General features: G+C 71.2%; 62 protein-coding genes, 4 tRNA genes and 1 pseudogene (2 of these 67 cut by a window edge). 30 read left to right on the top strand and 37 right to left on the bottom strand.

Translation table 11 applies throughout. From position 1 onward, the window contains the following. The 5 genes from ACZ4YL_RS25125 to ACZ4YL_RS25105 all read left to right on the top strand — a co-directional run. Positions 1-623 carry the 3' portion of an acyl-CoA dehydrogenase family protein gene (locus ACZ4YL_RS25125; protein WP_468119474.1) on the top strand. Its footprint begins 436 nt before the window's first position, so the window shows 623 of its 1,059 coding nt (coding positions 437-1,059); the start codon falls outside the window, past its left edge; it ends in the stop codon at positions 621-623. After that, on the top strand, positions 620-1,018 hold the full coding sequence (locus tag ACZ4YL_RS25120) for a MaoC family dehydratase (RefSeq protein ID WP_468119472.1): 399 nt from the start codon (positions 620-622) through the stop codon (positions 1,016-1,018). Before ACZ4YL_RS25125 ends, ACZ4YL_RS25120 begins: the two co-directional genes overlap by 4 nt. Further along, complete coding sequence (locus ACZ4YL_RS25115) at positions 1,015-2,181, top strand: lipid-transfer protein (RefSeq protein ID WP_468119470.1); 1,167 nt, start codon at positions 1,015-1,017, stop codon at positions 2,179-2,181. The genes ACZ4YL_RS25120 and ACZ4YL_RS25115 overlap by 4 nt, the downstream gene beginning before the upstream one ends. 134 nt (positions 2,182-2,315) lie before the next feature. Continuing rightward, positions 2,316-2,849, top strand: coding sequence for a SigE family RNA polymerase sigma factor (locus tag ACZ4YL_RS25110; RefSeq protein WP_314243332.1), 534 nt, complete (start codon positions 2,316-2,318; stop codon positions 2,847-2,849). A 162-nt stretch (positions 2,850-3,011) separates the two neighbouring features. Next, positions 3,012-4,661: a long-chain fatty acid--CoA ligase gene (locus tag ACZ4YL_RS25105; RefSeq protein WP_468119468.1), complete on the top strand. Its 1,650-nt coding sequence runs from the start codon at positions 3,012-3,014 to the stop codon at positions 4,659-4,661. 55 nt (positions 4,662-4,716) lie between these two features. Here ACZ4YL_RS25105 and ACZ4YL_RS25100 read toward each other — a convergent pair whose 3' ends face one another. The 3 genes from ACZ4YL_RS25100 to ACZ4YL_RS25090 all read right to left on the bottom strand — a co-directional run bounded on the left by ACZ4YL_RS25100 (position 4,717) and on the right by ACZ4YL_RS25090 (position 9,183). Then, on the bottom strand, positions 4,717-5,292 hold the full coding sequence (locus ACZ4YL_RS25100) for an antibiotic biosynthesis monooxygenase (protein ID WP_468119466.1): 576 nt from the start codon (positions 5,290-5,292) through the stop codon (positions 4,717-4,719). Between the two features lie 13 nt (positions 5,293-5,305). After that, the gene (locus ACZ4YL_RS25095) at positions 5,306-8,638 is read right to left on the bottom strand and encodes a response regulator (protein ID WP_468119464.1); all 3,333 of its coding nucleotides are present in this window, start codon (positions 8,636-8,638) and stop codon (positions 5,306-5,308) included. 119 nt (positions 8,639-8,757) lie between these two features. Continuing rightward, positions 8,758-9,183 carry an SSI family serine proteinase inhibitor gene (locus tag ACZ4YL_RS25090; RefSeq protein ID WP_468119462.1) on the bottom strand — a complete coding sequence of 142 codons (426 nt, stop codon included), beginning with the start codon at positions 9,181-9,183 and terminating at the stop codon, positions 8,758-8,760. 186 nt (positions 9,184-9,369) lie between these two features. On the opposite strand from ACZ4YL_RS25090, the gene ACZ4YL_RS25085 reads away from it, so the two are divergent. Both ACZ4YL_RS25085 and ACZ4YL_RS25080 read left to right on the top strand, forming a co-directional pair. Continuing rightward, a tRNA-Ser gene (locus ACZ4YL_RS25085) sits at positions 9,370-9,460 on the top strand. A gap of 218 nt (positions 9,461-9,678) precedes the next feature. Next, a tRNA-Arg gene (locus ACZ4YL_RS25080) sits at positions 9,679-9,751 on the top strand. Positions 9,752-9,830: 79 nt separating this feature from the next. Here ACZ4YL_RS25080 and ACZ4YL_RS25075 read toward each other — a convergent pair. The 13 genes from ACZ4YL_RS25075 to ACZ4YL_RS25015 all read right to left on the bottom strand — a co-directional run bounded on the left by ACZ4YL_RS25075 (position 9,831) and on the right by ACZ4YL_RS25015 (position 17,329). Further along, the gene (locus ACZ4YL_RS25075; RefSeq protein WP_468119460.1) at positions 9,831-11,057 is read right to left on the bottom strand and encodes a site-specific integrase; all 1,227 of its coding nucleotides are present in this window, start codon (positions 11,055-11,057) and stop codon (positions 9,831-9,833) included. Further along, complete coding sequence (locus ACZ4YL_RS25070) at positions 11,054-11,260, bottom strand: excisionase family DNA-binding protein (protein WP_468119458.1); 207 nt, start codon at positions 11,258-11,260, stop codon at positions 11,054-11,056. Before ACZ4YL_RS25070 ends, ACZ4YL_RS25075 begins: the two co-directional genes overlap by 4 nt. Next, the gene (repSA, locus tag ACZ4YL_RS25065; protein ID WP_468119457.1) at positions 11,248-12,660 is read right to left on the bottom strand and encodes a replication initiator protein RepSA; all 1,413 of its coding nucleotides are present in this window, start codon (positions 12,658-12,660) and stop codon (positions 11,248-11,250) included. Before repSA ends, ACZ4YL_RS25070 begins: the two co-directional genes overlap by 13 nt. A 4-nt stretch (positions 12,661-12,664) precedes the next feature. Beyond that, positions 12,665-12,850 carry a hypothetical protein gene (locus ACZ4YL_RS25060; protein WP_468119455.1) on the bottom strand — a complete coding sequence of 62 codons (186 nt, stop codon included), beginning with the start codon at positions 12,848-12,850 and terminating at the stop codon, positions 12,665-12,667. 239 nt (positions 12,851-13,089) lie between these two features. Beyond that, the gene (locus ACZ4YL_RS25055) at positions 13,090-13,269 is read right to left on the bottom strand and encodes a hypothetical protein (protein WP_468119453.1); all 180 of its coding nucleotides are present in this window, start codon (positions 13,267-13,269) and stop codon (positions 13,090-13,092) included. 94 nt (positions 13,270-13,363) lie between these two features. Further along, the gene (locus tag ACZ4YL_RS25050; RefSeq protein WP_468119627.1) at positions 13,364-13,906 is read right to left on the bottom strand and encodes a GGDEF domain-containing protein; all 543 of its coding nucleotides are present in this window, start codon (positions 13,904-13,906) and stop codon (positions 13,364-13,366) included. Positions 13,907-13,911: 5 nt separating this feature from the next. Then, a complete protein-coding gene (locus tag ACZ4YL_RS25045) occupies positions 13,912-14,244 on the bottom strand; it encodes a SpdD-like protein (RefSeq protein WP_468119451.1) in 333 nt (110 codons plus the stop codon). Between the two features lie 13 nt (positions 14,245-14,257). Then, positions 14,258-14,413 carry a hypothetical protein gene (locus ACZ4YL_RS25040; RefSeq protein WP_399911473.1) on the bottom strand — a complete coding sequence of 52 codons (156 nt, stop codon included), beginning with the start codon at positions 14,411-14,413 and terminating at the stop codon, positions 14,258-14,260. 20 nt (positions 14,414-14,433) lie between these two features. After that, a complete protein-coding gene (locus ACZ4YL_RS25035) occupies positions 14,434-14,622 on the bottom strand; it encodes a mobile element transfer protein (RefSeq protein WP_384390267.1) in 189 nt (62 codons plus the stop codon). 19 nt (positions 14,623-14,641) lie between these two features. After that, positions 14,642-15,307 (bottom strand): DUF2637 domain-containing protein, encoded by a 666-nt coding sequence (locus ACZ4YL_RS25030; protein ID WP_468119449.1) that lies wholly within the window; start codon positions 15,305-15,307, stop codon positions 14,642-14,644. A 67-nt stretch (positions 15,308-15,374) separates the two neighbouring features. Further along, positions 15,375-15,566, bottom strand: a complete 192-nt coding sequence (locus tag ACZ4YL_RS25025; protein ID WP_468119447.1) for a hypothetical protein — start codon at positions 15,564-15,566, stop codon at positions 15,375-15,377. 81 nt (positions 15,567-15,647) lie between these two features. Beyond that, entirely contained in the window at positions 15,648-16,997 is a 1,350-nt protein-coding gene (locus tag ACZ4YL_RS25020) for an FtsK/SpoIIIE domain-containing protein (RefSeq protein WP_468119445.1), read from the bottom strand. A 2-nt stretch (positions 16,998-16,999) separates the two neighbouring features. Next, the gene (locus tag ACZ4YL_RS25015; RefSeq protein ID WP_030764160.1) at positions 17,000-17,329 is read right to left on the bottom strand and encodes an SCO3933 family regulatory protein; all 330 of its coding nucleotides are present in this window, start codon (positions 17,327-17,329) and stop codon (positions 17,000-17,002) included. A gap of 152 nt (positions 17,330-17,481) precedes the next feature. On the opposite strand from ACZ4YL_RS25015, the gene ACZ4YL_RS25010 reads away from it, so the two are divergent. Continuing rightward, complete coding sequence (locus tag ACZ4YL_RS25010) at positions 17,482-18,348, top strand: GntR family transcriptional regulator (protein ID WP_468119443.1); 867 nt, start codon at positions 17,482-17,484, stop codon at positions 18,346-18,348. Beyond that, positions 18,335-19,027 carry an HAD family hydrolase gene (locus ACZ4YL_RS25005; RefSeq protein ID WP_468119441.1) on the top strand — a complete coding sequence of 231 codons (693 nt, stop codon included), beginning with the start codon at positions 18,335-18,337 and terminating at the stop codon, positions 19,025-19,027. Before ACZ4YL_RS25010 ends, ACZ4YL_RS25005 begins: the two co-directional genes overlap by 14 nt. A 506-nt stretch (positions 19,028-19,533) precedes the next feature. Here ACZ4YL_RS25005 and ACZ4YL_RS25000 read toward each other — a convergent pair. Next, positions 19,534-20,331, bottom strand: coding sequence for a DUF6414 family protein (locus ACZ4YL_RS25000; protein WP_468119439.1), 798 nt, complete (start codon positions 20,329-20,331; stop codon positions 19,534-19,536). A gap of 374 nt (positions 20,332-20,705) precedes the next feature. On the opposite strand from ACZ4YL_RS25000, the gene ACZ4YL_RS24995 reads away from it, so the two are divergent. The 3 genes from ACZ4YL_RS24995 to ACZ4YL_RS24985 all read left to right on the top strand — a co-directional run bounded on the left by ACZ4YL_RS24995 (position 20,706) and on the right by ACZ4YL_RS24985 (position 22,579). Beyond that, on the top strand, positions 20,706-20,840 hold the full coding sequence (locus ACZ4YL_RS24995; RefSeq protein ID WP_468119437.1) for a hypothetical protein: 135 nt from the start codon (positions 20,706-20,708) through the stop codon (positions 20,838-20,840). An 852-nt stretch (positions 20,841-21,692) separates the two neighbouring features. Then, positions 21,693-21,899, top strand: coding sequence for a hypothetical protein (locus ACZ4YL_RS24990; RefSeq protein ID WP_468119435.1), 207 nt, complete (start codon positions 21,693-21,695; stop codon positions 21,897-21,899). Positions 21,900-22,213: 314 nt separating this feature from the next. Further along, positions 22,214-22,579, top strand: a complete 366-nt coding sequence (locus ACZ4YL_RS24985; protein ID WP_329100307.1) for a PH domain-containing protein — start codon at positions 22,214-22,216, stop codon at positions 22,577-22,579. A gap of 15 nt (positions 22,580-22,594) precedes the next feature. Here ACZ4YL_RS24985 and ACZ4YL_RS24980 read toward each other — a convergent pair whose 3' ends face one another. Further along, complete coding sequence (locus ACZ4YL_RS24980) at positions 22,595-23,506, bottom strand: SMP-30/gluconolactonase/LRE family protein (RefSeq protein ID WP_468119434.1); 912 nt, start codon at positions 23,504-23,506, stop codon at positions 22,595-22,597. Positions 23,507-23,613: 107 nt separating this feature from the next. Here ACZ4YL_RS24980 and ACZ4YL_RS24975 point away from each other — a divergent pair, with 107 nt between their 5' ends. The 9 genes from ACZ4YL_RS24975 to ACZ4YL_RS24935 all read left to right on the top strand — a co-directional run bounded on the left by ACZ4YL_RS24975 (position 23,614) and on the right by ACZ4YL_RS24935 (position 32,995). After that, positions 23,614-24,048 carry an Lrp/AsnC family transcriptional regulator gene (locus tag ACZ4YL_RS24975; protein WP_033223357.1) on the top strand — a complete coding sequence of 145 codons (435 nt, stop codon included), beginning with the start codon at positions 23,614-23,616 and terminating at the stop codon, positions 24,046-24,048. After that, complete coding sequence (locus ACZ4YL_RS24970; RefSeq protein WP_468119432.1) at positions 24,045-24,938, top strand: DUF2797 domain-containing protein; 894 nt, start codon at positions 24,045-24,047, stop codon at positions 24,936-24,938. The genes ACZ4YL_RS24975 and ACZ4YL_RS24970 overlap by 4 nt, the downstream gene beginning before the upstream one ends. Positions 24,939-25,053: 115 nt before the next feature. Next, positions 25,054-25,392, top strand: coding sequence for an antibiotic biosynthesis monooxygenase family protein (locus ACZ4YL_RS24965; RefSeq protein ID WP_468119431.1), 339 nt, complete (start codon positions 25,054-25,056; stop codon positions 25,390-25,392). Next, on the top strand, positions 25,376-26,257 hold the full coding sequence (locus ACZ4YL_RS24960) for an amidohydrolase family protein (protein ID WP_468119429.1): 882 nt from the start codon (positions 25,376-25,378) through the stop codon (positions 26,255-26,257). The genes ACZ4YL_RS24965 and ACZ4YL_RS24960 overlap by 17 nt, the downstream gene beginning before the upstream one ends. A gap of 122 nt (positions 26,258-26,379) precedes the next feature. Next, a complete protein-coding gene (locus tag ACZ4YL_RS24955; RefSeq protein WP_390799675.1) occupies positions 26,380-27,147 on the top strand; it encodes a response regulator transcription factor in 768 nt (255 codons plus the stop codon). Further along, on the top strand, positions 27,147-28,685 hold the full coding sequence (locus ACZ4YL_RS24950; RefSeq protein WP_468119427.1) for a sensor histidine kinase: 1,539 nt from the start codon (positions 27,147-27,149) through the stop codon (positions 28,683-28,685). The genes ACZ4YL_RS24955 and ACZ4YL_RS24950 overlap by 1 nt, the downstream gene beginning before the upstream one ends. 25 nt (positions 28,686-28,710) lie before the next feature. Continuing rightward, positions 28,711-29,979, top strand: coding sequence for a bifunctional glycosyltransferase family 2/GtrA family protein (locus ACZ4YL_RS24945; RefSeq protein WP_384390306.1), 1,269 nt, complete (start codon positions 28,711-28,713; stop codon positions 29,977-29,979). Further along, on the top strand, positions 29,976-32,171 hold the full coding sequence (locus tag ACZ4YL_RS24940) for an ArnT family glycosyltransferase (protein ID WP_468119425.1): 2,196 nt from the start codon (positions 29,976-29,978) through the stop codon (positions 32,169-32,171). The genes ACZ4YL_RS24945 and ACZ4YL_RS24940 overlap by 4 nt, the downstream gene beginning before the upstream one ends. A 122-nt stretch (positions 32,172-32,293) precedes the next feature. After that, the gene (locus tag ACZ4YL_RS24935) at positions 32,294-32,995 is read left to right on the top strand and encodes a TetR/AcrR family transcriptional regulator (protein WP_468119423.1); all 702 of its coding nucleotides are present in this window, start codon (positions 32,294-32,296) and stop codon (positions 32,993-32,995) included. An 11-nt stretch (positions 32,996-33,006) separates the two neighbouring features. Here the strand turns inward: ACZ4YL_RS24935 and ACZ4YL_RS24930 are convergent. Beyond that, a pseudogene (locus ACZ4YL_RS24930) lies at positions 33,007-34,554 on the bottom strand (MDR family MFS transporter); the annotation flags it as partial. A gap of 85 nt (positions 34,555-34,639) precedes the next feature. Continuing rightward, on the bottom strand, positions 34,640-35,095 hold the full coding sequence (locus ACZ4YL_RS24925; RefSeq protein ID WP_468119625.1) for a MarR family winged helix-turn-helix transcriptional regulator: 456 nt from the start codon (positions 35,093-35,095) through the stop codon (positions 34,640-34,642). Positions 35,096-35,295: 200 nt separating this feature from the next. Here ACZ4YL_RS24925 and ACZ4YL_RS24920 point away from each other — a divergent pair, with 200 nt between their 5' ends. Further along, positions 35,296-35,535: a hypothetical protein gene (locus ACZ4YL_RS24920; RefSeq protein WP_351150839.1), complete on the top strand. Its 240-nt coding sequence runs from the start codon at positions 35,296-35,298 to the stop codon at positions 35,533-35,535. Positions 35,536-35,585: 50 nt separating this feature from the next. Here ACZ4YL_RS24920 and ACZ4YL_RS24915 read toward each other — a convergent pair whose 3' ends face one another. The 10 genes from ACZ4YL_RS24915 to ACZ4YL_RS24870 form a co-directional block, all read right to left on the bottom strand. Beyond that, positions 35,586-36,383 carry a hypothetical protein gene (locus tag ACZ4YL_RS24915; protein WP_468119421.1) on the bottom strand — a complete coding sequence of 266 codons (798 nt, stop codon included), beginning with the start codon at positions 36,381-36,383 and terminating at the stop codon, positions 35,586-35,588. Between the two features lie 50 nt (positions 36,384-36,433). Then, a complete protein-coding gene (locus ACZ4YL_RS24910; RefSeq protein ID WP_033223368.1) occupies positions 36,434-37,285 on the bottom strand; it encodes an RNA polymerase sigma factor SigF in 852 nt (283 codons plus the stop codon). Positions 37,286-37,515: 230 nt separating this feature from the next. Beyond that, positions 37,516-38,418 (bottom strand): RNA polymerase sigma factor SigF, encoded by a 903-nt coding sequence (locus tag ACZ4YL_RS24905; RefSeq protein WP_389121373.1) that lies wholly within the window; start codon positions 38,416-38,418, stop codon positions 37,516-37,518. A 205-nt stretch (positions 38,419-38,623) separates the two neighbouring features. After that, positions 38,624-38,785, bottom strand: coding sequence for a hypothetical protein (locus ACZ4YL_RS24900; RefSeq protein ID WP_167745563.1), 162 nt, complete (start codon positions 38,783-38,785; stop codon positions 38,624-38,626). Between the two features lie 466 nt (positions 38,786-39,251). Continuing rightward, positions 39,252-39,575, bottom strand: a complete 324-nt coding sequence (locus ACZ4YL_RS24895) for a hypothetical protein (RefSeq protein WP_390799668.1) — start codon at positions 39,573-39,575, stop codon at positions 39,252-39,254. A gap of 76 nt (positions 39,576-39,651) precedes the next feature. After that, a tRNA-Ser gene (locus tag ACZ4YL_RS24890) sits at positions 39,652-39,736 on the bottom strand. Between the two features lie 122 nt (positions 39,737-39,858). Further along, entirely contained in the window at positions 39,859-40,287 is a 429-nt protein-coding gene (gene tadA / locus ACZ4YL_RS24885; protein WP_301374607.1) for a tRNA adenosine(34) deaminase TadA, read from the bottom strand. A gap of 50 nt (positions 40,288-40,337) precedes the next feature. Next, a complete protein-coding gene (locus ACZ4YL_RS24880) occupies positions 40,338-40,886 on the bottom strand; it encodes a tRNA adenosine deaminase-associated protein (protein ID WP_030010607.1) in 549 nt (182 codons plus the stop codon). Positions 40,887-41,160: 274 nt separating this feature from the next. Continuing rightward, positions 41,161-41,340, bottom strand: coding sequence for a hypothetical protein (locus ACZ4YL_RS24875; protein WP_030010606.1), 180 nt, complete (start codon positions 41,338-41,340; stop codon positions 41,161-41,163). An 81-nt stretch (positions 41,341-41,421) separates the two neighbouring features. Further along, complete coding sequence (locus tag ACZ4YL_RS24870; RefSeq protein WP_468119417.1) at positions 41,422-42,384, bottom strand: universal stress protein; 963 nt, start codon at positions 42,382-42,384, stop codon at positions 41,422-41,424. A 164-nt stretch (positions 42,385-42,548) separates the two neighbouring features. Here ACZ4YL_RS24870 and upp point away from each other — a divergent pair, with 164 nt between their 5' ends. Further along, the gene (gene upp / locus ACZ4YL_RS24865) at positions 42,549-43,184 is read left to right on the top strand and encodes a uracil phosphoribosyltransferase (protein WP_453702385.1); all 636 of its coding nucleotides are present in this window, start codon (positions 42,549-42,551) and stop codon (positions 43,182-43,184) included. A 162-nt stretch (positions 43,185-43,346) separates the two neighbouring features. Here upp and ACZ4YL_RS24860 read toward each other — a convergent pair whose 3' ends face one another. Further along, complete coding sequence (locus ACZ4YL_RS24860; RefSeq protein WP_468119416.1) at positions 43,347-44,018, bottom strand: LytR C-terminal domain-containing protein; 672 nt, start codon at positions 44,016-44,018, stop codon at positions 43,347-43,349. Between the two features lie 93 nt (positions 44,019-44,111). After that, complete coding sequence (locus tag ACZ4YL_RS24855) at positions 44,112-44,408, bottom strand: type II toxin-antitoxin system VapB family antitoxin (RefSeq protein WP_030010424.1); 297 nt, start codon at positions 44,406-44,408, stop codon at positions 44,112-44,114. 88 nt (positions 44,409-44,496) lie between these two features. Here ACZ4YL_RS24855 and ACZ4YL_RS24850 point away from each other — a divergent pair, with 88 nt between their 5' ends. Beyond that, positions 44,497-46,116, top strand: a complete 1,620-nt coding sequence (locus tag ACZ4YL_RS24850) for a helicase HerA-like domain-containing protein (protein WP_468119414.1) — start codon at positions 44,497-44,499, stop codon at positions 46,114-46,116. A gap of 20 nt (positions 46,117-46,136) precedes the next feature. Next, entirely contained in the window at positions 46,137-47,069 is a 933-nt protein-coding gene (opcA, locus tag ACZ4YL_RS24845; protein WP_468119413.1) for a glucose-6-phosphate dehydrogenase assembly protein OpcA, read from the top strand. On the opposite strand, the gene ACZ4YL_RS24840 is transcribed toward opcA, so the two are convergent. Beyond that, positions 47,018-47,491: a cupin domain-containing protein gene (locus ACZ4YL_RS24840; RefSeq protein ID WP_030010421.1), complete on the bottom strand. Its 474-nt coding sequence runs from the start codon at positions 47,489-47,491 to the stop codon at positions 47,018-47,020. The genes opcA and ACZ4YL_RS24840 overlap by 52 nt on opposite strands. 123 nt (positions 47,492-47,614) lie before the next feature. After that, positions 47,615-48,217 carry an HhH-GPD-type base excision DNA repair protein gene (locus ACZ4YL_RS24835; protein WP_468119411.1) on the bottom strand — a complete coding sequence of 201 codons (603 nt, stop codon included), beginning with the start codon at positions 48,215-48,217 and terminating at the stop codon, positions 47,615-47,617. A gap of 112 nt (positions 48,218-48,329) precedes the next feature. On the opposite strand from ACZ4YL_RS24835, the gene ACZ4YL_RS24830 reads away from it, so the two are divergent. After that, positions 48,330-49,142: a VOC family protein gene (locus ACZ4YL_RS24830; protein WP_468119410.1), complete on the top strand. Its 813-nt coding sequence runs from the start codon at positions 48,330-48,332 to the stop codon at positions 49,140-49,142. Positions 49,143-49,224: 82 nt separating this feature from the next. Here the strand turns inward: ACZ4YL_RS24830 and ACZ4YL_RS24825 are convergent, their stop codons facing one another. After that, positions 49,225-49,548, bottom strand: coding sequence for a hypothetical protein (locus ACZ4YL_RS24825; protein WP_468119408.1), 324 nt, complete (start codon positions 49,546-49,548; stop codon positions 49,225-49,227). A gap of 28 nt (positions 49,549-49,576) precedes the next feature. Here ACZ4YL_RS24825 and ACZ4YL_RS24820 point away from each other — a divergent pair, with 28 nt between their 5' ends. Next, the gene (locus ACZ4YL_RS24820) at positions 49,577-50,005 is read left to right on the top strand and encodes a hypothetical protein (protein WP_468119407.1); all 429 of its coding nucleotides are present in this window, start codon (positions 49,577-49,579) and stop codon (positions 50,003-50,005) included. Between the two features lie 124 nt (positions 50,006-50,129). After that, the gene (locus tag ACZ4YL_RS24815) at positions 50,130-50,477 is read left to right on the top strand and encodes a DoxX family protein (protein ID WP_468119405.1); all 348 of its coding nucleotides are present in this window, start codon (positions 50,130-50,132) and stop codon (positions 50,475-50,477) included. Positions 50,478-50,521: 44 nt separating this feature from the next. Here the strand turns inward: ACZ4YL_RS24815 and ACZ4YL_RS24810 are convergent, their stop codons facing one another. Continuing rightward, a complete protein-coding gene (locus ACZ4YL_RS24810) occupies positions 50,522-51,301 on the bottom strand; it encodes an ATP-grasp domain-containing protein (RefSeq protein ID WP_468119403.1) in 780 nt (259 codons plus the stop codon). 460 nt (positions 51,302-51,761) lie between these two features. Between ACZ4YL_RS24810 and ACZ4YL_RS24805 the strand changes: the two genes are divergently transcribed. Beyond that, positions 51,762-52,037, top strand: a complete 276-nt coding sequence (locus ACZ4YL_RS24805; RefSeq protein WP_468119401.1) for a hypothetical protein — start codon at positions 51,762-51,764, stop codon at positions 52,035-52,037. Continuing rightward, the gene (locus ACZ4YL_RS24800) at positions 51,949-52,485 is read left to right on the top strand and encodes a PIN domain-containing protein (protein WP_468119400.1); all 537 of its coding nucleotides are present in this window, start codon (positions 51,949-51,951) and stop codon (positions 52,483-52,485) included. The genes ACZ4YL_RS24805 and ACZ4YL_RS24800 overlap by 89 nt, the downstream gene beginning before the upstream one ends. 130 nt (positions 52,486-52,615) lie before the next feature. Here the strand turns inward: ACZ4YL_RS24800 and ACZ4YL_RS24795 are convergent. Further along, positions 52,616-52,647: transfer RNA gene (locus tag ACZ4YL_RS24795), tRNA-Ser, on the bottom strand; it runs 56 nt beyond the window's last position.

Raw genomic sequence — 52,647 nt, 5'->3', positions numbered from 1 at the left:
TCCCGGACGCGGACCGGGCGCTGTGGCTCGTACGGACCGACGCGCCCGGTGTGCGGACCTCCTCGGTGGAGACCACCGCCCCCTGGTCGGCGGGCCGGCTGACGCTGACCGCGGCCGAGGGAGAACGCCTCGGCTCCGACGGCGCGTACGAGGACACACTCGCCGCCGCCCGCACCGCCTTCGCCGGGCTCCAGGCGGGCGTCTGCGCGGGCTCTCTCGCCCGCGCGGTGGAATACACCTCCACCCGGGAGCAGTTCGGCAGGCCGCTCTCCACCAACCAGGGGGTGATGCTGCGCGCGGCCGACGCGTACATGGACACCGAGGCGATCCGGGTCACCACGTACGAGGCGGCCTGGCGCATCGACCAGGGTCTTCCGGCACACGAGCACGCGCTGACGGCAGCCTGGTGGGCCTCGGAGGCGGGCAAGCGGGTCGTGCACGCGGGCCAGCACCTGCACGGCGGCCTGGGGGCCGACCTGGACCACCCCGTCCACCGGCACTTCCTGTGGGGACGCCAACTGGACGCCTACCTGGGCTGCGGCAGCGAGCTGCTGGCCGAGCTGGGGGCCTCGATCGCGGCGTCCCCCGCATTCGCTCCGACAGCCGAGGGAGAGCAGGCATGAACGTCGGCGACACGCTGCCGCCGCTGGAGATACCGGTCACCCGCACGCTGATCGTCGCGGGCGCCATCGCCTCCCGCGACTACCAGGACGTGCATCATGACGCGGCGCTCGCGCAGGAGAAGGGCTCCCCGGACATCTTCATGAACATCCTGACCACGAACGGCCTGGTGGGCCGGTACATCACCGACCATCTCGGCCCGCAGGCCGTCCTGCGCAAGGTGGCCATCCGTCTCGGCGCCCCCAACTACCCGGGCGACACGATGACCCTCACCGGCACCGTCACCGCGGTCTCCGGTGCCAGCGTCTCCGGGAGGACCATCGAGATCCGGGTCGTCGGCGCCAACGGCATCGGCCACCACGTCACGGGAACGGTCACCGCGGAGGTGCCGGCATGAGCGTCCGCACCCGCGACGAGCTCGGCGGCCGCGCTGCCATCGCCGGCATCGGGGCGACCGAGTTCTCCAAGGACTCCGGCCGCAGCGAGCTCAAGCTCGCCGTCGAGGCCGTACACGCCGCCCTCGACGACGCCGGACTCGCCCCCGCCGATGTCGACGGCATGGTCACCTTCACCATGGACACCAGTCCCGAGATCACCGTCGCGCAGGCGGCCGGCATCGGGGACCTGTCCTTCTTCTCCCGTATCCACTACGGCGGCGGCGCGGCCTGCGCCACCGTCCAGCAGGCCGCCCTCGCCGTCGCCACCGGGGTCGCGGAGGTCGTCGTCTGCTACCGCGCCTTCAACGAGCGCTCCGGGCGCCGCTTCGGGTCCGGGGTCCAGCAGCGGGAGCCCTCGGCGGAGGGGGCGGCGCTCGGCTGGTCGCTGCCCTGGGGGCTGCTGACCCCCGCCTCCTGGGTCGCCATGACCGCCCAGCGCTACCTGCACACCCACCACCTCACCCCCGAGGCATTCGGGCACGTCGCGGTCACCGGCCGCCGGCACGCCGCGAACAACCCCGCCGCCTACTTCCACGGCAAGCCCATCACCCTCGCCGACCACGCCGCCTCGCGCTGGATCGTGGAGCCGCTGCGGCTGCTGGACTGCTGCCAGGAGACGGACGGCGGCCAGGCCGTCGTCGTCACCACGACCGAACGCGCCCGGGACCTGAGACAGGCGCCCGCCGTGATCACCGCGGCCGCGCAGGGCGCAGGGCGCCGCCAGGAGGGCATGACCTCCTTCTACCGTGACGACCTCACCGGGCTCCCGGAGATGGACGTGGTCGCCCGCCAACTGTGGCGGACCAGCGGGCTGCGGCCCTCGGACATCGACGTCGGCATCCTCTACGACCACTTCACCCCCTTCGTCCTGATGCAGCTGGAGGAGTTCGGCTTCTGTGCGCCGGGCGAGGCGGCGGATTTCGTGGCCGCGGACGCGCTGCCGCTCAACACGCACGGTGGCCAGCTCGGAGAGGCGTACCTGCACGGGATGAACGGCATCGCCGAGGCCGTCCGCCAGCTGCGCGGCACCTCCGTCAACCAGGTCGCGGGGGCGGCGCACGCTCTCGTCACGGCCGGTACCGGGGTCCCGACCTCCGGTCTGATCCTCGGCGCCGACGGCTGAGATCCGGGACCCGCGGCCCCCGCCCCCTCCACCTTCAGGGGGTGGGGACCGCCCTGTTCCTACAACCTGAGGTGGATCCACCATCGGCACCTGCGGCCGATCCCAGGGAGGGTGGGCGCTCCTAGCGTGGAGACATGACCACGCCTGTGTGCACGCTCGCCTCGAATCCGACGCCGTACCCGTCGTTCTCGGCGTACGTCCGGACCCGCGGCACGGTCCTGATGCGCACCGCGCGCTCCCTCACCGCCAACCCGTGCGATGCGGAGGACCTGCTCCAGACGGCCCTCGCGAAGACGTACGTGGCCTGGGACCGGATCGAGGACCACCGCGCCCTGGACGGCTACGTCCGTCGGACCCTCGTCAACACCCGGACCTCCCAGTGGCGCAAGCGCAAGGTCGACGAGTTCGTGTGCGACGAGCTTCCGGAGACCGAGGCGGTTTCGGCCTGCGACCCCGCCGAGGCTCAGGCGCTGCGCGACGCGATGTGGCGCGCGGTGACCCGGCTGCCCGACCGGCAGCGGGCCATGGTCGTCCTGCGGTACTACGAGGATCTGAGCGAGGCGCAGACGGCGGAGCTGCTCGGGGTCTCGGTCGGCACCGTCAAGAGCGCGGTCTCCCGCGCGCTGGGCAAGCTCCGCGAGGACCCGGAGCTCCTGCCGGTCCGGTGAGACGGAGGGTGTTTCACGTGAAACGTGAGGACGTCCGGGGATGTTTCACGTGAAACACGCCCTGGTTTCTACCCCCGGGTAGTGACATGCCGACCGGTACGTGCGCAGAATCGGCAGCATCCGTAGCCGCCGCAGCGCCGCAGCGCTCACCGGGAGGACGCTTTGCTCAGCACCATGCAGGACGTACCGCTCCTCGTCACCCGCATACTCCGACACGGGATGACGATCCACGGAAAGTCCCAGGTCACGACCTGGACCGGGGAGGCTGAGCCGCACCGCCGCAGCTTCGCCGAGATCGGCAACCGCGCCACCCGTCTCGCCGGCGCCCTGCGCGACGAGCTCGGAGTGCAGCAGGACGAGCGGGTCGCCACCCTCATGTGGAACAACGCCGAGCACGTCGAGGCGTACTTCGCGATCCCCTCCATGGGCGCGGTCCTGCACACCCTCAACCTGCGGCTTCCCCCTGAGCAGCTGGTCTTCATCGTCAACCACGCCGCCGACCGGGTGGTGCTGGTCAACGGCACGCTGCTGCCCCTGCTCGCGCCGCTGCTGCCGCATCTGCCGACCATCGAACACGTGGTGGTCAGCGGCATCGGCGACCGCTCCGCGCTCGAAGGCCTGAGCGTTCAGGTGCACGAGTACGAGGAGCTCCTCGCGGGCAGCTCCGACAGCTACGAATGGCCCGAGCTGGACGAGCGCCAGGCGGCCGCGATGTGCTACACCTCCGGCACCACCGGGGACCCCAAGGGCGTCGTCTACTCCCACCGCTCGCTCTACCTGCACTCGATGCAGGTCAACATGACCGAGTCGATGGGGCTGACCGACAGGGATACCACCCTCGTCGTGGTCCCGCAGTTCCACGTGAACGCGTGGGGGCTGCCGCACGCCACCTTCATGACCGGTATCAACATGCTGATGCCGGACCGGTTCCTGCAGCCCGCCCCGCTCGCCGAGATGATCGAGAGGGAGAAGCCCACGCACGCCGCGGCGGTCCCCACCATCTGGCAGGGACTGCTGGCCGAGGTCACCGCCAACCCGCGCGACCTGACCTCGATGAAGCAGGTCACCATCGGCGGCGCGGCCTGTCCGCCCTCCCTGATGGAGGCGTACGACAAGCTCGGCGTCCGCGTCTGCCACGCCTGGGGCATGACCGAGACCTCGCCGCTGGGCACGATGGCGCACCCGCCGGCCGGCCTGAGCGCCGAGGAGGAGTGGCCTTACCGGATCACCCAGGGCCGCTTCCCGGCGGGCGTCGAGGCCCGCCTGATCGGCCCCGCCGGCGACCTCCTGCCCTGGGACGGAGGGGCGGCGGGCGAGCTGGAGGTGCGCGGCAACTGGATCGCCGGCTCCTACTACGGCGGTGCGTCCGGCGAATCCTTCCGGCCCGAGGACAAGTTCAGCGCCGACGGCTGGCTCAAGACCGGCGATGTCGGCGTGATCAGCGCCGACGGCTTCCTCACCCTCACCGACCGCGCCAAGGACGTCATCAAGTCAGGCGGCGAGTGGATCTCCAGCGTGGACCTGGAGAACGCGCTGATGGCGCATCCCGAAGTCGCCGAGGCCGCGGTCGTCGCAGTCCCCGACGAGAAGTGGGGCGAGCGCCCGCTGGCCACGGTCGTCCTCAAGGAGGGCGCGAGCGTGAACTACACGGGGCTGCGCGAGTTCCTCGCCCAGACCGTCGCCAAGTGGCAGCTGCCGGAGCGCTGGACGTTCATCGAGGCAGTGCCGAAGACCAGTGTCGGCAAGTTCGACAAGAAGGTGATCCGCAAGCAGTATGCGGACGGAGCGCTGGCCGTCACCAGGCTCGACTGACGACCGAGGTGCCGTGCCGGGCGGGCCGGGCCCGGCAAGATCCGGAAGAGACGGCCTAACCCCGGGTGAGCCACGGCCGCAGCAGTCTGCTGACCGCGGGCATGGCCACGTAGGTCATCAGGGTGCTGAACACGACGGCGAAGGCGGCCGTGCGCAGCACGAAGTGCAGATCCACCAGGTATGGCCCGAGCACCGCGTTGCCGATCAGCGAGATCGGGAAGATGGCCAGCCCCGAGCTGATGACCATCTTCCACCGAGGCGGCGCGGGCCGGGCCGTACCCGGCTTGGCGAACCAGGTCTCCATGCCGTGCAGTTCCCGGCGGGCTATCTCCGTGTGGTGGTGGCCGAGGCAGTTGGAGAACCACTGCGCCCGCTCCGGGGAGTCCTGCCAGCGCTGGAATGCGGCCTGATTGCGGAAGCGGTGGACCAGGAACCACGGCCCGCCCTCCGCCGCCGGACGGAAGAGCCCGTACCCGAGGTGGTCCGGGAAGCCCGCGGCCGTCTCCAGGATGCCGTGGGCCCAGGCCTCGAAGGTCTCCTCGTGGCCGGGCTCCACCTGCCGTGCGATGAGCAGATTCACCTCCCCGTTGTCGGCGGGGACGGTGTGCTCGCTCGTGTTGATGATGGCCATCGGCCCAGGATTACTAGTTGGTGCCGATCTTGGCCAGCAGGTCCACGATGCGGCCTTGGACGTCCGCCGTGGTGGACCGTTCCGCGAGGAAGAGGACGCTCTCGCCCGAGGCGAGCCGCGGCAGTTCGGCCGGGTCGATGCCGGTCGCGGTGTAGACGACCAGGGGGGTGCGGTTCAGCTGCCCGTTGGCGCGCAGCCAGTCCACGATCCCGGCCCGCCGACGGCGCACCTGCATCAGGTCCATGACCACCAGGTTGGGCCGCATCCGCGTCGCCAGTTCCACGGCGTCGGTGTCGGCACCCGCCCGTGCGACCTGCATGCCGCGCCGCTCCAAGGCGGCGGTCAGCGCGGTCGCGATCTCGTCGTGCTCCTCGATCAGCAGCACCCGGGACGGGTGCTGTTCGCTGTCACGCGGCGCCAGCGCCTTCAGCAGCACGGCCGGATCGGCGCCGTACGCCGCCTCGCGCGTGGCATGCCCCAGCCCGGCCGTGACCAGTACGGGGACCTCCGCGGCCACCGCGGCCTGGCGCAGGGACTGCAGGGCCGTCCGGGTGATCGGCCCGGTCAGCGGGTCGACGAACAGCGCGGCGGGGAACGCGGCGATCTGCGCGTCCACCTCCTCGCGGGAGTGCACGATCACGGGCCGGTAGCCGCGGTCGCTCAGCGCCTGCTGCGTCTGCACATCGGGCGCGGGCCACACCAGGAGCCGGCGCGGGTTGTCCAGGGGCTCCGGCGGCAGCTCGTCGTCCACGGGTCGCGGCACGGGCCGGTTGACGACCTCGACGGCGCCGCCCGGACCGTCCAGCGGCTCGGGGCCCTCGTCGGAGCCTGCTTCGGGCGCCCCTATGGCGAAGGCGCGGCCCTGCGGGGCGGGCTCGGCGAGCCGGCGACGGCGACCGGAACCGGAGGTCGCACCGGATCCGGAGGCCGGGCCCGGGCCGCCCGGGTCGACGGAGATGCCCTGGCCCAGGGTGCCGAGGGCGCGCACGCTGATCGGCTGCGCGGCCTGGCCCTCCACCGGGGTGTCCTGCGGCCGACGCGCACCGGGGAGCGCGACCTGTCCGGAAGCCTCCTCCTCCTCGGGAGCGGTACGGGCCGCCGGAACCGGCCACGCCGGGGCTCCGGCCAGCGCGCGGCGCCGCCCGGTCGGGTTCTCGGCGGACTCGTCGGGCTGCGCGGCGGTGGCAGCGGCCTCGGGCTCGGCGGCCGGGGCGCCCAGCACCCGGCGACCACGCCGTCCGGCCGGGGCGTCGGCGTCGGAGTCGGCCGCGGCGGGAGCCGGTGTCGGGCCGGCGGGCAGCGCGAAGCCGCCCTCGGGGGCGATGGGCCGCGCGGGAGCGGGCGCCGGCCCGAGCCCGGTCGCGGGTACGGGGCCGCCGGGCTGCGCCGGACCGGCCGGACCCAGTGCCCGGCGCCGCCCGGCGGGATGCTCGGTCACCGGAACCGGGGGCACCGCTGGTACGGGCGGGAGCGCGGGCATGGCGGTGCCCTGCGGGGGCACGGGCCGCCCGGGGCCGTCGTGCCCGCCGGTGCCCTCGGCCCCGCCGCTGCCGTCACCGGCCCGGCCGCGCCTGCGTCCGGTGCCCAGTCCCGCCGGGTTCACCGGGGACTGCGCGAGTTCGGGGCCCGTCTCGGGAGCGTCGCCGGCCTCGCCCGCGCGCCGCCGCCCGGAAGGCAGCGCCAGCGCGCCACCCCCCTGTGCGGCATGTGGGGCCTGTGCGGCCTGCGCCGCCTCGGGGCCGGGGGTCTCGTCGTCCAGGAAGGCGTCCACCCCGCGCCGGCCACGCCGGCCGCCGGAGACCTTGCCGGGAGCCGCGCCCCCGGCCGTCCCCGCGCTGTCCGTGGCCGGATCGGCAGGGGGCTCCTCCGCCGGCTCCGGCAGGGTCACCGTCCCGGCACCCGAGCCGAGCGGGAGCTCCAGCACGTACGCCCCGCCGGGCGCGCCCGGAACCTCCACCGTCTGCAGCACACCGCCGTGCGCGGCCACGATCCCCCGCACGATCGGCTCGTGGACCGGGTTCCCGCCCTCGTACGGCCCGCGCACCTCGATCCGTACGACATCACCGCGCTGCGCGGCGGCCACCACGATCGTCGAATCGCTGTAGCCGCTGCCCTGGCGGGTCTTGCCGGTCGCGTCCACCCCGGCCACGTCCGCGATCAGGTGGGCGAGCGCGGTCGAGATCCGGGCCCCGTCCACCTCGGCCTCGATGGTCGGCGCATGGACGGCGAACTGCGCGCGGCCCGGACCGATCAGCTCGACGGCCCCGTCGACGCCCGCCGTGACGACGGTGTTGATCAGGACCTTCTTCTTCGCGAGCCGGTCCCGGCCGGTGTCCAGGCGCTGGTAGCCGAGGACGTTGTCCACCAGCGTGGTCATCCGTGAGTACCCGGCGGCCAGGTGGTGCAGCAGCTGGTTGGCCTCGGGCCACAGCTGTCCGGCGTCGTCGGCGGCCAGTGTCGCCAGCTCACCGCGCAGCTCGTCCAGAGGCCCGCGCAGGGATTCGCCGAGGACGGCCATCAGCTGTGCGTGCCGCGCGGCGAGGGCGTCGTAGGGCCGCCGGTCGGTGAAGGTCATGACGGCGCCGACGAGCTGCTCCCCGTCCCGTACGGGCGAGGTGGTCAGGTCGACGGCGACCGGCTGTCCGGCCTTGTTCCACAGCACCTGCCCGCGGACGCGGTGCTTGCGCCCGCTGCGCAGGGTGTCGGCGAGCGGGGACTCCTCGAAGGGGAAGGGGGAGCCGTCGGCGCGGGAGTGCTGGATGAGGCCGTGCAGTTCGCGGTTGCCGAGGTCGGTGGCGCGGTAGCCGAGGATCTGGGCGGCGGCCGGGTTGACCAGCACCACCCGTCCGTCGGTGTCGGTGCCCACGACGCCCTCGGCGGCGGCGCGCAGGATCATCTCGGTCTGCCGCTGCGAGCGGGCCAGCTCGGCCTCGGTGTCCACGGTCTGCGAGAGGTCACGGACCACGAGCATCAGCAGCTCGTCGCCCGTGTACGAGGGTTGCGGCTCGCGGTAGGCGTCGCGTCCGTCGAGATGGGCGCTGGTGAGCTCGACGGGGAACTCGGAGCCGTCGGTACGCCGCGCGATCATCCGCTTGGGTTTGGTGCGGCCGCCGTCGTCCTCGCCTGGCCGGCGCATGGAGCCGGGGATCAGCTTGGAGTCGAACTCGGGCAGGAGGTCGAGCACGCCCCGGCCGACGAGCCCGGTACCGGGGCTCTCCATGATCTCGAGCGCGATCGAATTGGCGTTGACGACCGTGCCGTTGGCGTTGACGAGCAACAGCGCGTCCGGAAGAGCGTCGAGTATTGCTGCGAGGCGAGCAGCGCCTCGGGATGGCCTGCTGCTCACGACGAGCTTCCTCCCTGACCACAACTACCGGCAAGTCACGGGAGGAGTCTAAGGCCACAGGCCCGTGGTGGGGTGGCCGATGTGTGGCGGATACCGCCCATCCCGTGCATCCTCCCAGGTCAGGAACGCCCACTCGGAAGCAGAGGTTCCAACTCGTCCCAGCGGCGGATCTCGCATCCGTTGGTCCGCCGGAACGTGGCGTCCACCTTGTGGCCGTTCCAGGTTCCGGTGATCCGGGCGGTGGCGGGGCCCCCGTGCTGCATGGTGCAGATCTGCCGCTTGGAGACGGGGGCGAAGGGGTCCTTCCCCTCGCGGGCGAACTGATCCAGCCGGGCGCAGGCACCTTCCGCCTCCGGGTGGTCGCCGCCGACGGGGCCGCATTCGAGCCGGTACTCCCGGTCCAACCGGCGGTTTCCGGTGTCGGCCATGGCGATGGTGAGGCGGTCGGGTGTCGCCAGCAGCCGGCCCAGTGGGAGCGGGGGCAGTGGCCCGGCCACCGCGGCGGCCAGGGCGGAGGTGACGGCGAAGGCGGCGAGACGCAGCATGGGGCACTCCAGGTCGTCCGTACGTCGTACGCCTGCCCAACGACGCGGGCGCGCTGACGTTGCGTGCCGCGGCCGCTTTAAGGCTTTGCCCTCCACCCGTCCCTCCTAGTACCGTGGGAGCGGATTGGTGAGGGGCCCTGCGCCTGTGTCATCATCTGCACGCACCTTCGTACGCGGGGGTGTGCTGGAGGCGTCGCCTAGTCCGGTCTATGGCGCCGCACTGCTAATGCGGTTTGGGTCTTACCACCCATCGAGGGTTCAAATCCCTCCGCCTCCGCACCTCATCGAAGCCCCGGTCCTGACGGACCGGGGCTTCGATGCGTTCCGGGGCGATCCGGTCCGCTCAGCCCTCTCCGCGAACCCATCCGGATGATCTCCATCCGGCTCGTTTCCGCAGGTCAGCAGCGGTTTGGGTAATGGATTTCGCGTCCCGGCGAGGTCCATGTATTGTTGTTCTCGCAAGGCCAACGGGGCGCAAAACCCCGAGAAGCCCAAGCACTCGTAGCTTAACGGATAGAGCATCTGACTACGGATCAGAAGGTTGCAGGTTCGAATCCTGCCGAGTGCACAGCAGGTCAGAAGCCCCAGACGAAAGTCTGGGGCTTCTGCCGTTTCAGGCCGTACAGCAGCGAAGTACAGCAACCGCCTCAGCCGCTGCCTCCCATCGCCGCGGACAGCTGGTCCAGGGCCGCGCGCACATCCTCGTCACCCGCCGCCGAGTAGACCTCCATCGTCATGGCGATCTGCGAGTGCCGAAGAATCCGCTGGGCCACCTTCGGGTGGACCTTGAGCACGACCAGGAGCGCGCCGCAGGTGTGCCGGGTGTTCCGCAGCGGGATCACCCGCAGACCCGCTCGCCTGACCCGCAGCCCGAACATCCGGGTCAGGTTCCCCGGCTCGATCGGGGTCCCGTACTTCGTCGTGAAGATCAGCCCATGGTCGTCCTGCCACAGTTCCCCGGCCGCCTTGCGATCACCGATCTGCAGGGCCCGCCTCATCCGGAGCGCCTTCAGGCAGAGCGCCGGCAGCGGCAGGAAGTCGTCCGACTCCTCCGTCTTGGTCTCCCGGTGGAGGATCTCCCGCCCGGCCCGCTGGATCTGGTGGTCGACGTACAGCTCCCCGGCGTCCAGGTCGACGGACTTCCATGTCAGGCCGAGCACCTCCCCGCGCCGCAGCCCGAGGCAGAGCACGAGCACCCAGGCCGCGAACAGGTGATCATCCCGGGCCGCCGCATCGGCGAGGAACTGGCCGGCCTCGGCCACCGACCACGGCTTGATCCGGCGGCGGCGGGGCTTGGGGACCTTCACGAGCGAGGCGACGTTCTTCCCGATCTCCTCTTCGGTGACCGCGTGGGTGAGAGCGGCCCGCAGGGCATCCCGCGAACCCTGGATCACGCGACGGGACGGGTACGACTCGCAGCAGTCCCCGACGGCGCAGCACCGGCGGCTTTCGGGGGCGCGCCTCGCGTCCTTGCCCTGGGCGCAGCACTGGCAGACGGCCGCCAGCTTGGTCAGCCACTCGCGCACGTCGCGGACGGTGATCTTGTCCAGCTGCTTTGTACCGAGGTGCGGAGCGATGTAGAGGCGGACGTAGCCCTCGTACGAGACATAGGAGAGCGGGGCCAGGTTCGGCTTCACGATCGACTCCAGCCAGTAGGCGAGGAAGGCCGAGACCGTCCGATGCCGGGTGGCCACGGGCCCCTTCTTGGCTTCCGCGTGCAGGTTGAGCCACTTCTCGTGGACCTCCTCGCGGGTCTTGCCGTAGGCGTACTTCCGGGCACGCTTGCCGTCCGGCTTCGTCACCCAGACGTAGGCGGCGTAGCCGTTCTTGTACGGGTAGATCGATCCCTCGCCGTTGCCGCGCTTCCCGCTCATGCCGCCCACCCTTCGGCGCCGCCGGTGATGCGCTCGACGTACTCATCGACCCAGGCCGGGAGGATGCGGCGGTTGCGGCCGACCTTCACCGAACGGATCTCCCCGGTGAGCACGAGCATCTTGGTCTTCGACAGGCCGAAGCCGAGCATCTCGGCGACCTCGGCGGTGGTGTGCCACTTCCGCTGGATGACTACGGCAGCCATGCGGTCTCTCCTTCCACGTCGGACGGTTCGGCCCGCATCTCGCGGGAGAGTTCACGGGTGTGCTGGAGGTCCCGGCGGATGTTGGCGGCGAGCCAGGATTCACCGGGGGTGGAGCCGTGGCCGGCGTAGGACCAGTGCGCGACGACGAGGAGGGTGGCCTCGGGGTGGTCGTCGGGGTCGGGAAGGCCGAGCGAGGCGCGTTGCTGGGCGGCGCGATAGTCGGCGCGGACCTGGCGTAAGGCTCCGAGGGTGGTCGAGTAGCGGCGGGATTTGGTGGAGAAGTGGCCGCGGAAGCCGAGCATGTGGGCCCAGGCCCGCAACCGCCGGTCGGGGTAGGCCCGATCGAGGTCCATGCAGGCTTCCATGAGCCGTCGGGGGTGGTCGGGCACGCCGAGCAGGAGGAGTGCCTCCTTGTTGCCCACCGGGTGGTCCACGGTGCCGGTCGTCTCGGCGGCCTTGGTGGCGTACTTGGCGACGTAGGAGGCGACCGCCTGTTCTGTCAGGTCTTCCCCGTTACCGAAGGCGCCGATGGGCTGGACGTCGATCTGCTCGCCCCATTGGAGCACCCAGTCGTTGGCGTATCCGTGGTCCGGGCTGGCGGGCACGACGATGCTGACGCGGGCGGCGGCGGCGCGGATGGCGTCGGTGAGTAGGTCGAGGGTGGCCCACGCGGGCGGTGGGCTGTCGGGCCCGTCCGGTCCGTCGAAGCGGATCACGGCGTGGAAGTGGACGGCCCCGCGCTTCTGGTACTCGGCGACCTTGCCGAAGGAGACGCGCGACTGTTCGCGGGCGGCCTTCTGGGTGAGGCCGACGCGGGCGGCGATCTCTCGGCGGAGGTAGATCGTGAAGTAGCGCCACAACTCGGAGGCGTGGTTGTTCCACAGCACCGCGCCGAAGTAGTCGTACGTGGACGGGTCGAGCGGGGTGCCGAGTTCCTCAGCGTCCTCGGGGTGCCGGGTTCCGCAGCGGCAGGGGCGGGTGCCGGGGCGGTTGTGGACGGGGCCGAAGGACGGGGCGGTGAGGGTGGCGAAGACGCGGGGGTGGTCGCGGATCGTCTCGGGGGTTCCCTTGGTGGGATCTCCGACGAGGCCGGCGCGGATCAGGTGGTAGGTGTCTCCGGCGTACGTCCAGGCGCAGGCGGGGCAGCGGGAGGCGCGGCGGTTGCCGCAGGCGACGCGGAGGACGCCGCCGGGTTCGGTGTCGGTGTTGTAGGCGTGGATCACGGTTCGGGTGGCCGGGTCGACGAGTTTGGTGCCGCCGGAGAGGCGGATCGGGGCGGCGCATCCTCCGGTGCGGCGGATCTGTTCGTGGAGGCGGTCGAAGCCGGGGGCCCCGGCCACCCGGAGCAGGTCGCTCAGGGTGGCCGGGTCCAGGCCCGCCGCAGTGGCGGTGTCGGTCACGCGATCACTTCCCGTGGGCGGAGCCGTGGTTGGCGTTCCAACCGGCGACCAGGGCACCGACCTGGGTGTCTCCCTTGGCGGTAGCGGAGGCACCGCAGTGGCAGACGGCGGACGCGGTGGCGGGCTCGGATGGGGAGGGCTTGCTCACGTGCAGGCCGGGGCGTCCGGTGGTGGGGGTGAGGTCAGCCATGTCCGGACACCTGCGCAGCGTCGGCGGTGAGGGCGTCCAAGGTTGCGGCGGCCTCACTCGCGGCGGCTGCGAGGGCACGAAGGGCCTCAGCCGAACCGGGGGCAGCCAGGAGCGCGATCTCGGCGGTGTCTCCCTCGATACGAAGGCTGACGAAGGGATGGGAGCCGTCAGGGAAGGCCGTGACCCGGAAGCGAGTGTCAGGCTCGATGTGGCCCGAGGTGGAAAGACTCTTCACGGGGTCACCTACCGATCCGGACGAGGACGGCGGGAACGTTGCGGCCGAGTCCCCGGCAGGCGGTGCAGTGGACGCGGATGGTGGCTCGGGCCCCGTCGGGGGTCCGGGATCCGGTGGTGATCGTGGCGGTGGCGAAGCCGTCGCAGTCGCGGCAGACGGGCGGGGTCGAGGCGTGCTGGGGCATGATGAGTTGTCCCTTTCGGGTCCGTTGGATCTGGGAGGGGTTCAGGCGCCCGGGGCGGCGGAAGTTTGGCGACCGAGGCCGCTCCGGGGGCCGCTCAGCGTGTGTTGCGCCTGCCGTGGCCTTTGGCCGCGTACATCTCTGCGTCAGCGGCGGACAGCGCGTCGGTGAGGGTCGGAACCGGCAGCTGGTGGGGGATGCAGCAGCCGACGGACGCGGTGACCGGCACGGCGTGTCCGTTGTGCGTGACCGGGGTGTCCAGTGCGGACCAGAGGTCGAAGAGGTTGGCGGCGCCGAGGTTGGTGATGGCGGCGGCGAATTCGTCTCCGCCGAGGCGGGCGGCGATGCCGTGTCGTCCGCACCAGCTGCTCAGCCGTTGTGCCGTGGCGGTGAGTACTGCGTCTCCGGCGGCGTGGCCGTGGGTGTCGTTGATGGCCTTGAAGTTGTCCAGGTCGACCAGGAGCACGAGCGCACACGGGTGCTTGGAGATGAGACGTTCGGCGCGGGCGGTCCAACCAGCCCGGGTGTGAAGGCCGGTCAGAGGGTCTCGGCGGGCGCTGGACAGGCGGCGCAGAAGCATTCCGCCGTGAAGGGCCCAGCCCAGGGCCGGTAAGCCCGCAGCGATGACGTGCGTGTCCATCTGCGTCACCGCCCCTTCTGGAGGTCCTTGACCAGCAGGCGCAGGACCACCGCGATCACGGCGACGGATACGCCGGTGATGGCGACCGCGAGGAGCATCGAGACGAGGACGGCGCCGACGACGAGGACGACGGCGCCACCGCCGGCGGCGAGAGCGACCACGCTGCCGGGGGTGAGCTGGACCGTGGTGCGCGCCGGGGCGTTCGGCGCCGAGTGGCGGTCGGGTGCCACCGGCGAGGACTCTCGGTTGGGTTTGGTGCCGGAGAGGGCGACGGGCTGTGCGAGCGGGGTGACGATGCCGGTCGGGAGCGGGTTGACCGGGATGCGCGGTCGGAGCATGGCGAAGGTCTCCCTACTTGGTGATCGGGTCGATGAGCGGGGCGAGAGAGCTGTTGGCGAGGAGGTAGCCGCCGATGAGGAGCACGACCACGAGCCACAGCGGGGGGCGGATGAGCTTGTAGCCGAGGACGCCGACGGCGATCAGTGCGAGCCACAGGGGTACGTCCATGACGCAGTTCTCCTTTGTGATCAGCGCGGGTTGCAGCGGTGGGTTCGGGCGGCGAGTTCAGCGGCGGCGCGACTGCGGTAGTCGGCGGAGAAGTCGCAGCCGGGGGCGGTGCACACGGCGGTGTGCAGGGTGCGGCCCCGTCCGTCGCGGTAGCTGCCGACCGTCACGGGGCCGATGCGGATGACCTGGAAGAAGCGGTTCGGGCGCACGGGTCTGTCTCCCTTCCTGTCAGGTGAGTTGGATGGCGATGGCGTCCGCCAGTGCGGGCGGGATGCCGAGGCGGCTCCGCAGAGTCGCCGTGTCGATCGGGGCACCTGTCTGCGCCTGGTGGGCGTCCGCGATCTTCTGGGCGTGGTCGAGCAAGGCGGGCGGGACCGGTACAGAGGGCGGGATCGGAGCAGGAGCAGGAGCCGCGGACTGCGGATCGGGTTCGGCCGGCGGCAGCTCGGGAGCCGGTTCGGGCGCGCGCTCCACGGTCACGTCCGTGGCGGGCTCGACGTGGGGCTGGTCCGTTTGCTCCGGCTCGCTGAGCGGGGCGGGTGAGTGGGCGAGGAGGGTGCCGCCGAGGAAGGCGAGGGCGGGCCAGCCAGCGACGAGGATGCGCAGCCAGGGCGGGACGTTGTTCAGGTCGAGCAGTCCGGCGGTGGCGATATTGGCGCCGAGCGAGGCGATCAGGGCGATGGCGAACCAGAGCCATGCGTCGCGGTTCTCCTCGTCGGTGCGCATCCGGCGCCATGCCGCGACCAGCAGCAGGTCGACGCTGACCGGGTAGGCCCACGCTTTCCAGCCGTCCTGTCCTGCCGCCGCTGCCAGGTCGTGCAGATGGGCGAAGGACAGGGCACCGGCGATGACGGCCTGAATGAGCACAGCGTCGAGGCGGAGAGTGCGGGACACGGGTCGCCTCCTTTCGGGAGGCCGGTGCCGGGTGCGGTTCTCCGGCACCAGCGGGTTGGGGAACGGGTCAGGCGGTGCCGGTGCCCAGGCAGGTCAGGCACAGCCCGGACTGAGTGGCGCCGATCTCCCGGCGCTTGCGCCCGACCCGGACGGTCGTGGTGGTCTCCCCGGATCCGTCGCAGGTGCCGCAGGCTTCGACGGCCGCTGCGGGCCTGGGGGATCGGGGCCGCCGGGTCGGCGCCTTCTTCTCGGTGGTCATGGCGATTCCTTTCGGTTTCGGGCATGGGTCGGGTAGGGACCTGGCGCGAGACGGTCGCGCCGACCGAGGAGAGGGGGAGCGCTAGTCCGTGGCCGGAGTCGGCTTCACGAGCGGAACGGACCCGGCGGCCGGGGCCACGGTGGGGATCACCGGCCGGTACGGGGCGAGGGCGGGAAGGGCCGGGGTTCGGTGCGCGAACTGGGCGCAGATCTCGGCAGCTTCCTCGGCACTCAACTCGGGGGTGCGGATCCGGGACCAGCCGCCGGAGGTATCACCGGCCACCGCGACGCCGGGCTTGTCGGGCGGGATCGTCGTCACGGCCACGACCGCGTCCGGGGCGATGTCGCCCAGGCCCATGTCGGCGGTCTGCTTGTCGTTGACGCGGTGGACCACGCGGCCGGTGAGCTGGGCGCGGAGCGTGGTGGCGCCCTTGCCGAGTTCGGAGCCGAAGCGCTGGCCGCAGATCTCCAGGTAGATGCCGGCCGCGCGGGCCATCTGCCCGAGTCGGATCAACTGCATGACCATCCGGTCCCGGCGTTCCTCGTCCTTCTTGACGGCCACGAGGAAGAGTTCCGCGACCTCGTCCACAAGCAGCACGACCGGCACAGGCCGGACCTCTTCGGGCAGGGCCCACAGATCGGCGGCCCCGTAGTCGCTCAGCAGGTCGAAGCGGCTTTCCATCTCGCCGACGAGCGCGTCCAGGAGGCCGGATGCCTCCTCCGGTGTGACGGCGAGTGCAGACAGGCGCGGTGCGTACCGGCGCTGTTCGACCCCCCTCTTGCAGTCGATCCCGACCAGGGCGATCCGCAAAGGGGCGAGCCCGGCGATCAGGTTGCGCAGGTACATGGACTTGCCCGACTGATTGGCACCGAGCGTCAGCGCATGCGGCACCTTGAGGTAGTCGCGGACGAACGCAGTGCCGTCCTCCCGGAGCGCGACCGGGACCACCATCTGACCGGACGGGCGCCGACGTGGCATCTTCACCCGGCGCAGTACGTCGTAGCCGGTCATTCGCAGCTCCACGAACCCCGGCTTCGTCTCCACCACGTGGACGGAGTGGACGCCCCAGGCGTGGCGCAGCCGCTCGGAGGCCGCCATCACGTCGGCGGGCTCCAGCCCGGCCGGAAGACGCAGGGTGACCCGCATGCCGGTCGAGGAACCCCGCACCCGGCGGATCTTCGGTGGGACCGGCTGTACATCGCTGCGGCGGGCGACGTTGCGGACCAGGAACGCCCTCAGGCGGGACGGCTGCACCGTCAGCCCGCACACGTCCATCGTGGCCCGGTACGTCACCGCGAATCGAACCCGAGCCACCGGCAGACCGGCCACTGACCAGAACACGCGCGGGGCGCGGAGTTTCGCGTATCCGAGACCACCGCCCGCACCGGCCAGGGGGAGGCCGACCTCCCATAAGGGCGTCAGGTCGGCCATGGTCAGGCCCCGACCGTGATGGCGACGGCGCGGAACGAGATGCCGTGTCGGGTCTGGCCGTTGAACGTGTTCTCCCAGTCCCGGGCCTTGAGGCCGATCACCGACACCGGCATACCCGGCATCAGGCCCTCGGGGAGACCGGTCTCCGGGACGGTCACCTGGTAGAGGTTGCCCTCCCCCTCGTCCGAGATCAGCAGGCCCACCGTGGACAGGCCAGCGCCGGTCTCCCGGTCCATCGCCCGCTCACCGGTCTGCTTGCTCACGAGCTTCGGGGTCGGAGCCGTGGCCACGAACACCACGGCGGTCGACGTGTCCACCTTGAACGACGGCATGGTTTCTCCTCCAGAGATGCCAGCAGGAAGCTAGATGACCAACTTGGCTATCCTGGTTGGTCACATCTCGAAGGTAGGAGAGATGGCTAGCCATGTCAACAACCTGACTGGCATGACTGTCCTGCTTGTAGGGTTTGGCCTACCATCGCCCCATGACCTTCGTCCCCGAGCCCCTCGACCCAGATGACGACCGAGCCCCGTACGAGCAGGTGGCGAGCAGCCTCAGTGCCGCCATCCGCACTCGGAAGCTGGGTCCCGGCGAGAAGCTCCCGTCCCACGCGAAGCTGACGGAGTACTACGGGTTCGCTCGGGCGACGATCCAGCGCGCGCTGCGCGACCTCGAAGACGAGGGGCTAGTGGTCTCTCGCAAGGGCAGCGGCGTATACGTGCGCAACCGGACCGAGCGGCCGGCGGGCCTGCGCCCGTACGTCGAGCAGGCCTTCGCCAGGGATCGTGTGACGATCGACTTCGCTGGTTTCTCCAGTGAGACCCTGCACGGGGCGCTTCAGGAGCCGCTCGACAAGATCCGGGTCGGCCGGCTCACTCCGTCGAGCATCGCCGTGCGGATACTGGTCCCAGACATGTCGGTGCCCCAGGCCGCGCCAGTGCGGATGGATGACGGCGCGGATGACCAGCGGCTTCGCGACCGCATGCACGACATCATGGTCAGCTACACCCGCAGCATCCGAGATGCCATCGCTGAGCTGGAGCATCTGGGACTCGTCGCCGAGACGCAGATCAGCGTCCGCGTCCACAGCGGCACTCAGTTCTTCAAGCTCTACGTGATCAACGACGAGGACGCGTTCTTCGGCTACTACCCGATCCGTCCCAACAAGGTCGTCGCCCAGGGCGAGACGATCGAGATCTACGACCTCGTGGGCAAGGACGCAACGCTCTTCCACCACTCGATCAACGACGGCGAGTCCTCCAGCGGAGCGCAACAGGTCCAGCAGGCCCGCATGTGGTTCGACAGCGTGTGGGAGACCATCGGAAGGGACTTTGACCTTGACGCACGATGACCGGCTCCGAGGGGTCTTGGCGCATGCGCGGGTAGTCTTCTTCGACTTCGACGGGCCCATCTGCGACGTGTTCGCCGGGCTGCCCGCCCCCGAGGTCGCCAAGCAGCTCACCGCACTGCTCGCAGCTCAGGACGAGACCGCGGGCGCGAAGGCGGCCGAGACCGACGACCCGATTGAGGTCATGCGGATTGCTCATGAGGTCGATTCTCAGGTTGGGCAGAAGGTAGAGCAGGCGCTGACGGCAGCGGAGGTCGAAGCTGTCGCGGTGGCTGGTCCGCCGACTTCGGGAGCGGTCGAGGCCCTTCAGTCTGTGCGCTCTTCGGGACGGGCTATGGCGGTGGTGAGCAACAACTCTGCCGAGTGCGTTCGGAGCTTCCTGGATGCACATGGGTTGGGCGGGTATGTCGAGAGGGTCATCGGTCGACCGGTGGGGCAGCCGCATCTGATGAAACCGAACCCGTTCCCGCTTATTGGGGCGGCGGAGCAGATGCAGATGGACATCACGCTGTGCGCCCTGATCGGTGACTCACTCACTGATGTCCAGGCCGCTCATGCAGCCGGAGCGACGGTCATTGCCTACGCCAACAAGCCGCACAAGGCCGACTTGTTCGCCGATGCGCGCGCCGACGCGATCACGGACGACATGCAGGCCATCGCCGACGTGCTCAACGCGATGTAGCCGAGGAGCGGCGCGGACCTGTTACAGGTTTCTCTACCTCATCAAGCACCCGGCTGCGCTCCGCTCCGCCGGGCGGGCTTCCCGGCTCCGCTCCGCGCGACGCTCCTGCCTTCGGCCCGCTCCGCGCGCGCTGCGCCGACGCCCGCCCCTGCGAGTGGGATAGGCCCAAGAGCATGAGCTGAACCCAGCAGCCCGCGGGTTCCCTCCCTCACCGACATGCCTCCGGCGGGGGCGCTCAAACTCCGGGATGGAGGGGGCACCGCTCGCGGGTGCCGGCGCGCGGTGGTGAGCGTGGGGAGGCTTCCATCCCGTCTGCCGTCGACCCAGGCAAGCCGAGCAGACACCGGTCCAGGCGTCCAGGTCGTTCGTACAGTGGCGCGCTCCACCTGGACGCCTGGACCCGAGCCCGCTCCACATATGTGTGGGTCGACGGCAGACGGGATGGGAGTGGGGGCAGTGATGGCCACGGCCGCCAACACAGCCTCTACGCGTTCCGGATCAGGGGTCTATCGGTAGATGGCCAGTATGTCCAGCATTAGCGCCGGACCTTCAAGGTACTGATCTTCATCGCCAGCTTTAGGTTTGGTGCGCTCCAAAGCGCGGCGGCGTTCACGGGATATCAGTGAGGAACCTGGCAACGCAAGAAGCGGCTTCCATTGCCCACGGTGCCAGCTGTTTGCGACCTTTCCTACGACCCGGACAGGCCCCTCAATGTCGCCCGCGATGTTTTCCGAGTCGATCTGGCCAGCAACTCTCCACTCAGATCCATCCAAGTCACCCACCACGAGGGCCTTGCCGCCAAGCGCACCAACGAAACCTCTCGCAGCCTCCCGCTCATGTGCGCTTGGTAGCCCTTGAGCAGCATCGGGATCGAGCATCGACATGAAGGGCAGCAGAGTCTCGATCTTGTCGAGGGCGTCAACTACTCCGCCATCCGGCATTAGAGCCTTGACCATCTCAGGGATGTAAATGTCGCACTCGACCTCGATGAGAGCGCCGACTCCGATATGAGTAAAGTCCACATCGGGATTTGCTACGTCCACCCAGCCAGCCATCTCCGGCTCGCCCTTTGCCAGGTTCATAAGTCGCTCAAACCGCGCCTGCGGTGTGTCGCTGAAGCTGGCCGACTCCTCAACTCCACGCGTCCGGCCAGCAGATGCCTCCACAACGCTTACTTTCACACCTCCTTGGAGGTTTCGCTCTGAAGAACTCGTCCGCTCTAGCGATTCACGAATCCCACCTTCCAAGGCGCTGACGTAGTCGGTGAGGGTGGCCGAATCTATGTACAGGAAGCGCTTCAGCATGAACTGAGGTTAGATCCAGCCATCGTGGCTTGTCTTGAAAGTTGCAGAACTGGCAACGTGAGAGCCCTCCCGGTCAGTCTTGGGGCTGTGGGAGGTCGCTCGCTGGTGACCGACGTTGACAATTGGTTGCCGCTCAGCCGCAGGTCAGGGGGTTGGGTGGGAGGTACGGGACCGTGGTCAGGTCCAGGCCGCGGGTTGGGGTACCGGTGTGGTGGCTGCCGGTCGGCACCGCTGCCCTGATCCCGAGGGCAGCACGGTCTGGGAGGGCGCACAAGGTCGTTCGTACGGTGGCGCGCTCCACCTTGTGCGCCCTCCCAGACCGTGCAGGGGCGGTGCCCATCAGGGCAACGGCACCGACCTCGAAGGAGCGCACCATGGCCTGCACCGACCCCCAGTGCGACGGCGGCATCATCCCCAACCGGTTCTCCGACGATCCCGAGGACCTCACCCTCTGCCCCGCCTGCAACCACGGTTACGACCCCCGCGACCACCACGACTACGTCGGCTGACACTCCCAGGGCCCCGGCGTGAGTCGGGGCCCGCAGGGTTGGCGGTACAGCATCGTCGTACCGCCAACACCGCAACCGCCCCCGATTGCCAGTACTCCGGCGAGGCCGGTTGGGGCCGTGGGCGGACGCTCGTTGGTGGCCAACGTTGGCAACTGGCGACGGCTCAGGCGGGCGCTCAGACGCGGCAACCGTCACATGGCATGCGTGGCCGGGAGCGCTGCCGACTGCGGCCGGGACGGGGTGCTAAAAGACGGCCAGCGGCGAGGGAGGGGTGGCCTCTTGCGCAAGGCCGGCCGACTGGCGGGCCTGAGTCGGGCTGGGCGCCGTACCCCCGCCGTCACGCATGACGAGTGCGTGAGGCGAACGCACCACCGGGAATGGGCGGGCGGGGAGCAGCTGCTGCCGCGATGTGGCTGCGGCCGGTGTGGTCGCTCCGCGTCGGTACCAGTCTCGCTGTGGCTGGTGAGCGTGTCGTCCTAAGAGCCCGACCAGAGCCGCTCCGCTGACCTAGAGCCCAAGGGTGCATTGTTATCTCAGTCACACCGGTATGTCATGAAGAGTCTTGACATAGACGACATTTGACCCGGCCTAAAGCTGGTATTCGCCACAGCGGTGTCACGTGCATGTGCTATGGCGTGGCGAAAAGCGCAGCTCAGGAGTTGTCTCCATGCTGTAACAAATCGAGGTCAGATAGCCCTTGCGTACTAGTTGGATGCGCACGAACCTCAGCAAATCTTGAGTTTGATTCTCGTCAACTGACGCCTTCAATAGGGGCACAAGAAGGCCCACCCGCACCGCGAAGGCTGGCAGGCGCAGCGGTGAGGTGGGCGGTGAACCTAAGGAGGCTCAATCATGAGTTTGACCCGCGTGCAGGGGGGTCTGTCAAACCCTGTCCCGAAGCCGGGCGTGATCGCGGTGATTGTCATCGTGATGATCATCTGGCCCACGCTCGGAAAGGTGGTTGGTGCGTACGCCGACGCACTAGCGACGGTGACGTTGCTGGGCGCGGCATGCGTACAGCACAGGCGTACCGCAACCGCAGCAACCGCCCCTGTTTGATATCGCCCCTTAGGGGCCCCGTAGTGGCCGGAACGACCGTCGCTGACCGATCTGGCTAGAGCTACGGATCAGAAGGTTGCAGGTTCGAATCCTGCCGAGTGCACAACAAGAAAGAGGCCCCCAGGAGAAATCCTGGGGGCCTCTTTCGTATGTCCTGACGGCCAGCCGTCTCCTCCTTGATGGGGACGGGGTCCCCCGGAGGATGTCAGGGCCGGGATGGCTCCGGCGGGTGACGTGGACGAGGGGCCGGCCTCGGTACGGTTTCTGGAGATCGTCCGAAGCCGGAGATCCGGAGCTGGAAAACGGGGGCACTCATGGGACTGTTCGGGAACGCGCACACCGTCGACCCTGTGTCGGCGCAGCGGGACTACGCACGGCTGCTGGGCCAGGGGGAGCAGGTGCATGCCGCGTACCTGCTGATCCGGGACACGATCCTGTTCACCGACCGGCGGCTGGTGCTCGTCGACAAGCAGGGGCTCACGGGGAAGAAGGTGGAGTACCACTCCATCCCGTACCGGAGCATCACACACTTCTCCGTCGAGACCGCCGGGCACTTCGATCTCGACGCCGAGCTCAAGATATGGATATCCGGCAGCTCGGCGCCGATCGAGAAGACCTTCACCAAGGGCGTCGACATCTACGAGGTGCAGGCGATCCTGACCCAGTTCGTCGCCCGGTAGGCGGCGGCCCGAGCCTCAGAGGACCCGCGGCAGGCCGGTCACCGACATCACCAGGGAGTAGAGGGAGGTGGTGGCGGTGATGAAGAGGCGGTTGTTCTTGGCGCCGCCGAAGGCGATGTTCGAGACCGGTTCGGGGACGCGCAGGCGGCCGATCAGGGTGCCGTCCGCGGCGTAGCACTGGACGCCGTTCTCCATCGCGGCCGCCCACAGCCGGCCTTCGTCGTCGAAGCGGATGTTGTCGACCCCGGGGCAGGTGGTGAAGACGCGGTCGTGGGTGAGGGTGCCGTCGTCGGTGACCTTGAAGGCGCGGATGTGGCCGGCCCGGGTGTCCGCGGCGTACAGCTCGCTCTCGTCGGGAGAGAAGACCAGGCCGTTGGGGCCGAGGAAGCCGTCGGCGACCGTCCGGACCTCGCCGGTCGAGGGGTCGGCCCGGTAGAGGTTGCAGGCGCCGATCTCGCCGGGTGCGCGGTGGCCCTCGTAATCGCTGGTGATGCCGAAGTCCGGGTCGGAGAACCAGATGGAGCCGTCCGAGCGGACGACCGCGTCGTTCGGGCTGTTGAGCCGCTTGCCGTCGAAGCGGTCGGCGATGACGGTGAGGCTGCCGTCCGGTTCGGTGCGGGTGACGCGCCGGTTGCCCTGCTCGCAGGTGATCAGGCGGCCTTCGCGGTCCAGGGTGTTGCCGTTGGAGTGGCCGGCCGGGGAGCGGAAGACGGAGACGGCGCCGGTCGCCTCGTCCCAGCGCAGCATCCGGTCGTTGGGGATGTCGCTCCACACCAGTTGTCGCCAGGCGGGCAGGTAGAGCGGGCCCTCCGCCCAGCGGCAGTCGTCGTAGAGCCGGTCCAACCGGGCGTCGCCGTTGGCGCAGCGGCCGGTCTGGAAGCGTTCGTCCAGAATCTCGTACAAGGTGAGGTCGGCTATGGCAGACATGATTCCCCCTGGAAGCGTCACGCCGAATGCTGTTCGGTCTGATGGTGAGATTGCAGGATCAGGTACCGTCTTCGCAAGGGTCGACAGGCCCATGAGAGGAAGATTGCGTGGACGACATCGACCGTGCGCTCGTCCTGCGCCTGCAACAGGACGCCGGCCAGTCGTACGCCGCTCTCGGCACGGCCGTCGGGCTCTCGGCGGGAGCCACTCACGAGCGGGTACGGAAACTGCGCGAGCGCGGGGTGATCCGGCGGACCACCGTCGACGTCGACCCGGCGGCCGTCGGCAGCGGAGTCCTGGCCTACGTGATGGTCGACTCCAACGCCTGGATGGGCGAGTCCGGTGCCGACTTCGCCGCGATCCCCGAGATCCAGGAGGCGCACATCATCGCGGGCAGCGCCTCCGTGCTGGTCAAGGTGCGTACGGCCTCGACCGAACAGCTGCAGGACGTACTGCGCCGCCTCTACGCCATCGACGGCGTCAGCGGGACGCACGCCACCGTCGTCCTGGACACCTTCTTCGAGCGGCCGCTCCCGCTGTGACCTGGTGGTGCACCGGGATCCGGTGGAAGGACGGCCGACCCGCCATCGGGTGGTACGGGGAGGGGCGCGGCGAGCGGGTGAGCGAGCTCGCGTACGGGCAGCGGATCGCCTTCGCCGCCCGCGGGGAGCGGCACTGCCTCGGTGTGCGGCGGGCCGGGAAGCGGACGCCCTGCCCCACCGCGGACACCGTGCCGGGCCGCGCCGGGAACGCGCAGTGCCCCGAGTGCGCCCGTCTCGACCGGTCGTTCTCCGTGGCGGCCGACACCAACGCCGCCGATCCGCGCACCTACCGGGTCTACCTGGCCTGGTTCGGTCCCGGCATGGTCAAGGTCGGGATCACCGCCGAGGAGCGCGGCCCGGCCCGGCTGCTGGAGCAGGGAGCGGTGGCATGGGCCTGGCTCGGCCGCGGTCCGCTGATGGCCACCCGGCGCACCGAGGAGCTGCTGCGGGCGGCGCTCGGGGTGCCCGACCGGATCGCGTACGCCCGTAAGCGCGGAGTACGGGCCCACCTGCCGGCCGCGCCCGATCGGGCGCGGGAGGTCGCCGAGCTGCACGCACGGGCGGCGGCGCTGGCCGGGTGGCCGGAGTCGCTGGAGCCGGTGGAGTGCGAAGTGGCCGACCACGCCGGGGCGTTCGGGCTGGACTCCCTGCCGGGCCTGCCCGGGCCGGCGCGGGTGCTCACCGAGATGGTGTCCGGCGGGTCCGTCGTGGGCCGGCTGGCGGGCGCGGCCGGTCCCGATCTGCACCTCGCCGACGGGCTCGTGGTGGACACCCGGCTGCTGGCGGGCTGGGAGCTCACCGCTCCCGGGGACGAGGCCGTGACCTCGGTCCCGACGGCGCAGATCCCGTCCGCCTCCACGGCTCCCGCCGAGCAGGGCGGGCTGTTCTGACACCGGTGGACCGCGGCTCGGACCGTGGCGGCCATGGTCAAAACTTGGATCCCTTTGGCCTTCCGGGGCTGATTCCGGTGGACATGCCAGGGGCGCTCCGCCGAGGGTGTCCGACATGACCACTCAGCCGGTACCGGCCTTCGAACCGCCCTATGTCATGGCCGTTTTCAGCAACATCCGCACCGACGACGACAGCGGATACCCCGAGGTCCTCGCACGGATGAAGGAGATCGTCCGGACCAACCCGGGATACCTCGGATACGAGTCCGCGCGTACCCCGGGAGGCCTCGGCATCACCGTCGCCTACTTCCGCGACCACGAGTCCCTCACCGTGTGGCGGGAGGACCTGGAGCACCAGGCGGCCATGAAGCAGGGCCGCTCCGACTGGTACGACAGCTACACCCTGCACGTCGCGACCGTCGAGCGGAGCCACGGCTTTGTCCGCAACGGCTGAGGCGGTCCGCGCCTTCCGGGAGCGGCTCGGGCTGCCCGGACTGGTCGACGTCCACACCCACTTCATGCCCGAGCGGGTCCTGGACAAGGTGTGGGACTACTTCGACGCGGTCGGCCCGCTGACCGGCGTCGAGTGGCCCATCACCTACCGGCACGAGGAGGAGCAGCGCGTCGCGCTCCTGCGGGAGTTCGGGGTCCGGGCCTTCACCGCCATGCTCTACCCGCACAAGCCGGCGATGGCCGCCTGGCTCAACGCCTGGTCCGCCGATTTCGCCGCCCGCACCCCCGACTGCCTGCACACCGCGACGTTCTTCCCGGAGGAGGGCGTGAGCGCGTACGTCCGCCAGGCCGTCGAGTCCGGAGCACGGATCTTCAAGTCGCACCTCCAGGTCGGCGGCTACGACCCGAACGACGACCGGCTCGACCCCGTCTGGGGGCTGCTCGCCGAGGCCGGCCTCCCGATCGTGATCCACTGCGCCTCCGGACCCGTCCCGGGCAAGCACACCGGACCCGAGCCGATCGCCCGGCTGCTGGCCCGCCACCCGAGGCTGCCGCTGGTCATCGCCCACATGGGCATGCCCGAGTACGCCGATTTCCTCGACCTCGCCGACCGGTACGCCGGGGTGCGCCTGGACACCACCATGGCCTTCACCGACTTCTCCGAGCAGATGTGCGGCTTCCCGCCCGGGGATCTCGGACGCCTCGCGGACCTCGGCGACCGGATCCTCCTCGGCACCGACTTCCCGAACATCCCCTACCCCTACGAGCACCAGCTCGCCGCGCTCGAACGGCTCGGCCTCGGCGACGACTGGCTGCGGGCGGTCTGCCACGACAACGGCGCCCGGCTGTTCCGCCTCGACGGCTGACGCCCCTGCGCCCGGCCCCTGTGCCCGGTCCCGGCGCGCTGCCTTCCTTCCGGAATCCTTTCTCAGGAAATTCACAGGAAGGCACAAGAACGCTCTCAGAGGCACCGGACAGCGTGGTCGGTATGACTGCGACGACCACCTCCCATGCGTCCACGTCCACCAACCACCCCACGGCCCTGGTGCGGCCCGACGGCGGCCCCTGCCGGGTACTCGTCGTCGACGACGAGGCCTCGCTCTCCGAGCTGCTGTCCATGGCCCTGCGCTACGAGGGCTGCGAGGTCCGCACCGCCGGCGACGGGGCGGGCGCGGTACGGGCGGCACGCGAGTTCCGGCCCGACGTGGTCGTCCTCGACATCATGCTTCCCGACATGGACGGCCTGGCCGTCCTCGGGCGCCTGCGCCGGGAGATCCCCCAGGTGCCGGTGCTGTTCCTGACCGCCAAGGATTCGTTGGAGGACCGGATCGCGGGCCTCACGGCGGGCGGCGACGACTACGTCACCAAGCCCTTCAGCCTGGAGGAGGTCGTGGCCCGCCTGCGCGGCCTGGTCCGGCGCTCCGGCGCGGCACAGGCCGCGCGCGGCGGTTCGGTGCTGACCGTCGGCGATCTGCGGCTGGACGAGGACAGCCACGAGGTGGTGCGGGGCGGCCGGGAGATCCACCTGACCGCCACCGAGTTCGAGCTGCTGCGCTACCTGATGCGCAACCCCCGGCGCGTGCTGAGCAAGGCGCAGATCCTGGACCGGGTGTGGTCCTACGACTTCGGCGGCCAGGCCAATGTGGTCGAGCTCTACATCTCCTACCTGCGCAGGAAGCTGGACAGCGGCCTCGGTATGCCGCCGATGATCCACACCCGGCGCGGCGCCGGTTACCTGATCAAGCCGGCCGAGTAGTGGCCTTCCGCACGATACGGCGACCGCGCGGCCGCCGGCCCTGGTCGCTGCGTACCCGGCTCGTCGTCTCGGCGGTGGCGCTGATCGCCGTCGTGGGTGCGGCCATCGGGACCGTCACCACCTTCGCCCTGCGCTCGTACCTGGTCGCAGAGCTCGACGATCAGCTGAAGGCCTCCGTGAGGATGGCCGTCCGGGCGCCCGGCGGGAAGCCGGCCCGGGAGAACAGCGCCGGCTTCGTCATGGCTCCCGGCAGCCCGCTGGACGCCGCCGGGATCCGGCTCGATCCCGCCGGGACCGTCCTCGGGACGGCCCGCAACGTTCGCGCCGAGGGATGGTCGGTCGACCAGCCGCCGCCGCTGACCGAGGCCCAGGGCAAGGCCCTCGCCCGGGCCGCCCGGACGGTCGCGGAAGGCAGGCCGGAGCCGGTGGACGCGGAGCTCCCGGGCCTCGGCAGCTACCGGGTGCTGCTCGCGCCCGACGGCACTCTCGCCCTCGGTTTCCCCCTGAGTGACGTCGACTCCACCGTGCGCACCCTGATCGGGGTGGAGCTGTGCGTCACCCTGGCCGGGCTGATCGCGGCCTCCCTCGCCGGACAGGCCCTGGTCGGGGTCGCACTGCGCCCGCTGCGCCGGGTGGCCGCCACCGCCACCCGGGTCTCCGAACTTCCCCTGCACAAGGGCGAGCCCGCCCTCCACGAGCGGGTTCCGGACGCCGAGGCCGACCCTCGCACCGAAGTGGGACAGGTCGGCGCGGCCCTCAACCGGATGCTGGGCCATGTCTCCTCCGCCCTCACCGCCCGCCAGCAGAGCGAGATGCAGGTCCGGCAGTTCGTCGCCGACGCCAGCCACGAGCTGCGCACCCCGCTGGCCTCCATCCGCGGCTACGCCGAACTGACCCGCCGGGGACGGGAGGAACCCGGCCCCGACACCCGGCACGCCCTGGGCCGGATCGAATCCGAGGCCACCCGGATGACCGGCCTGGTCGAGGACCTGCTGCTGCTGGCCCGGCTCGACGCCGGCCGCCCGCTCTCCACCGGTGACGCCGACACCGACCTGGCCCCGCTCGTCGTCGACGCCGTCAGCGACGCCCGGGCCGCGGGCCCCGAGCACCACTGGCGCCTGAGTCTGCCCGAGGAACCGGCCCCGATCCGGGCCGACCCGGCCCGGATCCAGCAGGTGCTGGTCAACCTGCTCGCCAATGCCCGTACGCACACCCCTCCGGGCACCACCGTCACCGCGCACGTTTCACGTGAAACATCCGCCGTCCGGCTGCGCATCGAGGACGACGGGCCCGGCATCGCACCCGACCTGCTCCCCCGCGTCTTCGAGCGCTTCGCCCGCGGCGACGCCTCCCGCTCCCGCGCGGCGGGCTCCACCGGGCTCGGGCTGGCCATCGTCCAGGCCGTGGTCACCGCGCACGGCGGGCGGGTCGGCGTACGGAGCGAGCCCGGACGGACCTGCTTCGAGGTCCTGCTGCCGCACGCGCAGCCGGACCGGACGGACTCACAGGCAGGGCACAGGCTCAGCACACAGCGGTGACAGGGCGCCCCGCGAGGGTCGGAGCATGCGAACCGACACCTCTCCCGGGGCCCTTCCGGCGCGGGCGCCCCTCGCGCCCGTGCCCGGCGAGCCCGTCCTCGACGTGGTGATCCCTGTCTTCAACGAGGAGAAGGACCTCGGCCCGTGCGTCCGCCGACTGCACGAGCACCTCAGCCGGACCTTCCCCTATCCCTTCCGGATCACGGTCGCCGACAACGCGAGCACCGACCGCACTCCCGAGGTCGCGCGGGGGCTCGCCGCCGCGCTGGACGGCGTGCGCAGCACCCGCCTGGAGGAGAAGGGCCGGGGCAGGGCCCTGCGCCAGGTGTGGTCCGGTTCCGACGCCCCCGTCCTCGCCTACATGGACGTGGACCTCTCCACCGACCTCAACGCCCTGCTGCCGCTGGTCGCACCGCTGATCTCCGGCCACTCCGACCTCGCCATCGGTACCCGCCTGGCCCGGTCCTCACGGGTGGTGCGGGGCGCGAAGCGGGAGTTCATCTCGCGGGCCTACAACCTCCTCCTGCGGTCCTCCCTCGCCGCCCGGTTCAGCGACGCGCAGTGCGGATTCAAGGCGATCCGGCGCGAGGTCGCCGAGCGGCTGCTGCCGCTGGTGGAGGACACGGGCTGGTTCTTCGACACCGAGCTGCTCGTGCTCGCCGAACGGGCCGGGCTGCGGATCCACGAGGTGCCGGTGGACTGGGTCGACGACCCCGACTCCACCGTCCACATCGTCCGGACCGCCACCGAGGACCTCAAGGGCGTCTGGCGCGTGGGCCGTGCCCTGGCGGTCGGCGCGCTCCCGCTGGACCGGCTCGCCCGCCCCTTCGGCGACGATCCGCGCGACCGCGCCGCACTGCCCGGAGTGGAGGGCGGACTCGCCCGCCAGCTGCTCGGCTTCTGCGCCGTCGGAGCGCTGTCCACCGTGCTCTACCTGCTCCTGTACTCCGCCTTCCGAGCCGGGACCGGCCCGCAGTTCGCCAACGGCGCCGCGCTGCTGCTCTCCGCGCTCGCCAACACCGCCGCCAACCGCCGGCTCACCTTCGGGGTGCGCGGCCGTGACCGGGCCGTGCGCCACCAGGCCCAGGGCCTCGTGGTGTTCGGCATCGGGCTGGCCCTCACCAGCGGCTCCCTCGCCGCGCTCGGGGCGGCCACCGCCGATCCCGCGCACAGCACCGAACTGGCCGTGCTGATCACCGCCAACCTCGCCGCCACCGTGCTGCGCTTCCTGCTCTTCCGCGCCTGGGTCTTCCCCGAGCGGCGCGACACTCCCGTGAAGGACGACATTCGATGACCACGGCAGCACCCTCGCTCTTCCCGGTCCCCGAGGCCCGCGCCGGTACCGGCCGCCGCGCGGCGGCCGACCGTCCCCGCTGGGAACTCCCCGCCCTGGCCGGGCTGCTGATCGCCACCGCCGCCCTGCTCCTGTGGGACCTCGGCTCCTCCGGCTACGCCAACTCCTTCTACTCCGCCGCCGTGCAGGCGGGCAGCGAGAGCTGGAAGGCCTTCTTCTTCGGCTCCTCCGACGCCGGCAACTCCATCACCGTCGACAAGCCCCCGGCGGCCCTGTGGCCGATGATGCTGTCCGTCCGGCTCTTCGGGCTCGGCGCCTGGCAGATCCTCGTACCGCAGGCGCTGATGGGCGTCGCGACCACCGGTGTGCTGTACGCCGCCGTGCGCCGCCAGTTCGGTCCCGCGGCCGGGCTGCTGAGCGGCGCCGCCTTCGCGCTGACTCCCGTCGCCGCGCTGATGTTCCGCTTCAACAACCCCGACGCGCTGCTGACCCTGCTGCTGACCGTCACCGTGTACTGCGTGCTGCGCGCCCTCGACGGGGCCCGCACCCAGTGGCTGGTGTGGGCCGGGGTGGCGGTCGGCCTCGCCTTCCTCACCAAGACCCTGCAGGCCTTCGTCATCCTGCCGCCGCTGGCCCTCCTGTACGCCGTCTGCGCGCCCACCCGGCTGCGCAAGCGGCTCGGCCAGCTGCTGCTGGCGGGGCTCGCGATGGTGGTGGCCGGCGGCTGGTGGGTCGCCGTCGTCGAGCTGTGGCCGGCCTCCTCCCGTCCGTACATCGGCGGCTCGCAGAACAACTCCTTCCTGGAGCTGACCCTCGGCTACAACGGCCTCGGCCGGATCAGCGGCAACGAGACCGGCAGCGTGGGCGGCGGCGGCCGGGGCGGCGCCGGTGGTGGCGGTGGCTGGGGAGAGACCGGCATCGACCGCCTCTTCTCGGGCAACATCGGCGGGCAGATCGCCTGGCTGCTGCCGGCGGCCCTGGTACTGCTGGTGGCCGGTCTGCTGATCACCTGGCGGGCCCGCCGGGCCACCGACTCGCTGGAGGGCATGGCCCGGGCGGCGTTCCTCGCCTGGGGCGGTTCGATGCTGATCACCGCAGCCGTCTTCAGCTACATGCAGGGCATCTTCCACGAGTACTACACCGTGGCGCTGGCGCCGTTCGTGGCCGCGCTGATCGGCATGGGCGTCGCCGTGCTGTGGGAGGAGCGGGGCGGCAAGGCCGCCGCGCTCACCCTGTCCGGCACGCTCGCCCTGACGGCGGTCTGGTCGTACGTGCTGCTCGGCCGCGCAACCGGCTATCTGCCGTGGCTGCGCTGGGCGGTCCTGGTGGGCGGGCTGCTCGTCGCGGCCGCGCTGCCGTTCGCCGCGCGGGCCGGGCGCCGGGCGCTGCAGGCCACGGCGGCGCTGGGCGTGGCGGCGGCGCTGGCCGGGCCGTTCGCGTACTGCCTGACCACGGTGAGCACGGCGCACACCGGCTCCATCGTGACCGCCGGACCGGCGGTGGCGGGCGGCCGGGGCGGACCGGGCGGGATGATGGGCGGCCCGGGCGGCTTCGGCGGACCCGGCGAGATGCTCCAGGGTGGCCAGGGCCGCCAGGGCGGGATGCCGAACGGCGGCCGACCGGGCGCCGGGCAGCAGGGAGGTACGCCGCCGCAGGGCGCGATGCCGCAGGGCGGGATGGCCCCGGGCGGGATGCCGCAAGGCCAGGGCCAGGGCCAGGGCGGTGCGGGCGCAGGGCGCGGAGGCGAGCGGTTCGGCGGTGGCCAGGGCGGTCCGGCCGGCCTGCTGAACGGCGCCCGGGTGAGCGGGGAGGCCAGGAAGGCCCTCACCACCGACGCCCGCGAGTACACGTGGGCGGCGGCCGCGATCGGCGCCCAGAACGCGGCGAGCTACCAGCTGGCCTCCGGGGCGCCCGTCATGCCGATCGGCGGCTTCAACGGCAGCGACCCCTCGCCGACCCTGGAGCAGTTCCAGAAGTACGTGCGGGACGGGAAGATCCACTGGTTCATCGGCCAGAGCACCACCACCGGCGGCGCCGAGGGCGGCATGCCCGGGGGCGGCGGCCAGGGCGGCGGTCGGGGCGGCCCGGGCGGGGGCACCAGCACGGACATCGAGACCTGGGTCAAGGCCACCTTCAAGCCGTCCACGGTGGGCGGAGCCACCTTCTACGACCTGACGGCTCCGACGGCCTGATCCGGTCTCACGGCAGCGGACCCCGCCCGCTGTTCCGGCCCGATCGGCGGGACACCCCCTAGCATCAAGAGGGCGGACCGGGCATTCCGGGCTGATCCACCTGTCGTGAGGAGGGTGCCTGCATGGTGACCGCGGCCGATCCCGGCGAGACCCGCACCAGTGTGTGGCTGGCCGCCAGGCCTGCCGCACCCGCCAGACGCCGCAGCGAGGCACCCTCCGGGCTGGACCGGGAGCGGATCACCGCCGCCACCGTGCGGCTGCTCGACGCCGACGGGCTGGCCCGGTTCTCGATGCGGCGGCTGGCCGCCGGGCTCGGGGTGACCGCGATGTCCCTGTACTGGTACGTGGACACCAAGCAGGATCTGCTCGAACTCGCCCTCGACAGTGCCCTGGGCGAGCTGGAACTGCCGCCCGAGACGGCGCCGGGTGCGGCGGAGAGCGCGGTGGAGACCGCGGCGGTGAGCGCGGCGGAGAGCGGTGAGCCGGGCTGGCCGGGGCGGCTGCGGGCGCTGGCCCGCGGCTACCGGCGGGTGCTGGCGGACCACCCGTGGGTCGCCCCGCTCACCGCCGCGTTCCCGAACATCGGCCCGCACGCGCGGGCCTTCGACGGCGCCCTCCAGCGGCTGCTGGACGCCACCGGCCTGGTGGACGCCGCCCGCACCGGCGCGCACCTGGCCGTCTCGCAGTTCCTGCACGGATGTGGCGGGACGGTCCGGCGGGCGCCGGAGGGCGACTTCTGCCTCGCGCTCGACATCCTGATCGCGGGTATCGAGGCCAAGGCTCCGCCGGGCCGTGCCCGGCACGATCCGCAAGAGGCGGACTAGGCCTTGACGGCGGTTTCGGCGGGGGCCGGCTCGTTCGACGCCGCCGGGGCGTGGGCCGCCGGCCTCGACTTCAGGGCGACCTCCTTGATGAACACCACCAGGACCAGTCCGAGCAGCGCGAACGGGGCGGCGTAGAGGAAGACGTCGCCGACGCCGTGCCCGTACGCGGACTCGATGACCTCGCGGATCGGCGCGGGCAGCTTGTCGAGGTCGGGGATCCCGCCCCCGGCGGTGCCGCCGTGGCCGAGCGCCGCGGCCTTCGGGCCGAGGGCCGCGAGGCCGTCCTGGACGTAGTGCGTCACCCGGTGGGCCATGACCGCACCCAGCGCGGAGACGCCCATGGCGCCGCCGAGGGAGCGGAAGAAGGTGACGACCGAGCTGGCCGCGCCCAGGTCCTCGGGGGCCACCTGGTTCTGGGTGGCGAGGACCAGGTTCTGCATCATCATGCCGAGACCGAGGCCGGTCAGCGCCATGTAGATCGCGATGTGCCAGTACGGGGCGTCGTGGCGCAGAGTGCCCAGCAGACCCAGGCCGGCCGTCAGCAGGACGCCGCCGGAGACGAGCCAGGCCTTCCACCTACCGGTCTTGGTGATCACCTGACCGGAAACCGTGGACGAGACGAAGAGGCCGGCGATCATCGGAATCGTGAGGATTCCGGACATCGTCGGGGACTCACCGCGAGCCAACTGGAAGAACTGGCTGAAAAACACGGTCCCCGAGAACATCGCGATGCCCACGAACAGGGAGGCCGCCGAGGCGAGGCTGATGGTCTTGTTGCGGAACAGCCGCAGCGGGATGATCGGGTCGCTCGCGCGGGACTCGACGAGGACGAAGAGCAGGCCGAGCAGTAGCGCGCCGCCCGTCATCGCCCAGGTCTGCCAGGAGATCCACTCGTAGGAGTCGCCGGCCTGCGTGACCCAGATCAGCAGCAGGGAGACGGCGCCGCTGATCAGGAAGGCACCCAGCCAGTCGACCTTGACGTCGCGGCGCACGACCGGGAGGTGCAGGGTGCGCTGGAGCACGATCAGCGCGATGATCGCGAACGGCACGCCGACGTAGAAGCACCAGCGCCAGCCCAGCCACTCGGTGTCGGTGATGACACCGCCCAGCAGCGGGCCGCCGACGGTGGCGACGGCGAAGACCGCGCCCAGGTAGCCGCTGTACCGGCCGCGCTCGCGCGGGGAGATCATCGCGGCCATCACGATCTGCGCCAGGGCGGAGAGGCCGCCGACGCCGATGCCCTGGACCACGCGGCAGGCGATCAGCGTGCCGGTGTTCTGGGACAGGCCCGCGACCACGGATCCGAGGACGTAGATCACGAGGGATATCTGGACCAGCAGCTTCTTGCTGAAGAGGTCGGACAGCTTGCCCCACAGCGGGGTGGCGGCCGTCATCGACAGCAGCGCGGCGGTGACCACCCAGGTGTACGAGGACTGGGTGCCGCCGAGGTCGCTGATGATCTGGGGGAGGGCGTTGGAGACGATCGTGGACGACAGGATCGCCACGAACATGCCGAGCATCAGCCCGGACAGCGCCTTCATGATCTGCGGGTGGGTCATGGTCACGGGGGTGGCCGCGGGGGTGGCCGCGGACGCGGGCGGGTGGTCGGTCGTCGTCTCCGACTGGGCCATGTCTTTCCTTTGTCTAGAAGCTCGATCGGAGTCGGGCCAGCAGGGTGTTGAGTACGTCGATGTCCTGGGGGGACCAGTCGTGGAGGGCTCTTTCCAGCGAGGCCGTGCAGCGGGCGCCGAGCTCGGCGAGGAGCGCCCGCCCGGCCGGGGTGAGCCGCAGGATCCGGCAGCGCCCGTCGCCCGGGTCGGTCTCGCGCTCGATCCAGCCGCGGTCGGCGATGTGCGTGACGTGCCGGCTGGTCACGGAGATGTCGACCCCCATGAACTCGGTCAGCCGGCTCAGCCGCATCTCCCCGTGCCGGTCGAGCAGGGTGAGGACGGCGGCGGCACCGGGCGGGCAGTCCGGGGGCAGGCAGCGGGCGAGCTCGCGCTTGACCGCGCCGATTCCGGTGAGCTGGCGGGCCAGCTCCGCATACGGGGCGGTTGGAGTGGTCGGAGCGGGCGGAACGGTCGGAGCAGGCGGTGCGATCGGCGGGGCCGGAGCGGCCGGAGCGGCCGGAGCAGGCGGTGCGGTCGGTGCGCTCTGCACGGTCGGAGCGGTCTGCACGGTCACCGGGTTCCCCCATCTTGTTGCTTGAGGCAACCATAGAAGCGCATGGTTGCTACAGGCAAATGAATCTGGGGGGTGGGGCGGTAAAGGAATCGGAAAACCGGCTAGGGTCCTGCTCCATGGCTGACAACCACAACTCACAGGTCCCCGAGGGCGGCTACGACCCCGCGGGCAGCACGCAGATGTTCAAGGCCTTCGTCGAGGAGGCCGCACCGGCCCGTCAGGCGGGCCCTGGGGCCCGTCAGCAGCGCCGCGCGGAGCAGCGGTCCGGGTCGTCCTCGAACCCGGCCCTGAAGGTGGGGCTGGTCCTCGCCCTCGTGCTCGTCATCGGCGTGGCCGCCTGGGTGGCCCTGACCTGACGGCCCCCCGGGCAGCGCCCCGGGGACGCCTCGCCTCACCACACCTCGGCTCAGCTCCAGGTGGCGGTGACCTTCCGGGTGTCCACGTGCATGCCCAGCGGCACCCGCCAGGACTCCGCGCACACCGTGTAGGTCTGCGTCTTCGAGGCCCCGCCCGCCACCGGCGCCGGCAGGGCTTGGCTCGTGGTGACCGTGGCCCAGTCGATGCCGAGGGCGCCGATGATGTGCGTCGCGAAGCTGACCGTGCCCGAACGGGCCGCGGTGGTTCCGGTGTTGGTGAAGGTCACAGTGACCTGCTCGCACCAGCGGTCGGCCGCGGCCGCCCTGACCGGCGCGGACAGCGTCAGCCGGGCCGGTGTGGACGCGGGCGGGGCCGGCGGTGTCGTCCCGGGCCTGCCGGGCGGGCTCGTCGGGGTGCCCGGTGAGGTCGGCGAGGTCGGGGCGGTGGGCGCCGTCGGCGTGCCGGGTGTGCCGGGGTGCGGTGCGGTCCTGCCCGGGTCCGAGGGGGTGCCGGGGGTGCCTGCGGAGCCGCCGGGGCCGGTGGTCGTGGCTCCGCCTGGGGCGGAGCCGCCAGGGCTCCCGGATCCCGCGGCGCCGGTCGGCGTATCCGAGGTCGTGGCCGACCGGGCGGATCCGCCCGCCGTGTCCGGGCCTCCGAGCTGCTGGAACTCCACCTGACCCCGCGGGGCCACGTTCTCCCCCGCGCCCCGTTCGGGGCCCGGGGCCGCGGCGCCCACGGCGACATAGCCGTCCCGCGCCGGGCCGCCGCAGCCGGTGAGGCCGGCGGCGGCCGTGCAGCACAGGGCGAGCAGGGTGGTGGCGGCGGCCGCTCGCGATCCCTTTCGCATCGCGCCAGTTTTCCTGACGGATCGTCAATTGGGAAGCGCGAGGCGCCGGGTCACTCCCCGATGAGGCCTACGCGCAGTTGCGCGAGGGTGCGGGTCAGCAGCCGGGAGACGTGCATCTGGGAGATGCCGACCTCCTCGCCGATCTGCGACTGCGTCATGTTCGCGAAGAAGCGCAGCATGATGATCTGCCGTTCCCGGGGCGGGAGTTTGGCGAGCAGCGGCTTCAGGGACTCGCGGTACTCGACGCCCTCCAGCGCGGTGTCCTCGTACCCGAGGCGGTCCGCGAGGGAGCCCTCGCCGCCCTCGTCCTCGGGGGAGGGCGAGTCGAGCGAGGAGGCGGTGTAGGCGTTGCCGACGGCGAGGCCGTCGACGACGTCCTCCTCCGAGACCCCGAGCACGGCGGCGAGCTCCGGCACGGTCGGCGAGCGGTCCAGCTTCTGGGCGAGCTCGTCGCTGGCCTTGGTCAGCGCCAGGCGCAGTTCCTGGAGCCGGCGCGGGACGCGGACGGACCAGGAGGTGTCCCGAAAGAATCGTTTGATCTCGCCCACGACGGTCGGCATCGCGAACGTCGGGAACTCGACGCCGCGTTCACAGTCGAAGCGGTCGATCGCCTTGATCAGGCCGATGGTGCCGACCTGGACGATGTCTTCCATCGGCTCGTTGCGGCTGCGGAATCGGGCGGCTGCGTAGCGCACGAGAGGCAGGTTCAGCTCGATCAGGGTGTCGCGTACGTACGCCCGTTCGGGGCTGTCCGCATCCAGGGCGGCGAGCCGCAGGAAGAGGGAGCGGGAGAGGGTCCGGGTGTCGATGGCTTCCGAGCGGTCGGACGCTACAGGTGCTGTGGGCGCAGGCGCGCTCTTGACGAGCGTGAGCACCTTGGAGCTGCCCTGGTCTACGGACATGCCACCCCCTTGAGGTCGCGGACGGTCGCGTACTGCGCGCCCGTCGGAGGAACGCAGCCTCCACCTGAATACCGGAGGCGGGGCTGCGGCAAACGCGGTTCACGCAGAATGTCACATGTCGGCAACGCGCTGTAGCGCCATGTCGACATATATCTCCAGCGACAGACAGGCTTGGAGGGCGATCAGTCCGATCTGTCGGGAAACAGGTGAATGATCTCCACTCGTTCCGGTTACGCCTCGATCCTGTTTGCGGATCTCAGCCGGGCGAAACTCCGGGCGAGGAGTCGGGAGACGTGCATCTGGGAGACGCCGAGCTCCACGCTGATCTGTGACTGCGTCAGATTGTTGTAGTACCGCAGGAGCAGGATCCGTTGCTCGCGTTCGGGCAGCTGCACGAGGAGGTGGCGGACGAGGTCGCGGTGCTCGACCCCGGCCAGCTCCGGGTCCTCGTAGCCGAGGCGGTCCAGCAGCCCGGGCATGCCGTCGCCCTCCTGGGCGGCCTCCAGGGAGGTCGCGTGATAGCTGCGCCCGGCCTCGATGCAGGACAGCACCTCGTCCTCGGTGATGCGCAGCCGCTCGGCGATCTCGGCGGTGGTCGGGGTGCGGCCGTGGAGGGTCGTGAGGTCCTCGGTGGCGGCGTTGACCTGGACCCAGAGCTCATGGAGGCGGCGCGGCACGTGGACGGTGCGGACGTTGTCGCGGAAGTACCGTTTGATCTCGCCCACGACGGTCGGCATCGCGAAGGTCGGGAACTGCACGCCCCGGTCCGGGTCGAACCGGTCGATGGCGTTGATCAGGCCGATGGTGCCGACCTGGACCACGTCCTCCATCGGCTCGTTGCGGCTGCGGAAGCGCGCGGCTGCGTACCGGACGAGCGGGAGGTTGGCCTCGATGAGGGCCCCGCGCACCCGGCTGTGCTCGCCGGTGCCCGGCTCCAGGCTCTTCAGCTGGCCGAAGAGGACCTGGGTGAGCGCCCGGGTGTCCGCGCCCCTGCTCGGGGGTCTCGGCGCGACCGGGGGCTCCTCGGGCGGCTCCTGGCGGGGCTCCTGGCGGTGTTCCCGCTGGGGCTCCGGCTGGGGCGGTACCTGGGGGTCCTGCTGGGGTGGTACTTGAGGCGCAGTACTGGCCGGCACGGTCACGCCACCCCTTCAGTCAACTCATTCATCAAAAGCGGTCATAGCATCACAAGAGATGTGCACTGTGTGCAAGCACCGTATAGCTCCGTGTTGAGGGCAAGTTGGGCATATCGGGGCAATACGCCCAACGATAGGTATACAAAAAGCCCCCCACCCGTCGGAGTGGGGGGCCGGAAGTCCGGTAACCGCTTCAGCGTACGGGTCAGCGCACCAGTTCGGTCATGAACTCGCCGATGCCGGAGGCGGCATCCGATATCCCCTGGAAGCCTATTTCCACGATCTCGGCCGCTCTCTTCGGCTGGGTGATGATCACGAAGAGGGCGAACACGGTGAGGGCACCCGTGATGAGCTTCTTGGTGTCCACGTGCGGGCGGCCTCCCCAACCGGTCCGAGCAAGTCGGGTGAGTCTAACCGGTCAAGATTGGACACTCACCTGTCCTTTAAGGACCAATGGCCCGGTACTCCGGGTCCTTTGCCGTGGAGCGTGCGGTTGCGGTGGGCGCAGGATGGGTGTGCGCCCACCGGTTCTGGCAGGAAACCGGTGGGTGAGGGGCAGGGCCTCACTGCGGGGTCCGGGCCGCGCGCTTCCCCCTGATCGCGGCCCGGACCGGCAGGTCCGTCCTCGTCGGGGGAGGCGGCTTGTCCCCCCGATGCCGCTTCCCCCGTTCCACGCGAAGAAGGTCCCGACTCCGGTCGGGGCCTTCTTCGCGTCGTCCCCGCGGCCCGCGCGGGCGTACGGGGGCGTACGGAGGCTCGGGCGCACTGGGGGCGCGCTCAGGGCGTACAGGGGGCGTACGAGGGGCGTGCGGAGGCGGTTGCGGCCCCGGTGGCTACTCCAGGCCGCCGGCCAGGTCCGTGAGGGGCTGTACGGGCGCGATGACGGGGGCCAGGTGGTCGGGCAGCTCCATCAGCGCGTTGAGCTGGTTCGCGCCGGCGCTGAGTTGCGACCCGATCTCCTGGACGGACGTGGGCTGGGCCCCGGCCGGCATCCCCGGGGCGGCCGCCGGCAGGTCCGGGAGGGTGAGGGGGGAGACCGGGGCGGCCGAGGCGGCGGGTGCGGCGAGGCCCGCGGCGGCCCCCGCGAGGGCGAGGGCGGCGAGCATGCGCTGGGTCTTGGTCATGCCGTGACAACGGCCGAAGGGGCGGGCGGTCACGCGGGTGTCCTCCGGAGAGGCGACCCCGAACACGCCGAGAGCCCCGACCCTTGCGGGGCGGGGCTCTCGATCGAAGCGGTAGTGGAGGGATTTGAACCCCCGATGGGTTGCCCCATACTCGCTTTCGAGGCGAGCTCCTTCGGCCACTCGGACACACTACCGAGATGGATCCTAGCCTAAGGAACCCCATCCGCCGAAATCGGTAGGTCCGGGGGCGTCGCGGCGGCCGTACGCAGGCTTTTCCGGGCCCTGGACGCCGGTCCCGGTGCCAGAGCACGCCGGTTCAGAGGTCGCGGAAGAAGTCCGTCAGCTGCCGCGCGCACTCGTCGGCCAGGACACCGCGGACCACCTCGGGACGGTGGTTGAGGCGCCGGTCCCGTACGAGGTCCCACAGCGATCCGGCGGCGCCCGCCTTCTCGTCGTCCGCGCCGTAGACGACCCGGGCGACGCGCGACTGGACGAGCGCCCCCGCGCACATGACGCACGGCTCCAGGGTCACCACGAGGGTGCACCCCGGAAGGCGCCATTCCCCGAGCGCGGCGGCCGCCCGGCGCAGTGCCACGACCTCGGCGTGCGCGGTGGGGTCGCCGGTCGCCTCGCGCTCGTTGTACCCGGTGGCGAGGATCCGCCCGTCCGGGCCCAGCACGACGGCGCCGACCGGCACATCGCCGGCCGGCACCGCCCGGGCGGCCTCCTGGAGCGCCAGGCGCATGGAGTCCCGCCACGGGTCCCGTACGGGATCGTCGGTGTTCGCAGGGAGCACTAGCGGACGGCCTCCAGGACCTCGGTGGCGCCGAGGGAGTCGGCGATCTCCGAGAGCGCGTCCCCGTCCAGGGTCATCAGTTGTTTGTTGGTCACCCCGAGATCGTCCAGCAGCCGGGGGTCACCGAGCGGACCGGCCGGTACCGGTTCCGCACCGGTCCCGCCCACCTCGTCCTCGTCGGCGTCCTCGTCCGTGAACGCGGCGACGGCATCCTCCTCGCCGTCCTCGGTGCCGTCCAGGTCCAGGTCGTCGAGTTCGTCGTCCTCCTCGTCGCTGCCCAGCAGCTCTTTGGTCAGCATCGAGCCGTAGGAGCTGCGGGCGGCCGCGGAGGCGTTCGATACGAAGTACCGCGGGTCCTCCTCGCCGTCCACGCGGACGACGCCGAACCAGGCGTCCTCCTGCTCGATGAGGGCGACCACCGTGTCGTCGTCGACAGCGGCGGACCGGGCGAGATCGATCAGATCACTGAGGGACTCGACGTCGTCGAGTTCCATGTCGCTCGCTTCCCACCCGTCTTCGGTGCGCGCGAGCAGTGCGGCGAAATACACCGTGACTCTCCCACTGGTCTTAGGCGTGCCGGTTGGAGGTCCCCCCGGCCGGAGGTTGGGGCAAAGCGGCCGTGCTGCTCGCCGTCCGTACCCCGCCCAATCGGCATCGTGGCAGAAACAGCGGCTTTGCGAGAGGTCTTCCGCGCTTGCGTCGTGCCGCGCCGTGCACCGGCAGGGGCTGTACGGGGTTGCGGCGCGGGGGCGGCGGGGTCGTGAGGAGGGGTGTGGGGCGGGTGGTGCGGCCCGGACGTGTCGCGGCGCGGCGGGCTCCGGATCACCAGCGGAAGGTGCGCATCCGCATCTGCTGGCGCATACGGGCCGCTCGGGCGCGGCGGGGCTGGACGCGATCGCGCAGCTCGCGCGCCTCCATCAGGTCGCGCAGGAACTGCGCGCGGCGTGCTCGGCGCTGCGCCGCGGTCTCCGGCACATCGTCCTTCGGCTGCCTGTCGGGCATCGGCCACCACCTGGCTGGTCGGTCATCCCCCCTGCACCCACCTTCCCCCGGACGGCGCGTTTGATGCCACCCCGCCGCAGGTCAGACGTCGTCCTTGAGGGTCGGGACCACCGCCACCGGGCCGTGCGCGTGGTGGAGCACCGCATGCGCCACCGAGCCGATCGCCAGCGACATGGCGGTGCGCCGCGGGTGGTGGCGGCCCACCACGACCAGCGCCGCCGCCCGGGAGGCGATGACCAGCCGGCCCGCCGGGTCCCCGGGCACCGCGGCCTGCTCGACCGGGACGTCCGGAAACCGCTCGCGCAGCGGCGCCAGCCGCTCCGTCTGGGACCGCAGCATCTCCCGCTCGGCCGGTACGCCGTCCCCCTCGTCGGCCAGCCCCTCCGGCGGGATCACCGCGAACGGGCTGTCGATCACCAGGGTCGGCGAGGGCGGGATGGCGTACGCGGAGACCACCTGGACGGTGGTCCCCCGCACGGCGGCCTCGGTGAACGCGAAGGTCAGTACGTCGTCGGGCGTCTCGGCGGCGTGCAGCCCGACCACCACCCGCCCGGCCGACTGCTCGGCGTCGGCATCGGCATCGGCGTCGTCGGCGGCGGCGCCGCGCTCCGCGTGCGGGACCACGACCACCGGGCAGGCGGCCGTGCTGGCCACGGCCCGGCTGCTGGAGCCGAGCAGCAGGCTGGCGAAGCCGCCGCGGCCCCGGGAGCCCATCACCAGCATCCGGGCTCGCGAGCCGATCACCCGCAGCGCCTCGGGTACGGAGCCCTCCAGGGCCTCGTACGTGACCCCCTCGGGCAGCCCGGAGCCGCCGGCGCCGAGCAGGGACTCGACCCAGTCGCGTACGGGGTCGGCGAATTCCGCGGGCTCGGAGGCGTCGTGCAGCGAGGCCCGGCGCCCGGCGTACAACTGGGCGTGGTCGGGCAGCACATGGGCGACCAGCAGCCCGCTGTCGTGCCGGACGGCCTCCTTCCGCGCCCACTCCAGGGCCCTGAGGCTGTGTTCCGAACCGTCGACGGCCGCGATCACCGGTGTGTTGCTCATCCGTCCAGCCTGCTGGGCGTCCGGGCGGGTCGCATCCGCAAGGAAGCGGCGGGCGGGAGCGCGGCTTCGGACGCGAAGGAGCCGCGTCAGCGCGTAGCCTTTTGGGTGCAGGTCGCGTCGTGCGACCGTTTTTGCAGGTCGCAGGCTGAGTTTTGGAGGATGTTGTGCGTTTGCAGGTCGTCGATCACCCCTTGGTGGCGCACAAACTCACCACCCTGCGCGACAAGCGCACCGACTCCGCCACCTTCCGGCGGCTCGCCGACGAGCTGGTGACCCTGCTCGCCTACGAGGCCACCCGGGACGTGCGCACGGAGCAGGCCGACATCGAGACCCCGGTCGCCCCGACCACCGGCGTGAAGCTCTCGCACCCGCGCCCGCTGGTCGTCCCGATCCTGCGCGCCGGCCTCGGCATGCTCGACGGCATGGTGCGGCTGCTGCCGACCGCCGAGGTGGGCTTCCTGGGCATGGTCCGCAACGAGGAGACCCTGGAGGCCTCCACGTACGCGACGCGCATGCCGGAGGACCTCTCGGGCCGCCAGGTCTACGTCGTCGACCCGATGCTCGCCACCGGCGGCACGCTGGTCGCGGCGATCCAGGAGCTGATCAAGCGCGGCGCCGACGATGTCACGGCCGTGGTGCTGCTGGCCGCGCCCGAGGGCGTCGAGATCATGGAGCGCGCGCTGGCGGGCACGCCGGTGACGGTGGTGACGGCCGCAGTGGACGAGCGGCTCAACGAGCACGGTTACATCGTGCCGGGCCTGGGTGACGCCGGCGACCGGATGTACGGCTCGGCGGAGTAGAGCCGCTCTGCGGAGTGGAGCCGCGCGGTGGTCCGGCACGCCGGACACGTGCGACGCGTCGGACACGTGCGGCGCACCGGACGCGTGCGGCGCACCGGACGCGTGCGGCGCACCGGACGCGTCCCGCGCGGGACACGTCCGGCGCGGGTCGCGTCCTGCGCGTCAGCAGTTCTTGGGCGCGGGCACGGGGTTGGCCAGCAGCGCCAGCGCCTTGTCCGCGTCCTCCTTCGTACTCAGCTCCGTGAAGGCGTCGCCCAGGATCAGGTCGACGTCCGCGGTCTCGCGGGTGTCGGTCTGCTGCGTGACGCCGGCGAGCTGCGTGCCGAGCACGGCGAAGACGGCCTTGTCGGTCGTGGGGGAGCCCAGCAGTATCCCCGTGCCGGGGACCTTCTTGTCGAAGTCGGCCGGGGCGTTGCCCACCTTGCCGATGACGAAGCCGCGTTTGGCCAGCTCGTCACCGACGGCCTTGGCCAGGCCCGCACGCGGGGTCGCGTTGTAGACGTTGACCGCGATCTCCCCGGGCGGGGGGAGCACGACCGCCGGTTTGGCGGCGGCCGGGGCGGTGGAGGCGGCGCCGGGGCCGCCCTTGGCGGCGGTACCGGGAGGCGTCGTCGGGCAGTCCTTGGCACCCGCAGCCGTGTTCCGTTTGGGGCTGTCGCCCCGGAACACGTCGATGAGCTGCAGGGCCCCGTAGCCGACCAGGGCCAGCGCAAGGATCGAGCCGAGCACGGCGAGGACGATCCGGGTACGGCTCCGCTTACGACTCATACGGGGGTAGGCGGCTCCCGTGACGCGGTACTTTCCGCCCATGCCGGGGGGAGTGAGCATGCTCATGGGCGCAGCGTAGTGCGGCCCGGTGTCGATGCCTACTAAATGATCTGCTGATAGGTCAATGGTGACCCGAAAGGCGCAATCCAGACGAAGCCGTCAGTCCATCTCGAGGACGCGCGCGTGCAGTACCTGGCGCTGCTGGAGGGCGGCGCGCACGGCGCGGTGCAGCCCGTCCTCCAGGTAGAGGTCGCCCCGCCACTTCACGACGTGCGCGAACAGGTCGCCGTAGAAGGTGGAGTCCTCGGCGAGCAGCGTTTCGAGGTCCAGCTGGCCCTTGGTCGTCACGAGCTGGTCGAGCCGGACCGGGCGCGGCGCGACGTCCGCCCACTGCCGGGTGGTTTCCCTGCCGTGGTCGGGGTAGGGCCGTCCGCTTCCGATGCGCTTGAAGATCACACGGAAAGCCTACCGGGCCGGTGCGTGCGGGCGCAGCCTCGTGGCGGTGGTGCAAAAGTGGCGAACAGCGCTATTTGGGGAGTGAAGCATGAGCGAGAGCACCGACTCCGCCCTTCCGGAGGACCGGACGGGCCCGGCCGGCCCGGCCGGGGAGATCGCCGCCGGGTACGCGTTCACCGGCCCCGCGCTCGACCTCGGGGCCCTCCTCTGGGACGGCGACTGCCTGCCCGACCGTCAGATCCGCATCCCCCTGGGGATGCTCAACCGCCACGGACTGGTCGCCGGAGCCACCGGAACCGGCAAGACCAAGACGCTCCAGCTCATCGCCGAACAGCTGTCGGCGGGCGGCGTCCCCGTCTTCCTCGCGGACATCAAGGGCGACATCTCGGGGATCTCGGCGCCCGGCACGCCGGGCGACAGGGTCGCCGAACGGGCCCGGGACGTGGCCCAGCCGTGGGAGCCCACCGGATACCCCTGCGCGTTCTACTCGCTGGGCGGGATCGGCCCCGGGATCCCGCTCCGGTCCACGGTCACCAGCTTCGGCCCGGTGCTGATGTCGAAGGTGCTCCAGCTCAATCAGACGCAGGAGCAGTCCCTCGGCCTGATCTTCCACTACGCCGACTCCAAGGGTCTGGAGCTGATCGACCTCAAGGACCTGCGTGCGGTCGTCGCCTTCCTCGTATCCGACCAGGGCAAACCCGAACTCAAGGGGATCGGCGGACTGTCCACGGTGACGGCCGGGGTGATCCTGCGGGCGCTGACCGCCTTCGAGCAGCAGGGCGCCGCGGAGTTCTTCGGCGAGCCCGAGTTCGACACGGGCGAGTTCCTGCGGACGGCCGCCGACGGGCGCGGACTGGTCTCCGTACTGGAACTACCGGCCGTCCAGGACAAGCCGCAGCTCTTCTCCACCTTCCTGATGTGGCTGCTCGCCGACCTCTACAACGACCTGCCGGAGGTCGGCGACCTGGAGAAGCCCAAGCTCGTCTTCTTCTTCGACGAGGCGCACCTGCTCTTCAACGGGGCCTCGAAGGCCTTCCTCGCGTCCATCACCCAGACCGTCCGGCTCATCCGCTCCAAGGGCGTCGGCATCTTCTTCGTCACCCAGACCCCCAAGGACGTGCCGGCGGACGTCCTCGCCCAGCTCGGCAACCGGGTGCAGCACGCGCTGCGCGCCTTCACCCCCGACGACGCCAAGGCGCTGAAGGCGACGGTGAAGACCTTCCCCAACTCCGCCTACGACCTGGAGGAGCTGCTCACCCAGCTGGGCACCGGCGAGGCGGTCGTCACCGTGCTCAGCGAGAAGGGCGCCCCCACCCCGGTCGCGGCGACCCGGCTGCGCGCCCCGCAGTCGCTGATGGGACCGATCGCGGCGGCCGACCTGGAGCAGGCCGTGAAGTCCTCGCTGCTCTGGTCGCGCTACGCGGAGCCGGTCGACCGCGAGTCGGCGTACGAGAAGATCAGCGCCGAACAGGCCGCCGCGGAGGCGCGGGCGGAGGCCGCCGCGGCCGCCGCCGAGGCCGAGAAGGAGGCCAAGGAGGCGGAGAAGGAGGCGGCGCGGGCCGCGCGCAGCGCCCCGAAGCCGGATCCCTCGCTGGCCGAACAGGTGGTGGGGAGCGGGCTGTTCCGCTCGCTGGCCCGGTCGATCGGGACACAGCTGGGCCGGGAGATCTCGCGCTCGATCTTCGGGACGGCGCGCAGGCGCCGGTGACACGGTGACAGACTCGGTGCATGCGGACCGAACTCACCGACACCACGTCCAGCAAGGTCAACCGGGCCTTGCTCGAAGCCCGCCGGGCGATAGGCAGCCCGACCATGGGGCTCGTGTTGACCCTTGTACTCGCCACCGACGAGGAGAACGCCTACGACGCCGTACGCGCGGCCTCCGAGGCCTCGCGCGAACACCCCTGCCGCATCATCGCGGTGATCAGGCGGAGCTCGCGCGGCCCGCACAAGCTCCGCGCGAACCGCGTCGACGCCGAACTGCGGGTCGGCTCCGACGCCGGGACCGGCGAGATCGTGCTGCTGCGCCTGCACGGGGCGCTGACCGAGCAGGCGGGCTCGGTAGTCCTGCCGCTGCTCCTGCCGGACGCGCCCGTGGTGGCCTGGTGGCCGGCCGGCGCCCCCACCGACCTGGCGGGGGATCCGCTGGGCGCGCTCGCCCAGCGCCGGATCACGGACGCGGCCGCCGCCTTCGACCCGGTCGGCGTGCTCGACGAGCGGGCCGCCGGCTACCAGCCCGGCGACACCGACCTGGCCTGGACCCGCCTGACGCCGTGGCGCTCGCTGCTGGCCGCGGCCCTGGACCAGAAGCCGCTGCCGGTGACCGGCGCGGCGGTGGAGAGCGAGCCCGACAACGCGAGCGCGGAGCTGCTGGCGCGCTGGCTGGAGGACCGGCTGGGGGTGCCGGTGGCCCGGGTGGCGAGCGAGGGCCCGGTGATCACCGGGGTGAGTCTGCAGACCACGGGCGGGGAGATCCGGGTGGACCGGCCCGCGGGCGTGCTGGCCACCTTGAGCCTGCCGGGGAGCCCCGACCGCAAGGTGGCCCTGAAGATCCGCAGCGGCGCCGAACTGATCGCGGAGGAACTGCGCCGCCTCGACGCGGACGTGGTCTACGGCTCCGCGCTGCGGCGGCGGCCGCTCCAGACGGGGCTCTCGGCGTAGTGGTTGTCGTAGGTCGCCGAGCTGTCCTTGATGTCCTGCACGGTGGCCTCGCCCGCGTTGACCCGGCCCAGGAGCCGGTAGTAGTCGAAGCGGCCCATGCCGGGGGTGAAGCCGACGAAGACGGCGGCGGTGTGGCCGGCGGCGGGGGCGAAGGCGTGCTTGACGCCCGGCGGGACCGCGATGAAGTCGCCGGCGCCCAGGGTGTGGATCTCGTCGTCGACGAGGATGTCGAGCCGGCCGGCGGTGACGTGGAAGAACTCGGTGGCCTTGGTGTGGAAGTGCACCGGGGCGCCCGCCGCACCCTCGTCGAAGGTGGCGGTGTTGCAGGTGAGCTCGGCGGTGTCGGTGAGCAGGGTGATGAGGCTGCCGGGAGCGTCGTAGATGGCTTCGGCGGTGGCGGCGCGGGTCGCGATCTCTGTCATGTCCACCAATCTACGATCTTGAGCGACCGGATTCAGGGGTCAATCGGCAGCCTGTGTGCCCGGTCAATTTCGCGCCCGCTCCCGGAACCGGCCAGGGCCTGACCAGGGCCCCGGCCACCGGGATCAGGAGCCGCCCGCGGCCTTGGCGGCCTTCGCGGCGGCCTTCATCTCCTGCTTGTGCGCCCGCACCTTGGCCAGGGACTCCGGGCCCGTGATGTCGGCCGCCGAACGGTAGACGTTCGCCTGGCCGTACCCGCCCGCCGCCTCCCGCCAGCCCGTCGGACGCACGCCGAACCGCTTGCCCAGCAGGGCGAGGAAGATCTGGGCCTTCTGCTCCCCGAAGCCCGGCAGCGCCTTGAGGCGCTTCAGCAGCTCCTGCCCCGTCGCGGCGTCGGCCCAGACCGCTTCCGCGTTCCCGTCGTAGTGCTCGACGAGGTACGCGCACAGCTGCTGGATCCGCGTCGCCATCGACCCCGGATACCGGTGGACGGCGGGCTTCTCGGAGAGCAGGGCCGCGAAGGCCTCCGGGTCGTACGCGGCGATGGTGTGCGCGTCGAGATCGTCGGAGCCAAGCCGCCGGGCGATCGTCCAGGGCCCCGAGAACGCCCACTCCATCGGCACCTGCTGGTCCAGCAGCATTCCGACGAGTGCGGCGAGCGGGCTCCGGCCGAGCAGCGCGTCGGCCTCCGGCTGCTGTGCCAGCCGGATGGTGATGTCCTTGTCCATGGCTCCAGCGTCCCGCCTGGGCGCGCTCCCCGCGCGGTCGCCGCACCGCGCGCCTAGCGTGAGTACGACCGTCTACGACGACGACAGGTACGAGACGAGGAGTCGATCGATCATGTCTGAGTTCTCCGAAGGCGCTCCGTGCTGGGTGGACGCGATGTTCGCCGACGTGGAGGGGGCCAAGACCTTCTACGCGGACGTGCTGGGCTGGACCTTCGGTGAGGCCAGCAGCGAGTACGGCAACTACACGCAGGCCTACTCCGACGGCAAGGCCGTCGCTGCCGTGGTCCCGCCGATGCCCGGGGCCGACGCCCCCTCGCAGTGGTGTCTGTACTTCGCATCGCCCGACGCGGCGGCCACCGCCGGGAAGGTGACGGCGAACGGCGGCGAGGTGCTGATGGGCCCGATGCAGGTGGGCGCCTTCGGCACGATGCTGATCGCGAAGGAGCCGAGCGGCGCGGTCTTCGGCGTCTGGCAGCCGGGCGAGCACAAGGGCTTCGAGAAGATGGGCGAGCCGGGCTCGTACGCATGGGCCGAGGTCTTCACCCGGGACCCGGCCAAGGCGGACGGGTTCCTGCCGAAGGTCTTCCCGTACGGCGCCCAGCAGATGGACCCGGGCGAGGATCCCGAGATGGCCGGCATGGACTTCAAGGTCTTCAGCGTCGGCGGCGCGGGGAACCCGGTGCTGGGCCGGATGAAGATGAACGACGACTTCCCGCCGGAGGTGCCGCCGTACATCCAGGTCTACTTCGGGGTGCCGGACTGCGACGAGGCCGTGTCGAAGACCCAGAAACACGGCGGGAAGCTGCACTTCGGCCCGATGGACAGCCCGTTCGGCCGGTTCGCGGCGGTCACCGACCCACAGGGCGCCGCCTTCGCAGTGATCGACATGTCGACAACAGTGGGTGAGATGCCGAGCTTCGGCTGAGCGTTGCCCCCGCCGTTTCGCCCGGCCCGGCGACACGGCAGACTGCCCCGGCACACGGGTTCCATCTGCGCGGGGGCGGATTTCACATGAGGCACGGGACGATGACGGCTGCCGCGGGATGCGGACTGGCGATCCTCGCGACGGCGGCGTGCAGCCTGCCGCCCGCGCCGGCGCTCTCGCCGGCCGCGGTCCCGGCGAAGACCGCACCGGCGCCGTCGTGGACACCGCCGGCGCCGGCGACGTCCTCGCCCGTACCGCCGCCTCCGGCAGCTGCCCCGACGGTGTCCGAGCCGCCGCGCGCGGCCGCGCCGTCCGAGCCCTCCGGGCCCGCGGAGCCGGTCGGGGACGCGAGGGTCACGGCCGCCGACGGCCGACTGCTGGAGGCCGCCCGCGCAGGCTCGGACACCCGGGTTCCGGACGACGGATCCGTCATCGTGATCCACCGTGAACCGGCGGGCGACGCGGGCGAGCTCGCCTGGATGCCGGACGACCGGAACTACTGCCTGGCCGTGGTCCGCGACGCCCGCGCGAGCACCACCTGCAACCCCCTGCCGAAGTCCTGGGCGCGGATCGGGATCCGGCTGGTGACCCAGGGCGTCGCGTACCACGAGGGGCCCACGGTCTACTTCGCCGTCGTGGACGGCGGCCACGCCCCGTACGCGTACACCGGACCCGCGCCGCAGAGCCCGGGCAGGGGCCCGGTCCGCGATGCCACGGCCGTCTTCGCCTCGGGCCGGACGCTGAGCCTGCTCACCTACGAACGCCCCACCCAGCGGCTCTCACCGGGCGAGCGGGAGATCTGCAGCGCCGACAACGCCGTCTGCTTCCCGGCCCTGGACGTCTACGTCCCCGGCAGCCCCTGAGCGCGCGCGGAAGTTTTTTCGCGCGGCCCGTCACATCGGTGCGGCGGGGCGGGTCAGTGGAGTGAAGCAGGCGGGAGACAGACCGGAGCGAGTCCGCACCGGCGCCCGCCCGAGGGGAGCTCGGATGTCCACCACCGCTGTTGTTTTCGCCCTGGCCGGCGCGTTCATGGTCGGATTCTCGGCGGCCTCGATGTTCTTCAAGGCGAAGTGGGTCGTGGAGCCGCTGGCCGAGTACGGGGTTCCGCGCTCGTGGTGGACCTGGCTCGCCACCGCGAAGGCGGCCGGCGCGGTGGGCCTGGCGGTGGGTGTCTTCGTCCCGGCGATCGGCATCGCGGCGGCGATCGGGGTCGCCCTGTACTTCGCGGGGGCCGTGATCACGGTGCTCCGGGCGAAGTCCTACGCCCACGTGGCCTTCCCGGTGATCTACGCGGCCCCGGCGGTCGTGGCCCTGGCCCTCGGCTTCAACGGCTGAGCGGAGCGGGGAGGGAAGGGAGGCCGCCGGCCCGAGGCCTCCCCCTAAAGGGTCACGAACGGCAGGTCGGCGGCGCGGACGCGGTGGAGCGGGCCGGCCGCGCGCAGGACCACCTCCAGGACGGCCTCGGGCCGGGCGGCGTAACTGTTGGAGAACCACGGCATGTTGGCCTCGACCACGGCGTACCGGCCCGTCGCGCCGACGAGGCCGACGTCGACGGTGACGGCGCTGGGCAGGTCCGGGCCCGTCGCGGCGAGCAGCGCGGCCGCGAAGCCGCGTACGTCCGCCCCGCGCGCGTCCTCGTCGAGGGGGGCGGGGTCCAGGAGCCCGTGGACGGCGTACCGGCTCCCGGCGGCGATCTCCCCGTCGAGCAGGAACAGCCGGTACTCGGCGGCGAAGTCCACCACCTCCGAGACCAGCACGGGGGTGGCGGCGGGCAGGGCCTCGGGCAGCGGCGAGCCGGGCCCGTACACGGCGGGCGGGAAGGACTTCTCGCGCGGCGGCTTCACGAACGCCGGCCGCCCGGACCCGGCCAGCTCCCGCGCCGCCCGGCCCAGGGTGGTCAGCTCGATCCGGCGGCCCGTGAACCGCCCGGGCAGTCGCGTGAGCCAGTCGTCGGGCGGCTCCAGCAGCCCCAGCCCGAGCGCCCCGGCCACCCGCGCGGCGGCGTGCGGGCCACCGCACCAGTGCACGGCCCGGCCGGCCAGGTCGCCGAAGCCGGGGCCGAGGGCCCGGACGGTCATCCCCCGGCGGGCGGCAGTCCCGGCGAGGAGCCCGGCCGTGGCGGTCGGCCGGGCCGGTATCAGAAACACCTCGTCCGTCATCCGGCCATTGTGTCGCGGGCGTCCCCGCCGTTCCGCGGTGCGAAGGGGCACTCCCACCGACCTTGCGCCAAAGCGCATGACGGTCCATCGGAACCGGCCCCGCTTCGCGCATGGCTATGTCAACCGCTGCGGGCGCAGCCTGGCTGTTGTCTGTGCTGCCATGAATACGGCTGATCTTCACGATGTACCACTGGCGCGGTGGTCGCGACGTGTCACGTAGCCGGATACGGGGTGGCGCTCCCCGTTGCGTCCAGCCCGACAGGTTCGTTCGGCTGGTTCCCCACCCGAGGGCCATCGCTGTCGCAGGCCGACTGCGGCTGCAGGACACAGTCGGCGGCGACTCGGCGGATGCGTTCCGTCAAAGCTCGGATTCGGGTCGTTCTCGGCTCTCTCCAGGGTTGTCCGGCCTAGGGTGGTCTTCAGGCATGGGCCCGTGGACCACAGCGTGCAGGAGCCGATCATGAGCACTGCCCCGAATCTGCCGCTCCCGCCGCGCAGACCTGAGGAGCCTCATCCGCTCCGGACGATCCGGGAGATCCGGGAGTCTCTGCCCGAGCAGCAGCTCGGGCACTTCGATGCCGAGCTCGCCGACACCGACATCGATGCCCTGCCCGGCATGCTTCTCCGCTGGGCGACCCTGGGCAGCGATGGGTTTCTCGAACGGCTCACGGCGACCCCGTTCGAGGGGCTTGAGTTCGGGCAGCGGTCCTACGACGACGAGGCGGATGGCGAGTGATCTATCTGCTCGACACCAATGTGGTCGCCGAGATCACCACCAGCCCAAGGCCTGCCCCGGCTGTCGTCGCCTGGGCCCGGTCTGTTCCAGCTCCTGCCCTCCATCTGTTCCAGCTCCTGCCCTCTATCTGAGCGTCATCACGATCGCGGAGATCGAGGCGGGCATCCAGGGGACGCCGGATCCGGTGCGGCGTAACGCTTTCGAGCGGGCGCTCGCGGACATCCGTGATCAGTACCGCCACCGGATTGCCGCCGTTGGAGAACGGGAGGCACTCGCCTACCTCGCTCTTCATCGGAGGCTCAAGAGTGCCGGGACCAGCATCGATCCCCCCGATGCGCTGATCGCCGCCACCGCGCTGGCCAACGGCTGGACGCTGGTGAGCCGCAACATCAAGCATCTGGCGCGATCAGGCGCACTCCTGCTGAACCCTTGGGAGTACGAGGGGTAGGCCATCGAACCCGGAATGTGGCGGATCATCCGGTTATGTCGCAAATAACTGAGACTGGAACTGAGACCACGGAACGCAGAAGGCCCCGGCCGGTTTCCCGGTCGGGGCCTTCAAGTGCCCGGTGAGGCACTGGCGGAGGATACGAGATTCGAACTCGTGAGG

The sequence above is a fragment of the Streptomyces sp. NPDC030021 genome, from assembly GCF_055574035.1.
This window is presented reverse-complemented; position numbering and strand designations above follow the sequence as displayed.

What these genes read in the sequence shown, in the direction of transcription:
- ACZ4YL_RS25015 (WP_030764160.1), bottom strand. Translation starts at nt 17,329, where the DNA reads ATGCCGTCGTTCAAGGTGGACACGTCGACCGCCGTGGTGTTCGTGGCC.
- ACZ4YL_RS24955 (WP_390799675.1), top strand. Translation starts at nt 26,380, where the DNA reads ATGACTGCGACGACCACCTCCCATGCGTCCACGTCCACCAACCACCCC.
- ACZ4YL_RS25060 (WP_468119455.1), bottom strand. Translation starts at nt 12,850, where the DNA reads ATGGCTGACCTCACCCCCACCACCGGACGCCCCGGCCTGCACGTGAGC.
- ACZ4YL_RS24830 (WP_468119410.1), top strand. Translation starts at nt 48,330, where the DNA reads ATGTCTGAGTTCTCCGAAGGCGCTCCGTGCTGGGTGGACGCGATGTTC.
- ACZ4YL_RS24875 (WP_030010606.1), bottom strand. Translation starts at nt 41,340, where the DNA reads ATGCCCGACAGGCAGCCGAAGGACGATGTGCCGGAGACCGCGGCGCAG.
- ACZ4YL_RS24840 (WP_030010421.1), bottom strand. Translation starts at nt 47,491, where the DNA reads ATGACAGAGATCGCGACCCGCGCCGCCACCGCCGAAGCCATCTACGAC.
- ACZ4YL_RS25020 (WP_468119445.1), bottom strand. Translation starts at nt 16,997, where the DNA reads ATGGCCGACCTGACGCCCTTATGGGAGGTCGGCCTCCCCCTGGCCGGT.
- ACZ4YL_RS24870 (WP_468119417.1), bottom strand. Translation starts at nt 42,384, where the DNA reads ATGAGCAACACACCGGTGATCGCGGCCGTCGACGGTTCGGAACACAGC.
- ACZ4YL_RS25100 (WP_468119466.1), bottom strand. Translation starts at nt 5,292, where the DNA reads ATGGCCATCATCAACACGAGCGAGCACACCGTCCCCGCCGACAACGGG.
- ACZ4YL_RS24850 (WP_468119414.1), top strand. Translation starts at nt 44,497, where the DNA reads ATGAGCGAGAGCACCGACTCCGCCCTTCCGGAGGACCGGACGGGCCCG.
- ACZ4YL_RS25075 (WP_468119460.1), bottom strand. Translation starts at nt 11,057, where the DNA reads ATGAGCGGGAAGCGCGGCAACGGCGAGGGATCGATCTACCCGTACAAG.
- ACZ4YL_RS24945 (WP_384390306.1), top strand. Translation starts at nt 28,711, where the DNA reads ATGCGAACCGACACCTCTCCCGGGGCCCTTCCGGCGCGGGCGCCCCTC.
- ACZ4YL_RS25040 (WP_399911473.1), bottom strand. Translation starts at nt 14,413, where the DNA reads ATGGACGTACCCCTGTGGCTCGCACTGATCGCCGTCGGCGTCCTCGGC.
- ACZ4YL_RS24860 (WP_468119416.1), bottom strand. Translation starts at nt 44,018, where the DNA reads ATGAGCATGCTCACTCCCCCCGGCATGGGCGGAAAGTACCGCGTCACG.
- ACZ4YL_RS24980 (WP_468119434.1), bottom strand. Translation starts at nt 23,506, where the DNA reads ATGTCTGCCATAGCCGACCTCACCTTGTACGAGATTCTGGACGAACGC.
- ACZ4YL_RS25115 (WP_468119470.1), top strand. Translation starts at nt 1,015, where the DNA reads ATGAGCGTCCGCACCCGCGACGAGCTCGGCGGCCGCGCTGCCATCGCC.
- ACZ4YL_RS25000 (WP_468119439.1), bottom strand. Translation starts at nt 20,331, where the DNA reads ATGCTGAAGCGCTTCCTGTACATAGATTCGGCCACCCTCACCGACTAC.
- ACZ4YL_RS24805 (WP_468119401.1), top strand. Translation starts at nt 51,762, where the DNA reads ATGAGCACTGCCCCGAATCTGCCGCTCCCGCCGCGCAGACCTGAGGAG.
- ACZ4YL_RS24990 (WP_468119435.1), top strand. Translation starts at nt 21,693, where the DNA reads ATGAGTTTGACCCGCGTGCAGGGGGGTCTGTCAAACCCTGTCCCGAAG.
- ACZ4YL_RS24920 (WP_351150839.1), top strand. Translation starts at nt 35,296, where the DNA reads ATGGCTGACAACCACAACTCACAGGTCCCCGAGGGCGGCTACGACCCC.
- ACZ4YL_RS24985 (WP_329100307.1), top strand. Translation starts at nt 22,214, where the DNA reads ATGGGACTGTTCGGGAACGCGCACACCGTCGACCCTGTGTCGGCGCAG.
- ACZ4YL_RS24915 (WP_468119421.1), bottom strand. Translation starts at nt 36,383, where the DNA reads ATGCGAAAGGGATCGCGAGCGGCCGCCGCCACCACCCTGCTCGCCCTG.
- ACZ4YL_RS25070 (WP_468119458.1), bottom strand. Translation starts at nt 11,260, where the DNA reads ATGGCTGCCGTAGTCATCCAGCGGAAGTGGCACACCACCGCCGAGGTC.
- ACZ4YL_RS24995 (WP_468119437.1), top strand. Translation starts at nt 20,706, where the DNA reads ATGGCCTGCACCGACCCCCAGTGCGACGGCGGCATCATCCCCAACCGG.
- ACZ4YL_RS24835 (WP_468119411.1), bottom strand. Translation starts at nt 48,217, where the DNA reads ATGGACAAGGACATCACCATCCGGCTGGCACAGCAGCCGGAGGCCGAC.
- tadA (WP_301374607.1), bottom strand. Translation starts at nt 40,287, where the DNA reads ATGCGCCTGGCGCTCCAGGAGGCCGCCCGGGCGGTGCCGGCCGGCGAT.
- ACZ4YL_RS25090 (WP_468119462.1), bottom strand. Translation starts at nt 9,183, where the DNA reads ATGCTGCGTCTCGCCGCCTTCGCCGTCACCTCCGCCCTGGCCGCCGCG.
- ACZ4YL_RS25055 (WP_468119453.1), bottom strand. Translation starts at nt 13,269, where the DNA reads ATGCCCCAGCACGCCTCGACCCCGCCCGTCTGCCGCGACTGCGACGGC.
- ACZ4YL_RS25010 (WP_468119443.1), top strand. Translation starts at nt 17,482, where the DNA reads ATGACCTTCGTCCCCGAGCCCCTCGACCCAGATGACGACCGAGCCCCG.
- ACZ4YL_RS24940 (WP_468119425.1), top strand. Translation starts at nt 29,976, where the DNA reads ATGACCACGGCAGCACCCTCGCTCTTCCCGGTCCCCGAGGCCCGCGCC.
- ACZ4YL_RS24815 (WP_468119405.1), top strand. Translation starts at nt 50,130, where the DNA reads ATGTCCACCACCGCTGTTGTTTTCGCCCTGGCCGGCGCGTTCATGGTC.
- opcA (WP_468119413.1), top strand. Translation starts at nt 46,137, where the DNA reads ATGCGGACCGAACTCACCGACACCACGTCCAGCAAGGTCAACCGGGCC.
- ACZ4YL_RS25050 (WP_468119627.1), bottom strand. Translation starts at nt 13,906, where the DNA reads ATGGACACGCACGTCATCGCTGCGGGCTTACCGGCCCTGGGCTGGGCC.
- ACZ4YL_RS24965 (WP_468119431.1), top strand. Translation starts at nt 25,054, where the DNA reads ATGACCACTCAGCCGGTACCGGCCTTCGAACCGCCCTATGTCATGGCC.
- ACZ4YL_RS25110 (WP_314243332.1), top strand. Translation starts at nt 2,316, where the DNA reads ATGACCACGCCTGTGTGCACGCTCGCCTCGAATCCGACGCCGTACCCG.
- ACZ4YL_RS25045 (WP_468119451.1), bottom strand. Translation starts at nt 14,244, where the DNA reads ATGCTCCGACCGCGCATCCCGGTCAACCCGCTCCCGACCGGCATCGTC.
- ACZ4YL_RS24910 (WP_033223368.1), bottom strand. Translation starts at nt 37,285, where the DNA reads ATGTCCGTAGACCAGGGCAGCTCCAAGGTGCTCACGCTCGTCAAGAGC.
- ACZ4YL_RS24810 (WP_468119403.1), bottom strand. Translation starts at nt 51,301, where the DNA reads ATGACGGACGAGGTGTTTCTGATACCGGCCCGGCCGACCGCCACGGCC.
- ACZ4YL_RS25120 (WP_468119472.1), top strand. Translation starts at nt 620, where the DNA reads ATGAACGTCGGCGACACGCTGCCGCCGCTGGAGATACCGGTCACCCGC.
- ACZ4YL_RS24800 (WP_468119400.1), top strand. Translation starts at nt 51,949, where the DNA reads ATGGGTTTCTCGAACGGCTCACGGCGACCCCGTTCGAGGGGCTTGAGT.
- ACZ4YL_RS25025 (WP_468119447.1), bottom strand. Translation starts at nt 15,566, where the DNA reads ATGACCACCGAGAAGAAGGCGCCGACCCGGCGGCCCCGATCCCCCAGG.
- ACZ4YL_RS24935 (WP_468119423.1), top strand. Translation starts at nt 32,294, where the DNA reads ATGGTGACCGCGGCCGATCCCGGCGAGACCCGCACCAGTGTGTGGCTG.